Annotated in this window: 53 protein-coding genes and 1 tRNA gene (1 of these 54 running past the window's edge); 40 read left to right on the top strand and 14 right to left on the bottom strand. The window is 71.3% G+C overall.

Annotation, left to right across the window (positions count from 1 at the left end):
• The 4 genes from ABZ464_RS11800 to ABZ464_RS11785 all read right to left on the bottom strand — a co-directional run.
• Positions 1-39, bottom strand: the beginning of a protein-coding gene (locus ABZ464_RS11800) for a hypothetical protein (protein WP_359274538.1). The gene continues 168 nt to the left of window position 1, outside the view; 39 of the gene's 207 nt are visible here — the first part of the coding sequence; its start codon is at positions 37-39; the stop codon falls past the left edge of the window.
• Between the two features lie 11 nt (positions 40-50).
• Positions 51-1,409: a diaminopimelate decarboxylase gene (locus tag ABZ464_RS11795; protein WP_359274535.1), complete on the bottom strand. Its 1,359-nt coding sequence runs from the start codon at positions 1,407-1,409 to the stop codon at positions 51-53.
• A gap of 271 nt (positions 1,410-1,680) precedes the next feature.
• Positions 1,681-3,339: a helix-turn-helix domain-containing protein gene (locus ABZ464_RS11790; protein WP_359274532.1), complete on the bottom strand. Its 1,659-nt coding sequence runs from the start codon at positions 3,337-3,339 to the stop codon at positions 1,681-1,683.
• Between the two features lie 111 nt (positions 3,340-3,450).
• A complete protein-coding gene (locus ABZ464_RS11785; protein WP_359274529.1) occupies positions 3,451-5,859 on the bottom strand; it encodes a hypothetical protein in 2,409 nt (802 codons plus the stop codon).
• Positions 5,860-5,953: 94 nt separating this feature from the next.
• Between ABZ464_RS11785 and ABZ464_RS11780 the strand changes: the two genes are divergently transcribed.
• Both ABZ464_RS11780 and ABZ464_RS11775 read left to right on the top strand, forming a co-directional pair.
• Positions 5,954-6,400 carry an SRPBCC family protein gene (locus ABZ464_RS11780; RefSeq protein ID WP_359274526.1) on the top strand — a complete coding sequence of 149 codons (447 nt, stop codon included), beginning with the start codon at positions 5,954-5,956 and terminating at the stop codon, positions 6,398-6,400.
• Between the two features lie 39 nt (positions 6,401-6,439).
• A tRNA-Val gene (locus tag ABZ464_RS11775) sits at positions 6,440-6,511 on the top strand.
• 249 nt (positions 6,512-6,760) lie between these two features.
• On the opposite strand, the gene ABZ464_RS11770 is transcribed toward ABZ464_RS11775, so the two are convergent.
• Positions 6,761-7,486 (bottom strand): 3'-5' exonuclease, encoded by a 726-nt coding sequence (locus tag ABZ464_RS11770; RefSeq protein ID WP_359274523.1) that lies wholly within the window; start codon positions 7,484-7,486, stop codon positions 6,761-6,763.
• Between the two features lie 213 nt (positions 7,487-7,699).
• Here ABZ464_RS11770 and ABZ464_RS11765 point away from each other — a divergent pair, with 213 nt between their 5' ends.
• The 3 genes from ABZ464_RS11765 (at position 7,700) to thrS (ending at position 11,558) form a co-directional block, all read left to right on the top strand.
• Positions 7,700-8,266, top strand: a complete 567-nt coding sequence (locus tag ABZ464_RS11765; RefSeq protein WP_055633424.1) for a DUF4365 domain-containing protein — start codon at positions 7,700-7,702, stop codon at positions 8,264-8,266.
• Positions 8,263-9,489, top strand: a complete 1,227-nt coding sequence (locus ABZ464_RS11760; protein WP_359274520.1) for a hypothetical protein — start codon at positions 8,263-8,265, stop codon at positions 9,487-9,489. Before ABZ464_RS11765 ends, ABZ464_RS11760 begins: the two co-directional genes overlap by 4 nt.
• A 92-nt stretch (positions 9,490-9,581) precedes the next feature.
• Entirely contained in the window at positions 9,582-11,558 is a 1,977-nt protein-coding gene (thrS, locus tag ABZ464_RS11755; protein WP_359274517.1) for a threonine--tRNA ligase, read from the top strand.
• A gap of 28 nt (positions 11,559-11,586) precedes the next feature.
• Here thrS and ABZ464_RS11750 read toward each other — a convergent pair whose 3' ends face one another.
• Positions 11,587-12,255 carry a potassium channel family protein gene (locus ABZ464_RS11750; RefSeq protein ID WP_359274513.1) on the bottom strand — a complete coding sequence of 223 codons (669 nt, stop codon included), beginning with the start codon at positions 12,253-12,255 and terminating at the stop codon, positions 11,587-11,589.
• A gap of 67 nt (positions 12,256-12,322) precedes the next feature.
• Between ABZ464_RS11750 and ABZ464_RS11745 the strand changes: the two genes are divergently transcribed.
• Complete coding sequence (locus tag ABZ464_RS11745) at positions 12,323-12,880, top strand: HIT domain-containing protein (protein ID WP_358994800.1); 558 nt, start codon at positions 12,323-12,325, stop codon at positions 12,878-12,880.
• Positions 12,881-12,968: 88 nt separating this feature from the next.
• Here ABZ464_RS11745 and ABZ464_RS11740 read toward each other — a convergent pair whose 3' ends face one another.
• Together ABZ464_RS11740 and ABZ464_RS11735 are read right to left on the bottom strand one after the other, a co-directional pair.
• Complete coding sequence (locus ABZ464_RS11740; protein WP_359274510.1) at positions 12,969-14,621, bottom strand: hypothetical protein; 1,653 nt, start codon at positions 14,619-14,621, stop codon at positions 12,969-12,971.
• Between the two features lie 186 nt (positions 14,622-14,807).
• Positions 14,808-17,003 carry an elongation factor G-like protein EF-G2 gene (locus tag ABZ464_RS11735; RefSeq protein ID WP_359274507.1) on the bottom strand — a complete coding sequence of 732 codons (2,196 nt, stop codon included), beginning with the start codon at positions 17,001-17,003 and terminating at the stop codon, positions 14,808-14,810.
• Positions 17,004-17,298: 295 nt separating this feature from the next.
• Here ABZ464_RS11735 and pgsA point away from each other — a divergent pair, with 295 nt between their 5' ends.
• The 15 genes from pgsA (at position 17,299) to ABZ464_RS11660 (ending at position 32,540) form a co-directional block, all read left to right on the top strand.
• Complete coding sequence (gene pgsA / locus ABZ464_RS11730; RefSeq protein WP_359274504.1) at positions 17,299-18,063, top strand: phosphatidylinositol phosphate synthase; 765 nt, start codon at positions 17,299-17,301, stop codon at positions 18,061-18,063.
• Positions 18,060-18,980 carry a phosphatidylinositol mannoside acyltransferase gene (locus tag ABZ464_RS11725; protein ID WP_359274501.1) on the top strand — a complete coding sequence of 307 codons (921 nt, stop codon included), beginning with the start codon at positions 18,060-18,062 and terminating at the stop codon, positions 18,978-18,980. The genes pgsA and ABZ464_RS11725 overlap by 4 nt, the downstream gene beginning before the upstream one ends.
• Entirely contained in the window at positions 18,977-20,149 is a 1,173-nt protein-coding gene (locus ABZ464_RS11720) for a glycosyltransferase family 4 protein (protein WP_359274498.1), read from the top strand. Before ABZ464_RS11725 ends, ABZ464_RS11720 begins: the two co-directional genes overlap by 4 nt.
• Positions 20,150-20,226: 77 nt before the next feature.
• On the top strand, positions 20,227-20,769 hold the full coding sequence (locus ABZ464_RS11715) for a hypothetical protein (protein ID WP_359274495.1): 543 nt from the start codon (positions 20,227-20,229) through the stop codon (positions 20,767-20,769).
• A 140-nt stretch (positions 20,770-20,909) separates the two neighbouring features.
• The gene (gene pdxS / locus ABZ464_RS11710) at positions 20,910-21,815 is read left to right on the top strand and encodes a pyridoxal 5'-phosphate synthase lyase subunit PdxS (protein WP_359274492.1); all 906 of its coding nucleotides are present in this window, start codon (positions 20,910-20,912) and stop codon (positions 21,813-21,815) included.
• A gap of 5 nt (positions 21,816-21,820) precedes the next feature.
• Complete coding sequence (gene pdxT, locus ABZ464_RS11705; protein ID WP_359274490.1) at positions 21,821-22,417, top strand: pyridoxal 5'-phosphate synthase glutaminase subunit PdxT; 597 nt, start codon at positions 21,821-21,823, stop codon at positions 22,415-22,417.
• Positions 22,418-22,475: 58 nt separating this feature from the next.
• Positions 22,476-23,228, top strand: coding sequence for a YebC/PmpR family DNA-binding transcriptional regulator (locus tag ABZ464_RS11700; protein WP_359274487.1), 753 nt, complete (start codon positions 22,476-22,478; stop codon positions 23,226-23,228).
• 121 nt (positions 23,229-23,349) lie between these two features.
• Positions 23,350-23,889 carry a crossover junction endodeoxyribonuclease RuvC gene (gene ruvC / locus ABZ464_RS11695; RefSeq protein WP_359274484.1) on the top strand — a complete coding sequence of 180 codons (540 nt, stop codon included), beginning with the start codon at positions 23,350-23,352 and terminating at the stop codon, positions 23,887-23,889.
• A gap of 13 nt (positions 23,890-23,902) precedes the next feature.
• Positions 23,903-24,508, top strand: coding sequence for a Holliday junction branch migration protein RuvA (gene ruvA, locus ABZ464_RS11690; RefSeq protein WP_359274481.1), 606 nt, complete (start codon positions 23,903-23,905; stop codon positions 24,506-24,508).
• 25 nt (positions 24,509-24,533) lie between these two features.
• A complete protein-coding gene (gene ruvB, locus ABZ464_RS11685) occupies positions 24,534-25,607 on the top strand; it encodes a Holliday junction branch migration DNA helicase RuvB (protein ID WP_359274478.1) in 1,074 nt (357 codons plus the stop codon).
• Positions 25,608-25,784: 177 nt separating this feature from the next.
• Positions 25,785-26,309 carry a preprotein translocase subunit YajC gene (gene yajC, locus ABZ464_RS11680; RefSeq protein WP_359274475.1) on the top strand — a complete coding sequence of 175 codons (525 nt, stop codon included), beginning with the start codon at positions 25,785-25,787 and terminating at the stop codon, positions 26,307-26,309.
• A gap of 130 nt (positions 26,310-26,439) precedes the next feature.
• Complete coding sequence (gene secD, locus ABZ464_RS11675) at positions 26,440-28,227, top strand: protein translocase subunit SecD (protein ID WP_359274472.1); 1,788 nt, start codon at positions 26,440-26,442, stop codon at positions 28,225-28,227.
• A gap of 2 nt (positions 28,228-28,229) precedes the next feature.
• The gene (gene secF, locus ABZ464_RS11670) at positions 28,230-29,327 is read left to right on the top strand and encodes a protein translocase subunit SecF (RefSeq protein ID WP_359275012.1); all 1,098 of its coding nucleotides are present in this window, start codon (positions 28,230-28,232) and stop codon (positions 29,325-29,327) included.
• Positions 29,324-29,875: an adenine phosphoribosyltransferase gene (locus ABZ464_RS11665; RefSeq protein WP_359274469.1), complete on the top strand. Its 552-nt coding sequence runs from the start codon at positions 29,324-29,326 to the stop codon at positions 29,873-29,875. Before secF ends, ABZ464_RS11665 begins: the two co-directional genes overlap by 4 nt.
• Before the next feature lie 172 nt (positions 29,876-30,047).
• Positions 30,048-32,540, top strand: coding sequence for a bifunctional (p)ppGpp synthetase/guanosine-3',5'-bis(diphosphate) 3'-pyrophosphohydrolase (locus ABZ464_RS11660; protein WP_359274466.1), 2,493 nt, complete (start codon positions 30,048-30,050; stop codon positions 32,538-32,540).
• Between the two features lie 68 nt (positions 32,541-32,608).
• Here the strand turns inward: ABZ464_RS11660 and ABZ464_RS11655 are convergent, their stop codons facing one another.
• Both ABZ464_RS11655 and ABZ464_RS11650 read right to left on the bottom strand, forming a co-directional pair.
• On the bottom strand, positions 32,609-33,838 hold the full coding sequence (locus tag ABZ464_RS11655) for a DUF349 domain-containing protein (protein WP_359274463.1): 1,230 nt from the start codon (positions 33,836-33,838) through the stop codon (positions 32,609-32,611).
• Between the two features lie 143 nt (positions 33,839-33,981).
• Entirely contained in the window at positions 33,982-34,803 is an 822-nt protein-coding gene (locus ABZ464_RS11650; RefSeq protein WP_359274460.1) for a peptidylprolyl isomerase, read from the bottom strand.
• Between the two features lie 153 nt (positions 34,804-34,956).
• Here ABZ464_RS11650 and ABZ464_RS11645 point away from each other — a divergent pair, with 153 nt between their 5' ends.
• The 3 genes from ABZ464_RS11645 (at position 34,957) to ABZ464_RS11635 (ending at position 37,681) form a co-directional block, all read left to right on the top strand.
• Entirely contained in the window at positions 34,957-35,667 is a 711-nt protein-coding gene (locus ABZ464_RS11645) for an MBL fold metallo-hydrolase (protein WP_359274458.1), read from the top strand.
• Between the two features lie 12 nt (positions 35,668-35,679).
• The gene (hisS, locus tag ABZ464_RS11640) at positions 35,680-36,942 is read left to right on the top strand and encodes a histidine--tRNA ligase (protein ID WP_359274455.1); all 1,263 of its coding nucleotides are present in this window, start codon (positions 35,680-35,682) and stop codon (positions 36,940-36,942) included.
• A 103-nt stretch (positions 36,943-37,045) separates the two neighbouring features.
• Entirely contained in the window at positions 37,046-37,681 is a 636-nt protein-coding gene (locus tag ABZ464_RS11635; protein WP_359274453.1) for a hypothetical protein, read from the top strand.
• 9 nt (positions 37,682-37,690) lie between these two features.
• Here the strand turns inward: ABZ464_RS11635 and ABZ464_RS11630 are convergent, their stop codons facing one another.
• The 4 genes from ABZ464_RS11630 to ABZ464_RS11615 are packed head-to-tail and all read right to left on the bottom strand — an operon-like array spanning position 37,691 to position 41,221.
• Positions 37,691-38,314, bottom strand: coding sequence for a response regulator transcription factor (locus tag ABZ464_RS11630; RefSeq protein WP_359274451.1), 624 nt, complete (start codon positions 38,312-38,314; stop codon positions 37,691-37,693).
• Complete coding sequence (locus tag ABZ464_RS11625) at positions 38,311-39,516, bottom strand: sensor histidine kinase (protein WP_359274448.1); 1,206 nt, start codon at positions 39,514-39,516, stop codon at positions 38,311-38,313. Before ABZ464_RS11625 ends, ABZ464_RS11630 begins: the two co-directional genes overlap by 4 nt.
• Positions 39,513-40,358 (bottom strand): ABC transporter permease, encoded by an 846-nt coding sequence (locus ABZ464_RS11620; protein WP_359274445.1) that lies wholly within the window; start codon positions 40,356-40,358, stop codon positions 39,513-39,515. Before ABZ464_RS11620 ends, ABZ464_RS11625 begins: the two co-directional genes overlap by 4 nt.
• Positions 40,355-41,221, bottom strand: coding sequence for an ABC transporter ATP-binding protein (locus ABZ464_RS11615; RefSeq protein WP_359274442.1), 867 nt, complete (start codon positions 41,219-41,221; stop codon positions 40,355-40,357). Before ABZ464_RS11615 ends, ABZ464_RS11620 begins: the two co-directional genes overlap by 4 nt.
• Positions 41,222-41,364: 143 nt before the next feature.
• Here ABZ464_RS11615 and ABZ464_RS11610 point away from each other — a divergent pair, with 143 nt between their 5' ends.
• From ABZ464_RS11610 to nusB, 16 genes are all read left to right on the top strand, one after another.
• Positions 41,365-42,024, top strand: coding sequence for a vitamin K epoxide reductase family protein (locus ABZ464_RS11610; protein WP_359274440.1), 660 nt, complete (start codon positions 41,365-41,367; stop codon positions 42,022-42,024).
• A gap of 43 nt (positions 42,025-42,067) precedes the next feature.
• Positions 42,068-43,423, top strand: coding sequence for a replication-associated recombination protein A (locus tag ABZ464_RS11605; protein ID WP_359274437.1), 1,356 nt, complete (start codon positions 42,068-42,070; stop codon positions 43,421-43,423).
• Positions 43,424-43,722: 299 nt separating this feature from the next.
• Complete coding sequence (gene rpsD, locus ABZ464_RS11600) at positions 43,723-44,337, top strand: 30S ribosomal protein S4 (protein WP_055633391.1); 615 nt, start codon at positions 43,723-43,725, stop codon at positions 44,335-44,337.
• 156 nt (positions 44,338-44,493) lie between these two features.
• On the top strand, positions 44,494-44,934 hold the full coding sequence (locus tag ABZ464_RS11595; protein WP_359274435.1) for a DUF948 domain-containing protein: 441 nt from the start codon (positions 44,494-44,496) through the stop codon (positions 44,932-44,934).
• Between the two features lie 9 nt (positions 44,935-44,943).
• On the top strand, positions 44,944-45,288 hold the full coding sequence (locus tag ABZ464_RS11590; protein WP_359274432.1) for a hypothetical protein: 345 nt from the start codon (positions 44,944-44,946) through the stop codon (positions 45,286-45,288).
• Positions 45,288-47,960 carry an alanine--tRNA ligase gene (alaS, locus tag ABZ464_RS11585; RefSeq protein ID WP_359274429.1) on the top strand — a complete coding sequence of 891 codons (2,673 nt, stop codon included), beginning with the start codon at positions 45,288-45,290 and terminating at the stop codon, positions 47,958-47,960. Before ABZ464_RS11590 ends, alaS begins: the two co-directional genes overlap by 1 nt.
• 8 nt (positions 47,961-47,968) lie before the next feature.
• Positions 47,969-48,433, top strand: a complete 465-nt coding sequence (ruvX, locus tag ABZ464_RS11580; protein ID WP_340382997.1) for a Holliday junction resolvase RuvX — start codon at positions 47,969-47,971, stop codon at positions 48,431-48,433.
• Positions 48,434-48,557: 124 nt separating this feature from the next.
• Entirely contained in the window at positions 48,558-50,297 is a 1,740-nt protein-coding gene (mltG, locus tag ABZ464_RS11575; RefSeq protein WP_359274425.1) for an endolytic transglycosylase MltG, read from the top strand.
• Positions 50,278-51,132: a shikimate dehydrogenase gene (locus ABZ464_RS11570; protein ID WP_359274422.1), complete on the top strand. Its 855-nt coding sequence runs from the start codon at positions 50,278-50,280 to the stop codon at positions 51,130-51,132. Before mltG ends, ABZ464_RS11570 begins: the two co-directional genes overlap by 20 nt.
• 178 nt (positions 51,133-51,310) lie before the next feature.
• Positions 51,311-52,495 carry a chorismate synthase gene (aroC, locus tag ABZ464_RS11565; protein WP_359274420.1) on the top strand — a complete coding sequence of 395 codons (1,185 nt, stop codon included), beginning with the start codon at positions 51,311-51,313 and terminating at the stop codon, positions 52,493-52,495.
• Positions 52,492-53,007 (top strand): shikimate kinase, encoded by a 516-nt coding sequence (locus tag ABZ464_RS11560; protein ID WP_359274417.1) that lies wholly within the window; start codon positions 52,492-52,494, stop codon positions 53,005-53,007. Before aroC ends, ABZ464_RS11560 begins: the two co-directional genes overlap by 4 nt.
• Positions 53,004-54,101: a 3-dehydroquinate synthase gene (gene aroB, locus ABZ464_RS11555; RefSeq protein WP_359274415.1), complete on the top strand. Its 1,098-nt coding sequence runs from the start codon at positions 53,004-53,006 to the stop codon at positions 54,099-54,101. The genes ABZ464_RS11560 and aroB overlap by 4 nt, the downstream gene beginning before the upstream one ends.
• Positions 54,102-54,265: 164 nt before the next feature.
• On the top strand, positions 54,266-55,180 hold the full coding sequence (locus tag ABZ464_RS11550) for a Pro-rich N-terminal domain-containing protein (protein ID WP_359274412.1): 915 nt from the start codon (positions 54,266-54,268) through the stop codon (positions 55,178-55,180).
• A gap of 144 nt (positions 55,181-55,324) precedes the next feature.
• The gene (locus ABZ464_RS11545) at positions 55,325-56,437 is read left to right on the top strand and encodes an aminopeptidase P family protein (protein ID WP_359274408.1); all 1,113 of its coding nucleotides are present in this window, start codon (positions 55,325-55,327) and stop codon (positions 56,435-56,437) included.
• 49 nt (positions 56,438-56,486) lie between these two features.
• A complete protein-coding gene (gene efp / locus ABZ464_RS11540; RefSeq protein ID WP_359274405.1) occupies positions 56,487-57,053 on the top strand; it encodes an elongation factor P in 567 nt (188 codons plus the stop codon).
• 2 nt (positions 57,054-57,055) lie between these two features.
• On the top strand, positions 57,056-57,490 hold the full coding sequence (gene nusB / locus ABZ464_RS11535; RefSeq protein ID WP_359274403.1) for a transcription antitermination factor NusB: 435 nt from the start codon (positions 57,056-57,058) through the stop codon (positions 57,488-57,490).
• Positions 57,491-57,671: the final 181 nt, after the last annotated feature.

The following is a 57,671-nucleotide window of genomic DNA, read 5'->3' as shown; positions in this document are numbered from 1 at the left end:
CCCTTCCTGGCCCGGCCGCCGACGGTTGGGCTGTGCCACCTCGTTACTCCTTACCCGATGCCGTGCGCGGGCTCGTGCGCCCGTTCCCGCCGGACCACTCCGTGGCCGCCCAGGTCCGGCACGGGGACGTTCCACGGGTCCTGCGCGGGCCGCAGCAGTTCGAAGGCGATACGGCCGTCACCGCTCGTGCGGACGCCGTGCACGGCGGGCTCGGCCAGGGAGTTGTACTGGAAGTGCGTCGAGAAGTAGTAGGCGCCGGTGTCCGGGACGGTGACGAGGTCGCCGGGTTCGAGCAGCGGCAGCGCACGGTCACGTGCCAGCAGGTCACCGGCGAAGCAGGCGGGGCCCGCGATGTCCTGGCGGACCGGTCCGCCCCGCTTCACCGTGCCACTGCCGTCGTGCGCCTCGATCCGCAGCGGCCAGGCGTCGGGATGGAACACGGTCCGGGTGGCCACCTGCACACCGGCGTGGGTGACCGCGATCGGCCGGCCGCCCATGCTCTTCGTGTACTCCACGTACGCGGCGATGAAACCGTTCTTGGCGAGGACGGAGCGCCCGAACTCGGTGACGATCTCGTACCCGCCGGAGAACAGCGCGGGCGCGTGGGCGCGCAGCCGGCCGACGTAGGTGTCGAAGGTCGGCGTGGTCTCGTCGTCGGCGAAGTTGACGGGCAGTCCGCCCCCGATGTCGATGCCGACGACCTGACGCCGCCCGACGGTGGCGTTGACCTCCTCGGCGAACGCCACGGCCTCGGCGACCCCGCGCGCCATGAGGTCCAGCGGGCAGCCCTGGGAACCGGTGTGCGTGTGCACCCAGGTGAGCCACGGCCGGTCGCGGTAAGCGCGCAGCAACTCCCGTCGGCTGCCCGGGTCGGCCAGCGGGACGCCGAACTTGGAGGTGCTCGTGGCCGTGCTCATCGCGGCGATGGCACCACCACCGAGCTGGGAGTTGACCCGCACACCGATTCTCGACAGCGGGGCGCGGTCGCCGAGTGCCCGGTCGATCCTGGCGAGTTCCTGGTAGTTGTCCGCGTTGACGGTCACCCCCAGGTCCAGGGCACGACGGAGTTCGGCCTGCGTCTTGGCCGGCGAGTCGAAGACGATCCGGTCCGGTGCGAAGCCGGCGGCCACCGCGCGGGCCAGCTCACCCGCGGTGGCGACCTCGCAGCCCATGCCGAGCCGCCGTAGCTCCGCCAGCACCGGCACCAGGCTGTTGGCCTTGGCGGCGAACGCGTGCAGCACGCGCGGCGAGGAGGGAAAGGCGCGGTGCAGGGACTCGACCGTCGCGGCGACGCCGTCCAGGTCGACGAAGGCGGCCAGCAGCGAGTGCTCGGGGTCCAGCAGTCCCTGCCGCACCGCCTCCTGCAGGATCCGCTCGCGCCGCTCGGCGGCGGGGGTCATTCCGGTCATGGTGAGCCGTCCAGGTGGTCAGCGCAGCGCCCGGGACCTTCCCGGGGCGGAGTACCAGGCTGCTGTCCGCACCGGGAGGGCGTCTTCGTCGAGTCGGCAAAGCCGTGGGCCCCTCCCACGGCGGTCAGGGGCAAACAACGGCCCCGCCGGGCCGTGCCGTTGTGCGCTCCGACGAAGAAGCGGCCCTTCCATGGTGACGGCGCACAAGCGGCCCACAAGCGGGGGCGAGGCGCCGACGAGCGGCCGGAAGAGCGGTCGACGCCCCGGTCGCTCAGTGCGCGCCGTCGCCCTGGTCGCTCAGGCGTAACTGCAACTGGGCCAGCAGTCGGGCGTCCGGGCTCTCCAGATCCAGCTCCGACACCTGGGTGATGCGCCGCAGCCGGTAGCGCAGGCTGTTGGAATGCACGCCCAGCGCGCGGGAGGCGGCCGACACGTCGCCGAAATGGTCGAGGTAGGCGCGCAGGGTCTCCACCAGGCAACTGCCGCTGTGCTCCGCGTCGAACGCCCTCAGTCGGGCCACCGAGGTCTGCGGCGGCAGCGCCACCGCGCGTAGGGCGCCGACGACCTGCAGGATGCCGACCGTGTCCGCGACGTCGGCTGTCCGGGCCACGGTGCGCGACCCCGCGGCCTCGGTGAGCGCCCTGAGGGCGACCTCGGCCGACCGGCGCGACTCGGGCGCCCGTGCCAGTCCGGGGGCGACATCGCCGAGACCGACCTTCACCGGCCTGCCCAGGGTGGCCGACAGCTGCTTCGCCAGCGATTCCCCCAGCCGCGTCACCTGGCCCTCGGCCCTCGCGGGGTCGCGGTCCAGCGTGCTCAGCAGCACCAGGATCCGGCCGCCCGCCGGGACGACCACCGTGCGATGGCCGTAGGCGGCACAGTGCAGGGTCAGCAGCCCGTGCAGTCCTGACGGACCGTCGTCCCCGTGTTCCGCGGTCCCGGTAGCGACCGCCAGCACGGCACACGGCTCCCTCGGCGGCAGCGACGCCCGTTCCGCGAGCACCTCGACGGATCCGCGGTCCTCCAGCAGCGCGCGGGCCGCGTCCTCGACGAGGCGGTCGTCCGAACTGTGGGTGCGGTGGTGCAGCAGGTGGGCGGCGGCCGTCCGGACCGCCGCGCGCAGGGCCTCGGAGGCGTTGGGTGCCAACGGCCGTCCGGCCACCGCGGCCACCCAGATCGACCCGAGCGCCTCCCCGCCCGCCCGTACCGCGCCCACCAGACGCTCAGGGTCCTGCCCGCGCGCCGGCCGGTGCAGTACGTCGTCCCCGGCCCACAGCGCCTGGAAGAACCCGGCCTCCCGCATGGCGGCCACCCGCCACGGCGGGACCCGGCGGCCGAGGATGGTCAGCCGGCGCTGCTCGTCCACGTCCTCCTCGGTCGAGGAGTGGGCGAGCACCCGGGACTCCGTGTCCTCGATGGTCACCGCGCCGCCCACCAGGGCCGCCACCGCGTCGGCCAGCGAGTTGAGGTCCCCCAGCCGCGGCCCGCCGAGCCCGGCCGCCGGCAGTACGCCCGCCGAGGCGAGCCCCGCCCGCAGCACACCGACCAGATGCGCCCAGGTGCACCAGGCGGTACGGAAGAGCAGCGCCGTACCGCCCTCCTCGGCGGCCGCCTGAAGGGCACCCGCGGCAGGCTCGGGCCGGCCCGGTCCGAACACCACGCCCGCCGCACCCGACTCGCCGGCCCGGCGTACGACGTCGACCGCCTGGGGCGAGCGCGGATCGACGCCCACGGCGAGCAGCAGCTCCCGGGGCCTGATCACGGGCTCCAGGAGGTCCAGCACGTTCACGCCGGTGACCGTGGTCCCCAGCCCGGCGGGCGCCGAGTGCAACTCCACGACGCCCACGCCCACGACGGAGAGCAGCCGCTCCAGCGACACCCGCGTCTCGCCGCTCGCCTCCCAGCCGGCTGATCCCCCCAGGTCCGTCACGCAGCCCCCAGTCGTGCACACGCCACCCACCGCGGGCGGCCGATCCGGAAAACGTACGACATCACCGTCACGGCCCGCAGTCGATGCCGAGCAAAACAGCTCGCCCCAGGGCTAGTTCATCCTTTCCAGTACGTCCCGCACGCGACGGACGTCCCGCAGGCGCTGCTCGTACGTCGCCCCGAGGGTGAGCAGCAGGAGCCCCGCGAGCGCCGGCGGTACCCAGCGGGGGAGCGCGTCGGCGACCTGGACCAGGTAGGGGGCCAGCTCGTGCACCGTGTCCAGGACCAGTGCCGAGCCGCCCAGCACCAGCGGAGCCCGTAGCCGGTGCCGGGCGCCCAGCAGGGTGACCAGCAGCGCGGCCGCGCCCAGGAGCAGCGGACGGGTCCACTCCGGGTCGCCCCAGGCGGCGACGAGGCTCGGCGCGAGTGTGGCGGCGAGCCCGGGGCCGTACGCCGTCCAGGACGAGGCCTGCGGGTCGCGGCGGCGCCGCAGCGCGCCGACGAGCAGGGCCGGGACGGTCACCGGCAGCGTGTACGCCTCCGGGGTGGTGACGTCCCAGGCGGCGAGCCGGACCCAGGTGGCCAGCAGGAACAGGGCGGCGGCCGCGTATCCGACCGGCCGGCGACCGGCGCGGACCGCCGTGCCCGCCGTGATCACACCGCACAGAGCCAGCACCAGGGCCAGCATCGGCGGATCGGTGACCGCCAGGGCCACGGCGAGCAGCCCGGCGGCGGCCCCCGTCGCCTCCACCGGCACGGTCGCCGGGGAGTCGCCGAGGCGCGCGGCGAGCCCGGCCGCGACACCGGGGACCACCAGGACCAGCAGGGCGGTGTACTGCGGCTGCCAGCCGGCCGCCGCGCCGGTCGCGCAGGCCAGTGCGGCCGCGTACACGAGGGCGGCGGGGACGGTGAAAGGAGCCGCGCGTGGCCGTCGCGAGGCCGCGGCGAACAGGACGGCCAGGGCGGACAGCACGGTCAGGGTGGCCGCCTGCGAGGCCAGGGACACGAAGGCGAGGTTCAGGGAACCGACCAGCGAGAGCAGGGTGGTCGTGACCGACCGTGAACCGAACGCGGCAGCCGCCGTGGCGGCTCCCAGCATCAACAGGCCTGCGACATAGGGGAGTTCCAGCACCGAGGGAAGCGCGACCGCCGTCACCCAGGCCAGGACCAGCGCGCCGGTCAGGGCCCTCGGCCGCCAGGTCGCGTTGCGGACCACCAGGGCGAGCACACCGGCGGCGGCCGTGAGGACGACCAGCGCCTGGACCGGGTGAGGCGGCCACGGGGTGTGCACGGTCACCGCGGCGCGGGCGTCCGACGGCGCACCCGACCAGGGGTGCTCGATCCAGCCGACCGGACCCAGCAGCGCGACGACCACCAACGGCACCGTCCAGAGCAGCGCCAACGCCTGCACCGCGCCGCAGGCCCGGGCGAGGCCGCGCCGCAGGGGCTCGGGCAGGGGATCCCGCAGCGCCGCCAACAGCGCCACGCCGCAGGCCAGATGAGCGGGCACCGCCCAGCCGTCGGGCAGCGTCACACGCAGGACACCGCCGGACGCCGCCACCAGCAGTACACCGCCCGCGAGCGCGTGGCCCGTCGCGGCGCGCGCCCCGGCGAGCCGCCACGCGGCGACCAGAGCCGTCACCGCCGCGAGGACCAGGAGCGCCGCCGCACGGGCGGCCGCGCTCGGACCGGCCGCCGTCCAGGACAGCCAGCCGGCCGCCGACGCGCCCCCACCGCCCATGCCGTACGCCCCGACGGCCGCGGTGACGCGCACGGACCTGGCGGTCGTCGCACGCGCGAGCGCCACAGCGGTGTCGAACCCGGCCGTCACCACAAGGGCGGCCGCCACGCCGTACGCCCCCGAGGAGGACGCGATCGCCCAGAGCGGGAGCGGCAGTTGGGCCGCCACCAGGGCGAAGGGCAGAGGGAACCGGAGCCCTGCCGGACGGGGTCGCGCGGTGGGTTCCGCCGCGGACCGTGGGACCGAGACCGCTACCGCGCCGAGCCCGAGCCCGTACCCGGTCCACAGCAGCGCCAGCACCGCCGACGCGTACGCCGCGTAGCCCGTACCGTCGGTGTCCGTGAGCGCGGCCTCGTGCAGGGCATAGGCGTCCAGCACCGTCAGCGCGATCCCGAGACCCGCCACCGACTCGGCGGTCGACCGCAGCCCGCCCCGCAGCAGCGGCACCGGCGCGGCGAGCGCGACCGCCGTGACCGTGCCGAGCACCAGGGCGCGACCGGCGATGCCCAGGTGCCCCCAGCTGACCAGGGTGAAGGCCATCGCGGCGATGGTGAGCAGGACGCCGCCGAGCAGGAGCAGCACGTTCTGCACACGCGGGGCGGCGGTCTCGGGACCGGGCCCGGTGGCTGCCGGCCGGGGGACCACAGCCGGCCGTGCCTGCTGGAGGTGCGCGACCAGCCAGGCGCGGCGGGCCAGCAACTGGGCCCGGCGGGCGTCCAGTTGCCACAGCTCGGCATCGACGAGCCGCAGCTCGTCGGCCGGAGGCGGAAGGTGCGTCATGCCTCGGAGTGTGTCCCGGGTCACGCCACCCGGCATGGGCGCACGTACTCAGAACGTACTCAGATACCCGCCCGGGTACGGGCAGACTCTGTCCATGGACTGGACGCACTACCGCTTCCGCAGCCTGTGGACCCTGCCCGCACCCCCCGCCGTCGTGTACGACGCGCTGGAGCGAGCGGAGGACTATCCCCGCTGGTGGCGCCAGGTCCGCGAGGTGACCCGGCTCGACGACACCACCGGGGTCATCCGCATCCGCTCGCTCCTGCCGTACGACATCACCTTCACCGCGCGCGAGACGCGCCGCGATCCGGCGGCGGGCGTTCTGGAGATCGCGATGTCCGGCGACATCGAAGGCTGGGCGCGCTGGACGCTCACCGCCGACGGCCCCGGCACCCTCGCCCGCTACGACCAGGTGGTCGAGGTGCACAAGCCGCTGCTCAGGCGGTTCGCCGTACCCGGGCGCCCGCTGTTCCGGGCCAATCACCGGCTGATGATGCGGGCCGGCCGGCGCGGACTGGCCGCCCGGCTGGAAGCGGTTTGAACGAAGCGTGCGGGGACCTGTATTGTTCAGTGCGTTCCCGGGCGATTAGCTCAGTGGGAGAGCGCTTCGTTCACACCGAAGAGGTCACTGGTTCGAACCCAGTATCGCCCACCGGGAAAGAACCGGTCCGTATCACACGGACCGGTTCTTTTGTGTACCGGCACGTGCCTTGCCACCCAGCTGGTGTTCGGCGGAGCGGCGACGGTCGGGCAGTCAGCGTCGCTCCGGTCTGTACGGGGGGATCGGTGCCTTGGGCTGCATGGCCGGCGTCGTCGTCACCGTGGCCACCCACACACCGTCCCCGGGCGGTGACTCCGGCGGAGGCTCCTGGTGAGCCGACCGCCGGCCGCGCGCAGGCGCCTAGGCCGCCGCCGGCAGTTCCGGGCGTACCGGCCACGACGTGTCCACCGTCTCCGGGTTGCCGCTGCGGGCGAACCACGCCTGCAGCCCGCGCGCCTGCGCCGCGAACCACGTCATCTGGAGCGCGTGCAGCTCGGCGGGCGAGAGCCGCTCCAGCCGCGCCGAGAAGCGCCGGCCCACGGCCCGTACGACCTCGAGCGCGGCCAGCGCGTCCGCCGCCGCGTCATGCGCGTCGGCCAGGGACACCTCGTAGTGCGCGCACAGGTCGGTGAGCGTGCGCCGCCCCTTGCGGTAGCGGTCCAGGTGTTTGTCCAGGACCCGGGGGTCCAGCACCCGCAGCGGCGCCGGCTCCAGCCAGTGCCCCAGCGACGAGGCCCGGTGCCGCCGTAGCTCGCGGTCCAGCAGGGTCAGATCGAACGGCGCGTTCATCACGACCAACGGCCGTCCCGCCGCCGCCTGTTCGGCGAGCAGCTCGGCTATCTCGAACATCACCGGCGCCGGCCAGCGGCCGTTGCGCTGGAGATGGTCGTCCGTCAGCCCGTGCACCGCCGTAGCCTCGGCGGGCACCGGCACGCCCGGGTTCACCAGCCAGCGGCTCACCCGCGGCCGTACCCCCGGGGCGTCCTGGACGACGAGGGCGGCCGACACTATCCGGTCGGCCTCCACGTCGACGCCCGTCGTCTCCGTGTCGAAAGCGGCCAGCGGGCCCTCGTACCAGTACGACATACCAACACAACCCCTCGTTCACCCACGGCAGCTGACGCACCGTCTTCTGCCTGTTTGGTGATACCCGGGCTGTTTGCGCCGTACGCCGGAAGGACACAACAGGAGTACGGGTCTTTGCAGTTCAGCGGCCCGCGGCGGGATTCACTCGGTATTCCATTCGATTTCACTCGGCCCGATTCCGGGCATCTCACTTGTCGTGGAAGGCAGTTGGTCATGGCGATAGCGCAGCCCGAGCGGGGCGGGCTGCTGCCCGAGCAGACGGGCCCCCATCGCGGCACACTCGCCACCACCGCCTGCATGGAGACACTGCAGGTCGGCTACTTGCACGCGGTCGCGGCGGCCGCCGGCTGCTCGCTGTCCCAGCCGTTCCCGGACAACGGCATCGACTGGCACGTCAGTCACAGCGCGCCCGGGCACACCGTGGACGACGAGGTCACCATCAAGGTGCAGCTCAAGGCCACCTACCAGATCCCGCCCGGTCCACCGGGCCGGTTCTTCTCCTTCACCCTCGACAACGACCACCTGCGCAAGCTCGCCCGCACCCCGGTGTCGGTGCACAAGATCCTCGTCGTGATGATCGTCCCCCGCTCGCAGGACCAGTGGCTGCGCGCCGGACACGACCGCCTCGACCTGCGGCACTGCTGCTACTGGGTCAATCTCGCCGGCCACCCGATCACCGGGCGGACCCGGACCACCGTGCGGATACCGACCTCACGCATCTTCGACGACCGGGCCCTGTGCGAGATCATGACGCGGGTCGGGACGGGAGGCAGACCATGACCCACCGGCCCCACGACGAGCCACTGAGGGCGGTACGGCCGCACCCCGAGCTCTGCTGGGACCGGGCCCCCGAGCCCGGAGAGGTCGACCCGGCCGTCCTCGGCGCCCTGCTGCGCCGGCACGGCTGGCAGCGGCGGGGCGGCGCCGCCGGACGCTACGGCCGCTGGACCCCACCCGGGCCCGGCGCGGGCGGCACGAGCCTGCTCGTGCCCGAGAGCCGGGCCTTCCCCGACAGCGACGACCTGCTCGGCGAGGCGCTCCAGGCGCTCGCCCGCAGCGGCACGCCCTCCGCGCGCGAGGTGCTCGTCGGGCTCGCCGTGCCCAGCGACGAGATCCGCTGGTGGCGCGACACCCCCGAAGGACCCGCGGGCGCCGCGCCCTGGACCGTCGAGGAGCAACTGCGCGGCGCCGCCCGCCAGATGCTCCTCGCCGGCGCGCTCGCCACCCGCGCGCGGGCCGGCTACTACGGCGCCCGGCACCGCAGGGCCGCCTCCGCGCTCCTGGACCAGGTACTGGTCGGCTCCGGGGCCGGTGGCCGCCGGCTGACCGCCTTCGTGCCGGCCGACCCGGTCCGCCCCCTCGCCGTCCGCCTCCACCAGGCCCTCTACGCGGTCCGCGAGGCCATCGACTACCAGCGGGCCACCGGCGGCATGGACGCCTTCGACGGCGCCGTGGAGGCCGGCGCCAGCCGCGAGCTCACCGACGCGCTGATCACCCTGGTCCGCGGCACCGAGGGCGCCCGCGTCGCCGTGGAGTGGGCCCCCGCCGCCGGGGTGCCCGAGGACTGCGCCGCCACCAACGAGCCCATCGAGTTCTCGCCCGGCGACCTGCCCGCGCTGCGCGAGGCCGGCGCCCGCTATCTGCGCGAGGAACCCGCCGTGGCCGTGCGGATCACCGGCACCGTCGTCCGGCTGCGCAGGTCGGGGCCGCGCGGCGAGGGCAGCGTACGGCTGCGGGTGCTCGCCGGCGCCGAGATCCCGAACGTCCGGCTCACCCTCGACGAGGAGGACTACCGCATCGCCGGGCAGGCCCACCTCGTCGGGCTGCCGGTGCGGGTGCAGGGGCGGCTGGAGAGCAGGGGCGGCTTCCGCAGGCTCACCGGCGCCTGCGGGGTCGTACCGGTCCAGGTCGACGACGCCGAGCGGGACCGCCTGATGAAGTCCCTCCAGGAACATCTCGACTTCTTCGAGGAGGCCTGCGGCGGGGAGTACGACGGGGACTGATTTCGCGGTCGGCGGGTGCGGGTCGGTACGATCCCACTCATGCGCGCGCTCCCGGTATGGCGCCGCACCCCACCTGCAGTCAGGAGAGACCGGTGTCAGACGTCCGTGTGATCATCCAACGCGATTCCGAGCGGGAAGAGCGCACGGTGACGACGGGCACTACGGCCGCCGACCTCTTCGCCGGCGAGCGTTCCGTCATCGCCGCGCGCGTGGGCGGCGAGCTCAAGGACCTGTCGTACGTGCTCTCCGAGGGCGAGGAGGTCGAGGGCGTGGAGATCGCCTCCGAGGACGGCCTCAACATCCTGCGCCACTCCACCGCGCATGTGATGGCCCAGGCCGTGCAGGAGATCTTCCCCGAGGCCAAGCTGGGCATCGGCCCGCCGGTCAAGGACGGCTTCTACTACGACTTCGACGTCGAGAAGCCGTTCACGCCCGAGGATCTCAAGGCCATCGAGAAGAAGATGCAGGAGATCCAGCGGCGCGGGCAGCGCTTCGCCCGCCGTGTCGTCACCGACGAGGCCGCCCGCGAGGAGCTCGCCGACGAGCCGTACAAGCTGGAGCTGATCGGCCTCAAGGGCTCCGCGTCCTCCGACGACGGCGCGGACGTCGAGGTCGGCGCCGGCGAGCTGACGATCTACGACAACCTCGACGCCAAGACCGGCGAGCTGTGCTGGAAGGACCTCTGCCGCGGTCCCCACCTGCCCTCCACCCGCCTCATCCCGGCGTTCAAGCTGATGCGCAACGCGGCCGCCTACTGGCGCGGCAGCGAGAAGAACCCCATGCTCCAGCGCATCTACGGCACCGCCTGGCCGTCCAAGGACGAGCTGAAGGCGTACCTCGACTTCCTCGCCGAGGCCGAGAAGCGCGACCACCGCAAGCTGGGCGCCGAGCTCGACCTGTTCTCCATCCCCGAGCAGATCGGCTCCGGCCTCGCCGTCTTCCACCCGAAGGGCGGCATCATCCGCCGGGTCATGGAGGACTACTCGCGCCGCCGGCACGAGGAGGAGGGCTACGAGTTCGTCTACACCCCGCACGCGACGAAGGGGAAGCTCTTCGAGACGTCCGGGCACCTGGACTGGTACGCCGACGGCATGTACCCGCCCATGCAGCTCGACGAGGGCGTGGACTACTACCTCAAGCCCATGAACTGCCCGATGCACAACCTGATCTTCGACGCGCGAGGCCGCTCCTACCGCGAACTGCCGCTGCGCCTGTTCGAGTTCGGGACCGTGTACCGGTACGAGAAGTCGGGCGTGGTGCACGGCCTCACACGCGCGCGTGGCTTCACCCAGGACGACGCGCACATCTACTGCACCCGTGAGCAGATGTCGGAGGAGCTCGACAAGACGCTCACCTTCGTCCTCGGCCTGCTGCGCGACTACGGCCTGACCGACTTCTACCTGGAGCTCTCCACCAAGGACCCGGAGAAGTTCGTCGGCTCCGACGAGGTCTGGGAGGAGGCCACCGAGACCCTCCGCCAGGTCGCCGAGAAGCAGGGTCTGCCCCTGGTCCCCGACCCGGGCGGCGCCGCCTTCTACGGCCCGAAGATCTCCGTGCAGACCAAGGACGCCATCGGCCGCACCTGGCAGATGTCGACCATCCAGCTCGACTTCAACCTGCCCGAGCGCTTCGACCTGGAGTACACCGGCACCGACGGCGCCAAGCAGCGTCCGGTGATGATCCACCGCGCCCTGTTCGGCTCCATCGAGCGGTTCTTCGCGGTGCTCCTGGAGCACTACGCGGGCGCCTTCCCGGCCTGGCTGGCCCCGGTCCAGGCGATCGGCATCCCGATCGGCGACGGACACGTGGAGTACCTGGAGAAGTTCGCCGCGGCGGCTCGCAAGCAGGGGCTCCGCGTCGAGGTCGACTCCTCCTCCGACCGGATGCAGAAGAAGATCCGCAACGCCCAGAAGCAGAAGGTGCCCTTCATGGTCATCGCGGGCGACGAGGACATGTCGAACGGCTCGGTGTCCTTCCGCTACCGCGACGGCTCCCAGGAGAACGGCATCCCGTTCGAGGAGGCCATCGCGAAGATCGCGAAGGTCGTCGAGGAGCGGACGCAGGTCTGATCCGGCCGTACGCGGGCCCCCGGGGAGTTCAGCTCCCCGGGGGCCCGTCGCCGTCCTGGCGGTCGCTCTCCAGCGAGAACACCTGGACCAGCCACGACGAGAACGAGCCCGTCACCGCGCCCAGCAGCGCAAGACCGCACGCCATCAGGCCCACCGCGATCGTCCGGCCGCCGGTCGTCACCGGGACGACATCGCCGTAGCCGACCGTGGTGAGCGTGGCGCACGCCCACCACAGCGCGTCCCCGAAGCTGTGCATCTCGGTGCCCGGCGCGTCCCGTTCCCGGTCGTAGACGGCGAGTGAGCACGCGAAACCGAGCAGGACCGTCGTCAGCCCGGCATAGGTGATCACGCGCGCGTACAGCGACAGCCGGGGTTCCCCGCGCCGGTGCTGGACGGCCTCGTACACCTTGACCACCCGCAGCGGGCGCAGCAGGGGCAGCAGCGCGACCACGGTGTCCAGCTTGTGCGTGGGGGCGAAGCGCAGCCCCTGACCGCTGAGCCGCCAGCGAACCCCGTAGTCGGCGGCGAACAGCGCCCAGGTCAAGGACAGCACCGCCGTGCACAGGTCCCGCCAGGCGTCCGGCAGACCCTGGGCGAGGACCAGGATCGCGTACATGGCGAGGAACAACAGCGACGCGAAGGCGAGGGGGAGCTCGGTGCGCTGCTCCCAGCGGGCCTGACGGCTGACTTCGTCCATCGGGCCAGCTTGGCCTGCCGGGCTTTTCCCCCAACCCCGGCGACACGCCGCGAACGGGCGAAGCCATATGCTGCCTTGCATGACGAGTGAGCCGGAGCAGCAGATCGGAGTGGGGACGCAGGACGCGTTCCAGCGCCTGTGGACGCCCCACCGGATGGCCTACATCCAGGGCGAGAACAAGCCGACCGGCCCGGGGGCCGACGACGGCTGCCCGTTCTGCTCGATCCCGGCGAAGTCCGACGAGGACGGGCTGATCGTCAAACGGGGCGAGCACGTGTACGCGGTGCTCAACCTCTACCCGTACAACGGCGGCCACCTGATGACCGTGCCCTACCGCCATGTCGCCGACTACACCGAGCTGACCGGTCCCGAGACCGTCGAGCTGGCCGAGCTGACCAAGCAGGCGATGACGGCCCTGCGCACCGCGTCCGGCGCGCACGGCTTCAACATCGGCATGAACCAGGGCACCGTGGCGGGCGCGGGCATCGCCGCCCATCTCCACCAGCATCTCGTGCCCCGCTGGGGCGGGGACACGAACTTCATGCCGGTGGTCGGCCACACGCGCGTGCTGCCGCAGCTGCTGGCGGACACCCGGAAGATGCTGGCGGAGGCCTGGCCGGCGTGAGTGTCGGCCTGTCCGGCGTTTCCGGGGGCGCAGCCCCGAGGGCCGGCCGCAGAGATCGCCCGCACGGCTCGGCCCGACCGCCGGAGGCCTACGCGTCGTAGGTGTCGGCCTTGCGGGGCGACACCTCCTGCACACCGCCGCTCATGACCGACGAGCGCGAGCTGAACTTCTCCAGGTCCACGTCGTGCTCCTTGAGGACCCTGAACGCGGCCCGGTGCACCGCGCGCAGCACCGGCGTGGCCGTGCGCAGCGCGTCGTCGGCCATGAAGCGGTGCCGCCAGGGCTGGTCCGCCCAGGCGTGCCGCAGACCGAACGGCTCGGGCAGCCCGATGGACCCGCCGAGCCATTTCAGCAGCGGCGGATACCAGCTGATCGTGGCCCGCGCGGCGAGCCGGACCACCTCGTCGGTGGTGACCAGCGGCAGCTTGATCGTCCGCGTCTCCCAGAAGCGGACGGTCTTGGCGACCTCCTTGGTGGGGGCCTCCGGCTTGCTGCCGAACAGACCGTTGACCGGGCCCAGCGCATGGCCGGTGACCTCGATGCGCAGGGTCTCCTTGAGCACGGTCACCGTGACCATCATCGTGAGGATCAGGTCGCCGTTGTACAGGTGCGGCCACTGCACACCCAGGTAGTGCCGGTCACCGCCGTCGAACTGGTTGGCGTTGCAGATGTCCTCCACGGCCCGCGGCTTGACCTGGTACGCCTCGACGTCGGTCCCCTCGGGCCGGGTGACCGCCTTGGCGCCCTCGCCGACGTGCGTGACGATCCAGTGCCGCACCTGCGGCTCGGGGAAGCCGCCGGTCTTCAGCCGCTGGCGGTGCAGCACGGTCAGTTCCTCGTGGATGGCCCGTACGACCGTCCAGCTGCGGAACTCGTGGACGCCCTTCACGGGGTCGACCGGCGTCAGCTCCTCCGCCAGGGACCACGCGCCCCAGCGGGTGCCCATGCCGAGTATGCCCTTGGGACCGGCGTAGAAGACCGAGTTGGACTGCTGCTCGGCACTGAGCCGGGCCAGGGACTGGCGCAGCTGCTCGGCCGCGGCCTGGTCGGGGCTGGTCGGAACCGCCTCGGGGACCTTCGCGCCGATGCTGCCGCCGGACAGCAGCCCGTCCCAGCGCTCGCGCAGGTCCTTCGCGGTGCGCTCGCAGACCCGCTTGGCCAGGAACCAGCCGGCCACCGGGGCCACGATGCACCCGCGCGCGTACCACCCCGCGACGCCGGTGAACGGCATCCGGACCAGGAAGATCACGGCGAGGGCGGCGACCGCGACGAGCAGACCGGTGCCGAGGCCGGAGATCCGCTTGTTGTCGGTCCTGCCCATGGTCGCCCGGAGCTGGAAGACGAGCAGCCAGACCAGCAGCCCGGGCAGGAAGAGCACCCCGCACAGCAGCATGATGCCGGTCAGCGTGATGTCGCGCTGCCGGCGGATACGGGTGGCCGCGAGGCAGTGCTCGACGACGACCTGGGGCTCGCTGCCGAAGGACTGGATGAGCGGCTTGCGGCCGACGCCCAGCATGCGGTCGATCACCGCCTGGGAGTACGCCTCACCGAAGTTGGGCCGGAAGATCTTCGCCCACTTGCGGCCCTCGTTGACCGTCGACTGGTGCCATTCGTTGTCGGCCTTCTTGATCTCCTCCATCGGGGTGTCCCGGTACGCCGCCGAGGCGAGCGCGAACGTCGGGCCCTGCCCCGCTCCGCCCGTCCGGGGCACCTGTGGCCCGAAGAAGTCCTCCACGGTCATTCCCGCCCCCACTCGCCGCGATCCCGCTCCTGCGGCCTTCCCGACTTCCGTACTCCGCACACCTGTTGATCAGGTCATCAGCGTATCTCCAGCCACCGACATCCGTCGGCGGACGGCCGAAGCCGCCCGCCGAACCGGAGGATCACCTTCCTCCCTGGTCACTTGAGGCTGACGCAGCCTCAACCGCTAGCCGGCCTCCGCCTGTTGCCGGACCTTCTCGGCCACCTGCGGGGGCATCGGCTCGTGGCGGGCGTACGCGCGGTGGAAACGCGCCGTGCCGTGCGACAGCGAGCGCAGATCGACCGCGTACCGGCCGATCTCGATCTCGGGCACCTCGGCCCGTACGAGCGTGCGCCCGCCGGCCGTCTGCTCGGTGCCCAGCACCCGCCCGCGCCGCCCCGACAGGTCGCTCATCACGGCACCCACGTAGTCGTCGCCGACCAGCACGCTCACCTCGGCCACCGGCTCCAGGAGATGGATCCTCGCGTCGGCCGCCGCCTCGCGCAGCGCCAGCGCGCCGGCCGTCTGGAACGCCGCGTCGGAGGAGTCCACCGAGTGCGCCTTACCGTCGAGCAGGGTGATCCGCACGTCGACCAGCGGATGCCCGCCCACGACCCCCTTGGCCGCCTGCGCCCGCACGCCCTTCTCGACGGACGGGATGAACTGCCGCGGCACCGCGCCGCCGACGACCTTGTCCACGAACTCGATGCCCGACCCGCCCGGCAGCGGCTCCACCTCGATCTCACAGATCGCGTACTGCCCGTGCCCGCCGGACTGCTTCACATGCCGCCCGCGCCCGGCCGACCGGTCGGCGAACGTCTCCCGCAGGGAGACCCGGTGCGGTACGACGTCGACCTGGACGCCGTAGCGGGCGCGCAGCCGCTCCAGGGCCACGTCCGCGTGCGCCTCGCCCAGACACCACAGGACCACCTGGTGGGTGTCCTGGTTCTGCTCCAGGCGCATCGTCGGGTCCTCGGCGACGAGCCGCGAAAGGCCCTGCGAGAGCTTGTCCTCGTCGGGTTTGCTGTGCGCCTGGATGGCCAGCGGCAGCAGCGGGTCGGGCATCTGCCAGGGCTCCATCAGCAGCGGGTCGTCCTTCGCGGAGAGCGTGTCGCCGGTCTCCGCGCGGCTGAGTTTCGCCACGCACGCGAGGTCGCCCGCGATGGCGTGCGTCAGCGCCCGCTGCTGCTTGCCGAAGGGCGCGGACAGCGCGCCGATGCGCTCGTCGACGTCGTGGTCCTCGTGACCGCGGTCGGCCATGCCGTGCCCCGAGACGTGCACCGTCTCGTCGGGGCGCAGGGTGCCGGAGAAGACCCGCACCAGCGAGACCCGGCCCACGTACGGGTCGGACGACGTCTTCACGACCTCCGCGACCAGCGGCCCGCCGGGGTCGCAGAGCTTCAGCTCGCGCGGCCGGCCGTCCACCGTCGTCACCTGGGGCGCCTCGCGCTCCAGAGGCGTCGGGAAGCCCCTGGTGATCAGCTCCAGCAGCTCGACCGTGCCGATGCCCTGCCGGGCGCCGTCGGCGGCCGGGGCGGCCGCCAGGACGGGAAAGAACGTGCCGCGCGCCACGGCCCGCTCCAGGTCGTCGATCAGCGTCTTGACGTCGACCTGCTCCCCGCCGAGATAGCGGTCCATGAGGGTCTCGTCCTCGCTCTCGGCGATGATTCCCTCGATCAGCCGGTTGCGGGCCTCCTCCAGGTCCGGCAGCTGGTCCTCGCCCGGTTCCGACTCCTCGCGCTCGCCCGAGGAGTAGTCGAACAGCTTGCGCGACAGCAGCCCGGTCAGCCCGGTCACGGGCGCGTGCCCGTCGGGCGCCTGCGGGCCGTGCAGCGGCAGATACAGCGGGAGGACGGCGTCCGGGTCGTCGCCGCCGAACGCGTCCGCCAGGAGCGGGGCCATCTCCCCGAAGTCCGCGCGGGCGGCCTCCAGGTGCGTGACGACGATCGCGCGCGGCATGCCGACCGCCGCGCACTCCTCCCACACCATGCGGGTCGAGCCGTCCACGCCGTCCGAGGCCGAGACGACGAAGAGGGCCGCGTCCGCCGCGCGCAGACCGGCCCTGAGCTCCCCGACGAAGTCGGCGTATCCGGGGGTGTCCAATAGATTGATCTTGATGCCGTCCCAGTCGACCGGCACCAGGGACAGCTGTACGGAGCGTTGCTGCCGGTGCTCGATCTCGTCGTAGTCCGAGAGGGTGCCGCCGTCCTCCACGCGGCCCGCCCGGTTCACCGCTCCCGCCGTCAGCGCGAGAGCCTCCACCAATGTCGTCTTGCCCGATCCGGAGTGGCCGACCAGCACCACATTCCGTACGGACGCGGGATGGTCGGCCGCCGTAGCCCTGCCGGCGGCTCCGGGGTGGGTGTGCGCCTTGTCGCCCATTTCTTGCCTCCCGTGCACGGTGAGGTCCTTGGGGGCGCGGGCACGACGGCCCCGCGTGCGATGGCGGCTCCGGCGACGCCCGCGGTCCTTCGAGCTTTCCACTCCCGTCACCGCGCGTCCATACGACGGACGGGAAGCCGGGCGGGGAGGGCCGCGACCGGGCCGTGACCCGGATGCCGTCGTGCTGTGACACGGGTGTGCGGGTGCCCGTCCGTCGCACACACGCGCGCGTGGCTACGATGGGCCAGCCGGTGGCCAGCAGGGGCCGCGCGGCCAACCGAACCTCGGGAAGGCCATGCTGAACAAGTACGCGCGTGCGTTCTTCACGCGTGTCCTCACGCCGTTCGCCGCATTTCTGATCAGGCGGGGGGTGAGCCCCGACACGGTCACGCTGATCGGCACCGCCGGTGTGGTCGCGGGAGCGCTGGTCTTCTACCCCAGGGGCGAGTTCTTCTGGGGCACGATCGTGATCACGCTGTTCGTGTTCTCCGACCTCGTCGACGGCAACATGGCCCGCCAGCTCGGCCGCTCCAGCCGCTGGGGCGCCTTCCTGGACTCCACGCTCGACCGGGTCGCCGACGGCGCGATCTTCGGCGGCTTCGCCCTCTGGTACGCGGGCAACGGCGACGACAACATCCTGTGCGCCGTCTCGATCTTCTGCCTGGCCAGCGGCCAGGTGGTGTCGTACACCAAGGCCCGAGGCGAATCGATCGGCCTGCCGGTCGCCGTCAACGGGCTCGTCGAACGGGCCGAACGCCTGGTGGTCTCGCTGGTCGCGGCCGGGCTCGCGGGGCTGCACACGTTCGGCGTGCCGGGCATCCAGTACCTGCTGCCGGTCGCCCTGTGGATCGTGGCCGTCGGCAGCCTCGTCACGCTGATCCAGCGGGTCGTCACGGTCCGGCGGGAGTCGGCCGAGGCGGAGGCCGCGACGGCCGCGCAAGCCGCGCAGGACGATGCCGCGCAGGACGATGCCGCGCAGGACGATGCCGCGCAGGACGATGCCGCGCAGGACGATGCCGCGCAGGACGATGCCGCGCAGGGGAGTGAGGCGGCGAAGTGAGCCCCCAGGAGCGCCTGACCGACGCGCTGTACGGCCTCGGCTGGAGCACCGTGAAGAAGCTCCCCGAGCCCGCCGCGGTGCGCCTCGGGCAGACCGTCGCCGACCTGGCCTGGAAGAAGCGCGGCAAGGGCGTACGGCGGCTGGAGAGCAACTACGCGCGCGTGGTGCCGGACGCGGGCCCCGAGCGGCTCGCCGAGCTCTCGCGCGCGGGCATGCGGTCGTACCTGCGCTACTGGATGGAGTCGTTCCGGCTGCCCGCGTGGAGCGAGGAGCGGATCAGGACCGGCTTCGAGCCCAAGGACGTCCACCACCTCACCGACGGCATCGCCTCCGACCGGGGCGTCATCCTCGCCCTGCCCCACATGGCGAACTGGGACCTCGCCGGGGCCTGGGTCACCACCAAGCTGGAGACCCCGTTCACGACGGTCGCCGAACGCCTCAAGCCGGAATCCCTGTACGACCGTTTCGTCGCCTACCGCGAGGGCCTCGGCATGGAGGTCCTGCCGCACAGCGGCGGCACCGCCTTCGGCACCCTGGCCCGGCGGCTGCGCGACGGCGGCCTGGTCTGTCTGGTCGCCGAGCGCGACCTGTCCGCCTCCGGCGTCGAGGTGAGCTTCTTCGGCGACACCGCGACGATGCCCGCGGGCCCGGCCCTGCTCGCCCAGCAGACCGGCGCCCTGCTGCTCCCCGTCACGCTCTGGTACGACGACTCGCCCGTCATGCAGGGCCGCGTCCATCCCCCGATCGAGGTACCCCCGTCAGGTACGCGGCCGGAGAAGACGTCTGTCATGACACAGGCGCTGGCAGACGCCTTCGCCTCGGGCATCGCCGACCATCCGGAGGACTGGCACATGCTTCAGCGGTTGTGGCGCGCGGATCTCGACCCCGCGCGTCCCGGTCCCGGGGGGACCGCGTGAGGATCGGCATCGTCTGCCCGTACTCCTGGGACGTGCCGGGCGGCGTCCAGTTCCATATCCGCGACCTCGCCGAGTACTTCATCCGGCTGGGCCACGAGGTGTCCGTCCTCGCCCCCGCGGACGACGACACCCCGCTGCCGCCGTACGTCGTCTCGGCCGGCCGCGCGGTCCCGGTGCCGTACAACGGCTCGGTGGCCCGGCTGAACTTCGGCTTCCTGAGCGCCGCGCGCGTGCGCCGCTGGCTGCACGACGGCGCGTTCGACGTCATCCACATCCACGAGCCGACGTCACCGTCGCTGGGCCTGCTGACCTGCTGGGCGGCGCAGGGCCCCATCGTGGCCACGTTCCACACCTCGAACCCCCGCTCACGCGCGATGATCGCCGCGTACGCGATCCTCCAGGCCGCCCTGGAGAAGATCAGCGCGCGGATCGCGGTCAGCGAGTACGCCCGCCGCACGCTCGTGGAGCATCTCGGCGGGGACGCGGTCGTCATCCCCAACGGCGTCGACGTCGACTTCTTCGCCAAGGCCGAGCCCAACCCCGAGTGGCAGGGCGACACGATCGGCTTCGTCGGCCGGATCGACGAGCCCCGCAAGGGCCTGCCGGTGCTGATGAAGGCCCTGCCGAGGATCTTCGCCGAGCGGCCGCACGCCCGGCTGCTGATCGCGGGCCGCGGCGACGCCGAGGAGGCGGTGGCCGGCCTCCCCAAGGAGCTGCGCGCGCGCGTGGAGTTCCTCGGCATGGTGAGCGACGAGGACAAGGCCCGCTTCCTGCGCAGCGTCGACCTGTACGTCGCCCCCAACACCGGTGGCGAGAGCTTCGGCATCATCCTCGTCGAGGCCATGTCGGCGGGCGCCCCCGTCCTCGCCTCCGACCTGGACGCCTTCGCCCAGGTGCTCGACCAGGGCGCGGCGGGCGAGCTCTTCGCCAACGAGGACGCGGACGCGCTGGCAGAGGCGGCCGTACGACTCCTGGGCGACCCGGAGCGCCGAGCCGAACTGCGGGAACGGGGCAGCACCCACGTCCGCCGCTTCGACTGGTCGACGGTCGGCGCGGACATCCTGTCGGTGTACGAAACGGTCACAGCGGGCGCGGCGGCGGTGGCCGCGACGGACGACGACCGAGGCGGCCCGGGCCTGCGGGCACGACTGGGGTTGGCCCGCGACTGACGGGACGGAGGGCGCCGGCAGGGCTCATGGTGACCGTGCGGTCGGTGGCGTAGAGGGTCCCGATAGCCTTGCTGACCGTGACCGCAACCCTCATCTGGGCCCTCGTCGTCCTTGTCGCGATCGGCCTGTATCTGAGCTGGACGGCGGGCCGCCTGGACCGCCTGCACTCCCGTATCGACGCCGCGCGCGCGGCGCTGGACGCCCAGCTGCTCCGCCGGGCGTCCGTGGCCCAGGAACTGGCCACCTCGGGGGTCCTCGACCCGGCCGCCTCGATCGTGCTGTACGAGGCCACGCACGCCGCCCGGCAGGCCGAGGAGGAGCAGCGGGAGGTCGCCGAGAGCGAGCTGAGCCAGGCCCTGAGGGCCGTTTTCGCGGACGCCCAGCAGGTGGAGGCGGTCCGCGAGGCACCCGGGGGAGAGGCGGCGACGCACGAGCTGACGGAGGCCGTCCGCCGCGTCCCCATGGCCCGCCGCTTCCACAACGACGCCGTCGGCGCCGCCCGCCGGCTGCGCGAGCACCGCAAGGTCCGCTGGTTCCGGCTGGCCGGCCACGCCCCGTTCCCGATGGCCTTCGAGATGGACGACGAGGCCCCCGCCGCCCTCGCGGACCGCGTCTCCTGAACCACCTCGGCCACCTGAGCCGAAAACGATCCACCGTCAAAACGATCCACCGCCTTTCCATTGGCCCTTGCTGTGGACTGGTCCCCTCCCGTTTCCTCGGTGATTGCACAATCCCCTCTTCCCTTCCAGTGAGGTCACCCGTGTCCACCACCGAGAACCAGGCTCCCGAGACCGGCACCGCGCGCGTGAAGCGCGGCATGGCCGAGCAGCTCAAGGGCGGCGTGATCATGGACGTCGTCACGCCGGAGCAGGCGAAGATCGCCGAGGACGCGGGGGCCGTCGCCGTCATGGCCCTGGAGCGGGTCCCGGCCGACATCCGCAAGGACGGCGGCGTGGCCCGGATGTCCGACCCCGACATGATCGAGGGCATCATCGAGGCCGTCTCGATCCCGGTCATGGCCAAGTCCCGGATCGGCCACTTCGTCGAGGCCCAGGTCCTGCAGTCCCTCGGCGTCGACTACATCGACGAGTCCGAGGTCCTCACCCCGGCCGACGAGGTCAACCACTCCGACAAGTGGGCCTTCACCACCCCGTTCGTGTGCGGTGCCACCAACCTGGGCGAGGCCCTGCGCCGGATCGCCGAGGGCGCCGCGATGATCCGCTCCAAGGGCGAGGCCGGCACCGGCAACGTCGTCGAGGCGGTCCGCCACCTGCGCCAGATCAAGGGCGAGATCGCCAAGCTGCGCGGCTGCGACAACAACGAGATCTACGCCGCCGCCAAGGAGCTGCGCGCCCCGTTCGAGCTGGTCAAGGAGGTCGCCGAGCTCGGCAAGCTGCCGGTCGTGCTGTTCTCCGCCGGTGGCGTGGCCACCCCCGCCGACGCCGCGCTGATGCGCCAGCTCGGCGCCGAGGGCGTCTTCGTCGGCTCCGGCATCTTCAAGTCCGGCGACCCGGCCAAGCGCGCCGCCGCCATCGTGAAGGCCACCACCTTCTACGACGACCCGAAGATCATCGCGGACGCGTCCCGCAACCTGGGCGAGGCCATGGTCGGCATCAACTGCGACACCCTCCCCGAGGCCGAGCGCTACGCCAACCGCGGCTGGTAGTCCCGATGAGCACTCCTGTCATAGGCGTCCTGGCCCTCCAGGGCGACGTACGGGAGCACCTGATCGCCCTGGCCGCGGCAGACGCCGTGGCCAGGCCGGTGCGGCGCCCCGAGGAACTCGCCGAGGTGGACGGTCTCGTCATCCCCGGCGGTGAGTCCACCACCATCTCCAAGCTGGCCGTCCTGTTCGACCTGATGGAGCCCCTCCGCGCGCGCGTGCGGGCCGGAATGCCGGTCTACGGCACCTGCGCCGGCCTGATCATGCTCGCCGACAAGATCCTCGACCCGCGCTCGGGCCAGGAGACGATCGGCGGCATCGACATGATCGTGCGCCGCAACGCCTTCGGACGGCAGAACGAGTCCTTCGAGGCGGCGGTGGACGTCCGGGGCGTCCAGGGCGATCCTGTGGAGGGCGTCTTCATCCGCGCCCCGTGGGTGGAGTCCGTCGGTGCCGCCGCCGAGGTGCTCGCCGAGCACGACGGCCACATCGTCGCGGTCCGCCAGGGCAACGCGCTCGCCACGTCGTTCCACCCGGAACTGACCGGCGACCACCGCGTGCACTCCCTGTTCGTCGACATGGTGCGCGCGAACGGTGCAGCCTGAGTCCTTGTAGGATTCCTGGCGTTCGTTATGTGGATGGTTACGCGAAGGAGACAGGCAGATGTCCGGCCACTCTAAATGGGCTACGACGAAGCACAAGAAGGCCGTGGTCGACGCCAAGCGCGGCAAGCTCTTCGCGAAGCTGATCAAGAACATCGAGGTCGCGGCGCGGATGGGCGGCGTCGACATCGAGGGCAACCCCACGCTCTACGACGCCATCCAGAAGGCCAAGAAGCAGTCGGTCCCGAACAAGAACATCGACTCCGCGGTCAAGCGCGGCGGCGGTCTCGAGGCCGGCGGCGCCGACTACGAGACGATCATGTACGAGGGCTACGGCCCGAACGGTGTCGCGGTGCTCATCGAGTGCCTCACCGACAACCGCAACCGCGCCGCCTCCGACGTCCGCGTCGCCATGACCCGCAACGGCGGCTCCATGGCCGACCCGGGCTCGGTGTCGTACCTCTTCAACCGCAAGGGCGTCGTCATCGTCCCCAAGGGCGAGCTGAGCGAGGACGACGTCCTGGGCGCCGTCCTGGACGCGGGCGCCGAGGAGGTCAACGACCTCGGTGAGTCCTTCGAGGTGCTCAGCGAGGCCACCGACATGGTCGCGGTCCGCACCGCCCTCCAGGAGGCCGGCATCGACTACGACTCCGCCGAGGCCAACTTCGTCCCGACCATGCAGGTCGAGCTGGACGAGGAGGGCGCCAAGAAGATCTTCAAGCTCATCGACGCCCTCGAGGACAGCGACGACGTGCAGAACGTCTTCGCCAACTTCGACGTCAGCGACGAGGTCATGGAGAAGGTCGACGCCTGAGAAGGTCGACGCCTGAGCCGACGCTCACGCTCGAACGGGCCGACGGGACACACCCGTCGGCCCGTCGCGTTGTCAGTGGTACCGGATAGCCTGCACAAACAGGCGGTCGAAGGGAGGGCGTGTGCGGGTACTGGGGGTGGACCCGGGATTGACCCGGTGCGGTGTCGGTGTCGTCGAGGGGGTCGCGGGCCGGCCGCTCACCATGCTCGGCGTGGGAGTCGTCCGCACGCCCGCCGACGCCGAGCTGGGCCTGCGCCTGGTGGCCGTCGAGCAGGGCATCGAACAGTGGCTCGACGAATACCGCCCCGAATGCGTCGCCGTGGAGCGGGTCTTCAGCCAGCACAACGTCCGTACGGTCATGGGCACCGCGCAGGCCAGCGCCGTCGCCATGCTGTGCGCCGCCCGCCGCGGCATCCCCGTCGCCCTGCACACGCCCAGCGAGGTCAAGGCCGCCGTCACGGGCAGCGGCCGCGCCGACAAGGCCCAGGTGGGCGCGATGGTCACCCGGCTGCTCCGCCTCGACGCGCCCCCCAAGCCGGCCGACGCCGCCGACGCCCTCGCCCTCGCCATCTGCCACATCTGGCGCGCCCCCGCGCAGAACCGACTCCAGCAGGCCGTCGCCCTGCACGCAGCCAAAACACCGACAACCAACCGACACTGAAAGGCCGTACGGGATGATCGCCTTCGTGAGCGGACCGGTAGCCGCCCTCGCCCCCGACTCCGCGGTGGTCGAGGTGGGCGGCATCGGCATCGCCGTCCAGTGCACGCCGAACACCCTCTCCGGACTGCGGATGGGCCAGCACGCAAAGCTGGCGACGTCCCTGGTCGTCCGCGAGGACTCCCTCACCCTGTACGGCTTCGTGGACGACGACGAGCGCCAGGTCTTCGTGCTGCTCCAGACCGCCAGCGGGGTCGGCCCCCGGCTCGCCCAGGCGATGCTCGCCGTGCACACCCCGGACGCGCTGCGCCGCGCGGTGGCCACGGGCGACGAGAAAGCGCTCATCGCCGTCCCCGGCATCGGCAAGAGGGGCGCCCAGAAGCTCCTGCTCGAGCTGAAGGACCGCCTCGGCGAGCCGGTCGGCGCGCCCGCGATCGGCGCCCCGGTCACCCAGGGCTGGCGCGACCAGCTGCACGCCGCCCTGATCGGCCTCGGCTACTCCACCCGCGAGGCCGACGAGGCCGTGTCCGCCGTGGCCCCGCAGGCCGAGGCCGCCGAGGGCACTCCTCAGGTGGGCCGGCTGCTGAAGGCCGCCCTGCAGACCCTGAACCGCGCCCGCTGACCCCCGACCCTCTGAGGCACATCACATGAACTGGGACGACACGACCGACACCGACGCCGCCTCCGAGCGGCTGGTGGGCTCTGTCGCCGACCGCGAGGACCAGGCAGTCGAGGCCGCCCTGCGCCCCAAGGACCTGGGCGAGTTCATCGGCCAGGAGAAGGTGCGCGAACAGCTCGACCTCGTGCTGCGCGCCGCCCGCGCGCGGGGCGCCACCGCCGACCATGTGCTGCTCTCCGGCGCCCCCGGCCTCGGCAAGACCACCCTCTCGATGATCATCGCGGCCGAGATGGGCGCCCCCATCCGCATCACCTCCGGCCCCGCCATCCAGCACGCCGGCGACCTCGCCGCGATCCTCTCCTCCCTCCAGGAGGGCGAGGTCCTCTTCCTCGACGAGATCCACCGCATGTCCCGGCCCGCCGAGGAGATGCTCTACATGGCGATGGAGGACTTCCGCGTCGACGTCATCGTCGGCAAGGGCCCCGGCGCCACCGCCATCCCCCTCGAACTGCCGCCCTTCACCCTGGTCGGCGCCACCACCCGCGCGGGCCTGCTGCCGCCCCCGCTGCGCGACCGCTTCGGCTTCACGGCGCACATGGAGTTCTACGAGCCCGCCGAGCTCCGGCGCGTCGTGCACCGCTCGGCCCATCTGCTCGACGTCGAGATCGACCCCGCCGGAGCCGCCGAGATCGCCGGCCGCTCCCGCGGCACACCCCGGATCGCCAACCGGCTGCTGCGCCGCGTCCGCGACTACGCACAGGTCAAGGCAGACGGGGTGATCACCCGGGACATCGCCTCGGCGGCCCTCGCCGTCTACGAGGTCGACGCCCGCGGCCTCGACCGCCTGGACCGCGCGGTCCTCCAGGCGCTGCTGAAGCTGTTCGGCGGCGGACCGGTCGGGCTCTCCACGCTCGCCGTCGCGGTGGGCGAGGAGCGTGAGACCGTGGAAGAGGTCGCCGAACCGTTCCTCGTCCGCGAGGGACTGCTCGCCCGCACCCCCCGGGGACGGGTGGCCACCCCGGCCGCCTGGGCACACCTCGGCCTCACCCCGCCCCGCACCGCCACAGCAGGAAACGGACAACAGGACCTGTTCGGGACCTGAGCGGTTCATCGGCGGGGGCAATGGCGGGGCCAGGAACCCAGGTGCCATGCTGAGCGTTGTTCCATGCACGCGGACTCGCTTAGACTCCGCCGATGCCGCCTTTGTCGGCAGCACACAACCAACCCCCATCCATCAGGCCGCTCAGCCATCGCGGTCGCTTGAAGGAAGTTCCGACCCGTGAGTCCTTTGACCCTCCTGCCGTTCATCGTGCTCATCGGGGCCATGTTCCTGATGACCCGGTCGGCCAAGAAAAAGCAGCAGCAGGCCGCCGACATGCGGACCCAGATGCAGCCCGGCAGCGGCATCCGCACCATCGGCGGCATGTACGCGACGGTCAAGGAGGTCAGTGACGACACGGTCCTCCTCGACGCGGGCCCGGGGGTGGAGCTGCTCTTCGCGAAGAACGCGATCGGTGCCGTCCTGACGGACGACGAGTACAACCGCATCGTCCACGGCATCGAGCACGACCTGAAGTCCGACTCCGACGTCGTCCCCGACGACGCCTCCTCCCTCACCGACCCCGCCGACGCCGACGAGTCCGCCGACGAAGCTGCCGCCGCCTCCGACGACAAGTCCGTCGACCTCGGCAAGAAGGGCGCGTCCGACGAGGACGCGGTGCAGGCCGACGAGCCCGAGGCCCAGCAGGCCGAGGCCGACGAGGAGCCGAAGAAGACCGACGGCGAATCCGACGCGAAGAAGTAGTCACGTCCCCGGGGCCCACGGATCACACCCGTGTGCCCCGGGGCGTGCGCATCTCGCAGGGGATCCCGACTACATGTCATGGCCGCCGCCCTGACCAGGCACGAGGCGGCCCGAGAGGGAGTACAAGAAGGTGGCAGCACCTAAGAAGGGCCGGAGCGCGAGCGCCCAGAGCAAGCCAGGGCGCTCGCTGGCCCTGATCCTGATCGCCATCGTGGGGCTCACCGGGGGCATGTTCGCCACCGGGCACACGACCCCGCGACTCGGCATCGACCTTGCCGGCGGCACCAGCATCACGCTGGAGGCGAAGGCCGAGCAAGGGTCCGCGATCAACAAGGCCAACATGGACACCGCGGTCGAGATCATGAACCGCCGTGTCAACGGCCTGGGCGTCTCCGAGGCGGAGGTGCAGACCCAGGGCGACAAGAACATCATCGTCAACATCCCCAAGGGCACCAACTCCAAGGAAGCCCGGGCGCAGGTCGGCACCACCGCCAAGCTGTACTTCCGTCCCGTGCTGGCCCAGGAGGCCACCGGCGCCGCCGCGGGCACCGCCTCGCCGAGCGCGTCCGCCACGGGCTCCTCCAGCGCCTCGCCGAGCTCGACCGCGAGCCCCTCCGCGAGTGCCTCCGGCACCGGTGAGAAGGCGAGCGACTCGTCCTCGCCGTCCGCCACCGCCACCTCGCAGGGCCGCGCCGTCACCGACGCGCTGAAGGCCGACTCCACGCCGTCCTCGTCCGCGAGCGGCAGCGCCAAGGCCTCCGCGAGCCCGTCGGCCTCCGCCTCGACGAGCACCGACGCCGAGTCCGCGGCCCTCCAGGCCAAGTACGCGGCGCTGGACTGCACCAAGAAGTCCGAGCGCACCAAGGCGGGCGAGGGCGTCAACCCCGAGGACCCCACCGTCGCCTGCGGTGAGATCTCCGGCGTCTGGTACAAGTACGTGCTCGGCCCGTCCGCCGTCGCCGGCACCGAGATCGACAAGGCCAAGGCCGTCTTCGACACGCAGGGCGCCTCCGGCTGGCAGGTCACCATGGACTTCAACTCCAAGGGGACCAAGAAGTTCGCCGACATCACCGCCCAGCTGGCGCAGAACACCCAGCCGCTGAACGAGTTCGCCATCGTCCTCGACGGCGACGTCGTCTCCAGCCCCTACGTGCAGAACGCGATCTCCGGCGGCAGCGCCCAGATCTCCGGCAGCTTCACGCAGGAAGAGGCCCAGAACCTCGCGAACATGCTGTCGTACGGTGCGCTCCCGCTCTCCTTCAAGGAGCAGAGCGTGACCACCGTGACCGCCGCGCTCGGCGGTGACCAGCTGCACGCCGGTCTGCTGGCCGGCGCCATCGGCCTCGCCCTGGTCGTGATCTACCTCGTGGCCTACTACCGCGGTCTCTCGCTCGTCGCGATCGCCTCGCTGCTGGTCTCCGGCGCCCTCACCTACGTGCTCATGGCGCTGCTCGGCCCGGCCATCGGCTTCGCGCTGAACCTGCCCGCCGTCTGTGGCGCCATCGTCGCGATCGGTATCACAGCGGACTCGTTCATCGTGTACTTCGAACGCATCCGGGACGAGATCCGCGAGGGCCGCACCCTGCGACCCGCCGTCGAGCGGGCCTGGCCGCGCGCCCGGCGCACCATCCTGGTCTCGGACTTCGTGTCGTTCCTCGCCGCCGCGGTGCTGTTCATCGTCACCGTCGGCAAGGTCCAGGGCTTCGCGTTCACCCTCGGTCTGACGACCGTCCTCGACGTGGTCGTGGTCTTCTTCTTCACCAAGCCGCTGATGACCCTGCTCGCCCGCCGCAAGTTCTTCGCGAACGGTCACAAGTGGTCCGGGCTCGACCCCAAGAGCCTGGGCGCGCAGCCGCCGATTCGCCGTACCCGCCGTCCCGCCGGTCCTGCCGGCCCCGTCGAGACGAAGGAGGCGTGAGCGTGTCGAAACTCGGCAACCTCGGCGCCCGACTGCACCGTGGCGAGGTCAGTTACGACTTCATCGGCCACCGCAAGCTCTGGTACGGCATCTCGATCCTGATCACCATCACGGCCATCCTGGGCCTCGCGGTCCGCGGCCTGAACATGGGCATCGACTTCCAGGGCGGTGCGGTCTTCACCACCCCGAAGAACACCCATGTCTCCGTCTCGCAGGCCGAGGACGCCGCCGCGGCGGCCTCCGGCCACGAGGCGGTCGTGCAGAAGCTCGGCGACGGCTCGCTGCGCATCCAGATCGCCGGCATGGACACCCAGCAGTCCGACCAGATCAAGGAAGACCTGGCCAAGGACTTCGACCTCAACGCCGAGTCGATCGCCGCGGACCTCGTCGGCCCCAGCTGGGGTGACCAGATCGCCAACAAGGCCTGGCAGGGTCTGGCGATCTTCATGGTCCTCGTCGTGGTCTATCTGGCGATCGCCTTCGAATGGCGCATGGCCATCGCGGCGCTCGTCGCCCTGATCCACGACATCACCATCACCGTCGGCATCTACGCCCTCGTCGGCTTCGAGGTCACGCCCGGTACGGTGATCGGTCTGCTGACGATCCTCGGTTACTCGCTGTACGACACGGTCGTCGTCTTCGACTCCCTCAAGGAACAGACGAAGGACCTCACCAAGCAGACCCGCTTCACCTACAGCGAGGTCGCGAACCGCTCGATCAACGGCACCCTGGTCCGCTCCATCAACACCACGGTGGTCGCGCTGCTGCCGGTCGCGGGCCTGCTGTTCATCGGCGGCGGTGTCCTCGGCGCGGGCACGCTCAACGACATCTCGCTGTCGCTGTTCGTCGGTCTCGCGGCCGGCGCCTACTCCTCGATCTTCATCGCCACGCCGCTCGTCGCCGACCTCAAGGAGCGCGAGCCGCAGATGAAGGCCCTGAGGAAGCGCGTCCTGGCCAAGCGTGCCCAGGCCGCCGCCGACGAGGAACCGGCCGACTCCCGCGGTGACTTCGGGGACGAGGACGCCACCCCGGCGGTCGTCGGACCGCGCGACCAGTCCGGGCCCCGCAGCCGTCGCCGCCCCTCGGGGAAGCGCCGATGACGGAGCTCGCCGACACCACGTCACTGCTGCTCAGCCGTATCCGCGATGTGGCCGACTACCCGGAGCAGGGGGTGATGTTCAAGGACATCACCCCGCTCCTGGCGGACCCGACGGCGTTCACCGCGCTCACCGACGCCTTCGCGGAGATCGCCGAGCGCACCGGCGCCACCAAGATCGTCGGCCTGGAGGCCCGGGGCTTCATCCTGGGCGCCCCGGTCGCGGTCCGCGCCGGCCTCGGCTTCATCCCCGTACGCAAGGCGGGCAAGCTCCCCGGAGCCACCCTCAGCCAGGCCTACGACCTGGAGTACGGCTCGGCGGAGATCGAGGTGCACGCCGAGGACCTCACCGCCGGGGACCGGGTCCTGATCGTCGACGACGTGCTCGCCACCGGCGGCACCGCCGAGGCGGCGATCCAGCTCATCCACCGCGCGGGCGCCGAGGTCGCGGGCGTCGCCGTCCTGATGGAGCTGAGCTTCCTCGACGGCCGCCCCCGGCTGGAGGCCGCGCTCGGCGAGACGGCCCGGCTGGACGCCCTGCTGACCGTCTGAGAACCGTCGTACGCCGCAAGGGGCGGGCCCGGAGGAATCCGGCGCCCGCCCCTTGCGTTGCACGGGTAGACGGTCCTCACATCGGCCTGAAGGCGATGTCGGAGCCCAGGATCGCTACGATGGGTCCTCCGGAGCCTGACCGGGGGACCCGGATCGCGCACGAGGAGCCCTCTTGCCAGACGAGGCCCAGCACCTGACCGCCGCCAAGCCCGAGTCCGCCTCGGCACCCGCGGCCAAGCCGGCGCACGACGCCCGCGGGCCGGTCGAGCACGACCGTTCCGCGCCCGTCGAGAGGCCGGCCGAGCAGCCGCGCCCGAAGCCGGCCCCGCCCGAGCGCCCCGCGGCCGCGCAGCCCCCCGCCCGCTCCGCCTCCTCCAACCGCGTCCGCGCCCGTCTCGCCCGCCTCGGCGTGCAGCGCGCCAACCCCTACAACCCGGTCCTGGAGCCGCTGCTGCGGATAGTGCGCAGCAACGACCCCAAGGTCGAGACCGCGACGCTGCGCCAGATCGAGAAGGCCTATCAGGTCGCCGAGCGCTGGCACCGGGGCCAGAAGCGCAAGAGCGGCGACCCGTACATCACCCACCCCCTCGCGGTGACCACGATCCTCGCCGAGCTCGGTATGGATCCGGCCACCCTCATGGCGGGCCTGCTGCACGACACCGTCGAGGACACCGAGTACGGCCTCGACGACCTGCGCCGCGACTTCGGCGACGTCGTCGCCCTGCTCGTCGACGGCGTCACCAAGCTGGACAAGGTCAAGTTCGGCGAGGCCGCGCAGGCCGAGACCGTGCGCAAGATGGTCGTCGCCATGGCCAAGGACCCGCGCGTCCTGGTCATCAAGCTCGCCGACCGGCTGCACAACATGCGCACCATGCGCTACCTCAAGCGCGAGAAGCAGGAGAAGAAGGCGCGCGAGACCCTCGAGATCTACGCGCCCCTCGCCCATCGCCTCGGCATGAACACCATCAAGTGGGAGCTGGAGGACCTCGCGTTCGCGATCCTCTACCCCAAGATGTACGACGAGATCGTACGGCTGGTGGCCGAAAGGGCTCCGAAGCGTGACGAGTATCTGGCCATAGTGACCGACGAGGTCCAGTCCGACCTGCGCGCCGCCCGCATCAAGGCGACCGTCACCGGCCGCCCGAAGCACTACTACAGCGTCTACCAGAAGATGATCGTCCGCGGCCGGGACTTCGCGGAGATCTACGACCTGGTGGGCATCCGCGTCCTGGTGGACACCGTCCGCGACTGCTACGCGGCCCTGGGCACCGTCCACGCCCGCTGGAACCCGGTTCCGGGGCGGTTCAAGGACTACATCGCGATGCCCAAGTTCAACATGTACCAGTCGCTGCACACGACGGTCATCGGACCCAACGGCAAGCCCGTCGAACTCCAGATCCGCACGTTCGACATGCACCGCCGCGCCGAGTACGGCATCGCCGCGCACTGGAAGTACAAGCAGGAGGCCGTCGCCGGCGCCTCCAAGGTGCGCACCGACGTGCCCAAGGCCGGCAAGGGCAAGGACGACCACCTCAACGACATGGCGTGGCTGCGCCAGCTGCTCGACTGGCAGAAGGAGACCGAGGACCCCAGCGAGTTCCTGGAGTCCCTGCGCTTCGACCTGTCCCGCAACGAGGTCTTCGTCTTCACCCCGAAGGGTGATGTCATCGCGCTGCCCGCGGGTGCCACCCCGGTTGACTTCGCCTACGCGGTCCACACCGAGGTCGGCCACCGCACCATAGGAGCGCGGGTCAACGGCAGGCTCGTACCGCTCGAATCGACGCTGGACAACGGCGACCTCGTGGAGGTCTTCACCTCCAAGGCCACCGGCGCGGGCCCGTCCCGTGACTGGCTGGGCTTCGTCAAGTCGCCCCGGGCCCGCAACAAGATCCGCGCCTGGTTCTCCAAGGAGCGCCGCGACGAGGCCATCGAGCAGGGCAAGGACTCCATCGCGCGGGCCATGCGCAAGCAGAACCTGCCGATCCAGCGCATCCTGACCGGCGACTCCCTGGTCACCCTGGCGCACGAGATGCGCTACCCGGACATCTCCTCGCTGTACGCGGCGATCGGCGAGGGCCATGTGGCCGCGCAGAACGTCGTACAGAAACTGGTGCAGGCGCTCGGCGGCGAGGAGGCGGCCACCGAGGAGATCGACGAGGCGGTCCCGCCGTCCCGCACCCGCGGCCGCAAGCGGCGCAGCAACCAGGACCCCGGGGTCGTGGTCAAGGGCGTCGACGACGTCTGGGTCAAGCTGGCCCGTTGCTGTACGCCCGTGCCCGGTGACCCGATCATCGGTTTCGTCACCCGCGGTAGTGGCGTATCGGTTCACCGCAGCGACTGCGTCAACGTGGAGTCACTGTCCCGGGAACCGGAGCGCATCCTGGACGTCGAGTGGGCGCCCACCCAGTCCTCGGTCTTCCTGGTCGCCATCCAGGTCGAGGCCCTGGACCGCTCCCGGCTGCTGTCGGACGTCACCCGCGTCCTGTCCGACCAGCACGTCAACATCCTCTCGGCGGCCGTCCAGACCTCCCGCGACCGGGTCGCGACCTCCCGCTTCACCTTCGAGATGGGCGACCCCAAGCACCTGGGCCACGTCCTGAAGGCCGTACGGGGCGTGGAGGGCGTGTACGACGTCTACCGGGTGACCTCGGCCCGTCGGCCGTAGCAGGGCATGAGGAAGGCCCCCGTACGCAATGTACGGGGGCCTTCCTCATGCGGTGGCGGGTAGGGGTATCAGCCGCCGAACTCCTGCAGACCCTTCAGGGCCTGGTCCAGCAGGGCCTGGCGGCCCTCCAGCTCGCGCTCCAGCTTGTCTGCGCGGGAGGCGTTGCCCTGGGCGCGGGCCTGGTCGATCTGCGCCCGCAGCTTGTCCACCGCGGCCTGCAGCTGGCCGGTCAGACCCTCGGCACGCGCGCGTGCCTCCGGGTTGGTGCGGCGCCACTCGGCCTCCTCGGCCTCCTGGATCGCCCGCTCCACGGCGTGCATCCGGCCCTCGACCTTCGGCCGGGCGTCCCGCGGCACATGGCCGATGGTCTCCCAGCGCTCGTTGATCGAGCGGAACGCGCCACGCGCCGTCTTCAGGTCACCGATCGGCAGGAGCTTCTCGGCCTCCTCGGCCAGCTCCTCCTTCAGCTTCAGGTTCTCCGTCTGCTCGGCGTCCCGCTCGGCGAAGACCGAGCTGCGCGCCGCGAAGAACACGTCCTGGGCGCCGCGAAAGCGGTTCCACAGGTCGTCCTCGTGCTCGCGCTGGGCACGGCCCGCGGCCTTCCAGTCGGCCATCAGCTCGCGGTAGCGGGCGGCCGTCGGACCCCAGTCCGTCGAACCCGACAGCGCCTCGGCCTCCGCGACCAGGCGCTCCTTGATCCGGCGGGCGTCCTCGCGCTGCGCGTCCAGCTGCGCGAAGTGGGCCTTGCGGCGCTTGGAGAACGCCGAGCGCGCGTGCGAGAACCGGTGCCAGAGCTCGTCGTCGGACTTGCGGTCCAGCCGCGGCAGACCCTTCCAGGTGTCCACCAGGGCCCGCAGCCGCTCACCGGCCGCCCGCCACTGGTCGGACTGCGCCAGCTGCTCCGCCTCGGCGACCAGCTCCTCCTTGGCGTGGCGGGCCTCGTCGGACTGCTTGGCCCGCTGCTGCTTGCGCTCCTCGCGGCGCGACTCGACCGCCTGCACCAGCTTGTCCAGCCGGGCCCGCAGCGCGTCCAGGTCACCGACCACGTGATGCGCGTCGACCTGCTGGCGGATGTGGTCGATGGCGACCTGGGCGTCCTTGGTCGACAGATCGGTCGTCTGCACTCGCTTCTCGAGGAGGCCGATCTCGACAACCAGGCCCTCGTACTTGCGCTCGAAGTAGGCCAAGGCCTCCTCGGGGGAGCCCGCCTGCCAGGAACCGACGACCTGCTCGCCGTCGGCCGTACGCACGTACACGGTCCCCGTCTCGTCGACGCGGCCCCACGGGTCGCTGCTCACAGCGCCTCCTCCACATGATGCCTCCGAGGGGCTACGGCGCCCCTGGGCATCGTCCACAGTTTCGTCACGGCCAACATAGGCGACCGGCGGTGCGCCTGTCCGCATCCAGCGCGACCGAATTCCGCAGTTGGCCGCCCTGGTCGTCAGGACTTCGTGACCGTCGCCTTGTCGATCACCACGGTCGCGTTCGGGGCGCCGTCACCGGCGCCGGTGTTCTCACCCGCGGCGGCGATCTTCTTCAGGACCTTCATGCCCTCGGCCGACACCGTACCGAACGGGGTGTAGCTCGGCGGGAGCGAACTGTCCTGGTAGACGAGGAAGAACTGGCTGCCGCCGGTGTGCGCCTGCCCGGTGTTGGCCATCGCGACCGTGCCCGCCGGGTAGATGTTGTCCTTGAGGGTCTTGTCCTTCAGATTCTCGTCCGGGATGGTGTAGCCCGGTCCGCCGCTGCCGCTGCCCGTCGGGTCGCCGCACTGCAGGACGTAGATCCCGTTGGTGGTCAGCCGGTGGCACTTCGTGTGGTCGAAGTAGCCCTTGTTCGCGAGGAAGTCGAACGAGTTGACCGTGTGGGGGGCCGCGGCCGTCTTCAGCGCTATGTCGATGTCACCGCACGTCGTGGCCAGCTTCATCGTGTAGTCGGCCGACTTGTCGATGGCGACCGTCGGCTCCTTCTTCCACGACAGCTTCTTCACCGAGCCGGCGGCCGCCTTCTCGCACGGGTCCTTCGCGGCGCTCGGCGACGCCTCCGGGCTCGCCTCCGCGCTCGTGTTCGACTTGTCGTCCTTGTCGTCCTTCAGGACGCCCGTCGTGTACAGCGTGAGGCTGCCGATCACGATCACGCCGAGCACCGACGCGATCACCGAGTTGCGCACGCGCGCCTTGCGCCGCGCGGCCGTGCGGCGCTGCTGCTGCCGCAAGAACTTCTCCCGGGCGAGCTGACGCTTGCGCTGTTCCTGGGTGACCACCGGGTTCTCTCCTCGTGCGTCTCGTGACATCGACCGCTTGCGTGTGCCCCGTACCGTATATGGGTTCGCTGAGGAAACGGCAGCGCCGGTAGGCTCTGACAGCGGCTGTTGCCGCTCAGAAGCCTGCCGTAATCGACACAACCAAGGACGATCGTGCTCATTGCCGGGTTCCCCGCCGGGGCCTGGGGGACGAACTGTTATCTCGTCGCCCCCGCCGCCGGTGAGGAGTGCGTGATCATCGACCCGGGCCACCAGGCGGCCCCCGGAGTCGAGGAAGCGCTGAAGAAGCATCGGCTCAAGCCCGTCGCCGTCGTCCTCACCCACGGCCACATCGACCATGTGGCATCGGTCGTCCCGGTCTGCGGCGCGCACGACGTGCCGGCCTGGATCCACCCCGAGGACCGGTTCATGATGAGCGACCCCGAGAAGGCGCTCGGCCGGTCCATCGGGATGCCGCTGATAGGCGAGCTGACCGTGGGAGAGCCGGACGACGTCCGTGAGCTGACCGACGGCGTCAAGCTGGACCTGGCGGGTCTGGAGTTCTCCGTCGCGCACGCGCCGGGCCATACCAAGGGGTCGGTGACCTTCCGGATGCCCGAGACGACCGAGATCCCCTCGGTCTTCTTCTCCGGGGATCTGCTGTTCGCCGGCTCCATCGGACGCACCGACCTGCCCGGCGGTGACATGGCCGAGATGCTCGACTCGCTGGCCCGCGTGTGCCTGCCGCTCGACGACTCGACCGTGGTGCTGTCCGGCCACGGCTCCCAGACGACCATCGGCCAGGAGCGCGCCACCAACCCGTATCTGCGGCAGGTGGCCGCCGGCGGCCAGGGAGCATCCGAGGCTCCCCGACGAGGAATGTGACGAGAGACTTCCGTGAGCACCTTTCAGGCCCCCAAGGGCACGTACGACCTGATCCCGCCGCGTTCCGCGAAGTTCCTCGCGGTGCGCGAGGCCATCGCCGCGCCGCTCAGGAACTCCGGCTACGGCTATGTCGAGACGCCGGGCTTCGAGAACGTGGAGCTGTTCGCCCGCGGTGTCGGTGAGTCGACCGACATCGTGACCAAGGAGATGTACGCCTTCGAGACGAAGGGCGGCGACCGGCTGGCCCTGCGTCCCGAGGGCACCGCCTCCGTGCTGCGCGCCGCGCTGGAGGCGAACCTGCACCGGCAGGGCAACCTCCCCGTCAAGCTCTGGTACTCCGGCTCCTACTACCGCTACGAGCAGCCGCAGGCGGGCCGCTACCGCCACTTCTCCCAGGTCGGAGCCGAGGCGATCGGCGCGGAGGACCCGGCGCTGGACGCCGAGCTGATCATCCTGGCCGACCAGGCGTACCGCTCGCTGGGCCTCAGGAACTTCCGCATCCTGCTCAACAGCCTGGGCGACAGGGAATGCCGTCCGGTGTACCGGGCCGCCCTCCAGGACTTCCTGCGCGGCCTGGACCTCGACGAGGACACCCTGCGCCGCGCCGAGATCAACCCGCTCCGCGTCCTGGACGACAAGCGCGAGTCGGTCCAGAAGCAGCTGGGCGACGCGCCCCTCCTGCGGGACTACCTCTGCGACGCCTGCAAGGCGTACCACGAGGAGGTCCGTGAGCTGATCACGGCCGCCGGCGTCGCCTTCGAGGACGACCCGAAGCTGGTCCGCGGCCTGGACTACTACACCCGGACGACCTTCGAGTTCGTCCACGACGGTCTGGGCTCCCAGTCCGCGGTGGGCGGCGGCGGCCGCTACGACGGGCTGTCGGAGATGATCGGCGGCCCGGCGCTGCCGTCCGTCGGCTGGGCGCTCGGCGTCGACCGCACGGTCCTCGCGCTGGAGGCCGAGGGCGTCGAGCTCGCTCTGCCGTCCCCCACCTCCGTCTACGCCGTCCCGCTCGGCGAGGAGGCCCGCCGGGTGCTGTTCGCCAAGGTCACGGAGTTGCGCAAGCTCGGTGTCGCGGCCGACTTCTCCTACGGCGCCAAGGGCCTCAAGGGCGCGATGAAGAACGCCAACCGCAGCGGCGCCCGCTACACGATCGTCGCCGGCGAGCGCGACCTCGCCGAGGGCGTCGTCCAGCTCAAGGACATGGAGTCCGGCGAGCAGTCGGCGATCGGTGTGAACGAGATCGTCGCGGAGCTGGAGTCCCGGCTCGGCTGACGCACGCGTACGTGCTGATCCCCGTGTTTCCACGGAGGTGATCCGGGCCCCCGCGCGCAAGAGTTCTGTGCGGGAGCCGAAGGGGGACCTTGCCGTGAAATCCGTGATCAGTGAGCGTTGGACCGAGGCGATCGGCCCGGGACCGGACACGGAGGCCCGCCACATCCTGTGGCCGGCCTCCTTTCCCGGTACGTCCAGGGCGCGGGTTCCCGCGCACGCGCTGGCCGGTCTGCTCTTCGTCACCGCGCTGTGCCAGGTCTTCCTGCTCTTCTACTGGGCCGACAACGCCCAGTTGCGCGGGGAGTACCGCCATGCGGCCCTGTGGCAGACGCTGGTGCTCATGACCGTACCGGTCCTGCTGATGCGCGAGGTGCTGCGGGGCGCTCTGCGGGGCTGGAAGGGCGGGTGGTTCACGCTGCTGACCGCCCTGGCCTGGATCCTCTCGGTCCCGGCGACCCTGCTCATGCTTCTGGGCAACGCCCAGCAGACCCGCGGCACCTACTGCTCGGGCGGCATCCATCCGCCCGAGCGTCCGCTCGCCGACTGGGCGGTGCCCCTCTGCGTCGCTCTGGCGCTGGCAGCCGGGTCGGCGGCCGCCTGGCTCGTGTGGCTGGTCTCGCGCCGCCGCGCACGGCCCGAGGACCTGTACCGGGTCTGGCTCGCCGCGCTCCTGGTCACCCTCGTGACGACCCTGGCACCGTGGCTGGAGTCGGTGCAGACCTGCCGCACCGGAGCCTGACGAGGCCCCTCAGTCCAACAGTCCGAACCGCATCGCACTGGTGACGGCCGCGGTGCGGTCGTCCACCCCCAACTTGCCGAAGACCCGCAGCAGATGCGTCTTCACGGTCGACTCCCCGATGAACAGGCGCCGGCCTATCTCCGCGTTGGTGCAGCCCTCCGCCACCAGACGCAGGACCGCCGTCTCACGCGTCGACAGCCGGGGGCGCTCCGGCCTGGTGCGGAGCTGGTCGACCAGGCGGGCCGCCACCGAGGGGGCCAGCACCGTCTCGCCGCGTGCCGCCTGCCGTACCGCCTCGGCCAGTTGGCCCCGGGGAAGGTCCTTCAGGAGATAGCCCGCCGCGCCCGCCTCCACGGCCCGCAGGATGTCCCGGTCCGTCTCGTACGTCGTCAGGACGATCACCCGGCACGGCAGCCCGGCCTCCGTCATCCGCACGATCGACTCCACACCCCCGCCGCCCGGCATCCTGAGGTCCATCAGCACGATGTCGGGGCGCAGTTCGGCGGCCAGCGCCTCCGCCCGGGGGCCGCTCTCCGCGTCGGCGACGACCTCCAGATCCGGCTCGGCGCTCAGCATCGCCCGCAGCCCCTCACGGACGACGGGATGGTCGTCGGCCAGGATGATCCTGATCACGCGGTCCCCCTCCGCACCTCGGCCGGGACGGGCAGCCGGACCGTGACCGTCGTGCCCGCGCCCGGCGCACTGCGCACCAGTGTCGTCCCGCCCACCTCCGCGGCCCTCGCCCGCAGTCCCGCCAGACCATAGCCGTCCGAGGCGCGCGCCGGATCGAAGCCCCGGCCGTCGTCCCGTACCGACACCGTCAACCCGCTCTCGTCGTACCCCAGTGAGATCACCACTCGCGCCGAACTCCCCGCGTGTTTACGGGCGTTGGTCAGCGCCTCCTGGCAGGAGCGCAGCGCCACCACCTCCGGCCCGGCGGGCAGCGCGCGCACCTCGCCCGTGACGTCCAGATCAGCCGAGTGCCGCGCGGCCAGCCGGCCGAGCGCGTCCGGCAGGGAGGTCCCGGCCAGATCGGCGGGGGTGCCGCCCGCGACCAGGGCCCGGGCCTCGGCCAGGTTCTGCCGGGCGGTCTCGTCCATCAGCCGCAGATGCACACGGGCCCGCGGCACGTCCGTCTCCAGCTCCGCCTCCACCGCCTGCGTCAGCATCAGCAGGCTGGTGAAGCCCTGCGCGAGCGTGTCGTGGATCTCGCGGGCCATCCGCTCCCGCTCCGCCAGCGCGCCATGGGCCACCGACAGCCGGGCCACCTCGCTGCGGCTGGCGTCCAGTTCGGCGATCAGCTCGGCGCGCTCCACGCTCTGCTCGATGATCCGGATGATCCAGCTGCCGACGGCCACCGAGAACACCAGGCTCACCAGGGCGAACAGGCTGTTGAAGAACACGTCCTGGCCGGCCGGCCACCACAGCAGCGCCCAGCCCACCACCGGCGCGATGTTGAGCACGGCCACCACGGCCAGGGCCGGCCGCAGCCGCAAAGTCATGAAGCACTGCGGGACCAGCGCGAACGTCATCAGCCGGATCTCTCCCACCAGCACCGCCGACGGCAGGAACAGCGCCATCCCGCCCACGAGATAGACCAGGGACCGCCGTTCGTCGGCCGCCGGTTCGCCGTTCATCAGGGGGCGCCCCACGACGACGTACCACGGCACGAGTGGGACGAGCAGCCCGGCCGCCACCACGCGGACCGGCCACCCCGGGTGTTCCGTGCCGAGCACGGTCACCAGGGTGGCCACCCAGACCAGCGCGAAATACACGTCCCAGATACGGAAGGAACCGTCCCAGATGTGCGGGCCGGCCTCGGTGGGGCCGCTCATCCGTCGCGCCGGTTCTTCCACCGGAAGGTCAGCAGACACAGCACCAATCCTCCGACGCACCACGCCCCGAGAACCAGGGCCACGCGTCCGAACTCCCAACTGCCCGCCTGCTCCAGGACCCGCGCCGAGTCCGGCAGGAACACCCCGCGCAGCCCCTGGCACATCCACTTCAGCGGGAACAGCGCACCGACCGACAGCATCCAGTCGGGGATCGTGGCGACCGAGATGTACACGCCGGAGATGAACTGCAGGACCAGGAAGGGCAGGACGACCACGGACGTGGCGCTCTTGCCCGACTTCGGGACCGAGCTGATCGCGATGCCGAGCAGCGCGCACGCGGTGAGCCCGAGCACGAAGATCCACGCGAAGTCGAACCAGTGGGCCGCGGACGAGGGCAGATCGACGTCGTACAGCGTCGTGCCGACCAGCAGCAGGACGACCGTCTCCAAAGCCCCGGTGACCAGAACCAGCCAGATCTTGCCCAGGAAGTACGAGGCCGGCGGCATCGGTGTGCCGCGCAGCCGGCGCAGCACCTTCTCGTCCCGCTCGATCGCGATCGAGATGCCCAGGGACTGGAAGCTGGTCGACATGATGCCGGCGGCCATCATCGCCGGGACATAGAGCTGCGAGGCCGTGACGCCCGCCCCGCCGACGTCGTCCTTGAAGATCGACGCGAACAGGAACAGGAAGACCACCGGGAAGGCGAAGGTGAAGACCACCTGCTCGCGCTGGCGGAAGAACTGCTTCAGTTCGAGGGCGCCCCGGTGCAGGCCCAGCGTCCAGGCGCGGGGAAGACGGGGGGACACGGTCCGGGCCCGGGGTGTCGCGGTGGTCGTGGTCATCGGGGATCCCCCTGTCCGGTCAGGCTCAGATACACGTCCTCCAGCGTGGGGCGGGTCACCGTCAGCCCCGGGATCTCGCCGTCGAAGCGCTGCGTCAGTTCGGCGACGGTGCGGGTCGGGGTGTCCGTGCGGGTGCTCCGCGCGGTCCCGTCGGTCTCGGCCCAGGCGACCGTCGCACCGGTGCCGTACCGCTCCCGCAGGGCGGCCGGCTCGCCCTCGGCGACGATCCGGCCGCCGGCCACGACCGCGAGCCGGTCGGCGAGCGCCTCCGCCTCCTCCAGGTAGTGCGTGGTCAGCAGGATGGTCGTGCCCTCGTCGGCGAGGGTGCGGATCAGGTCCCAGAACTGGCGGCGGGCCGCCGGGTCGAATCCCGTCGTCGGCTCGTCGAGCAGCAGCAGGTCCGGGCCGCCGATCACACCGAGCGCCACGTCGAGCCGGCGGCGCTGGCCCCCGGAGAGGGTCTTGGTGCGGCTGTCCGCCTTCGCCTCCAGACCCACCAGGGAGATCACCTGCTCCGGGTCGCGCGGCCTCGGGTAGTAGCGCGCGAAATGTCGTACGGTCTCGCGGACCGTCAACTCGGCGGGCGCGGATTCGTCCTGCCAGACGATTCCGACACGTGAGCGCCACGCGCGCGTGCCGGTCGCCGGGTCCGCGCCCAGCACCCTCACCTCGCCCCCGTCCCGGTCACGGTGCCCCTGCAGGATCTCCACCGTGGTGCTCTTGCCGGCGCCGTTCGGTCCGAGCAGGCCGAAGACCTCGCCCGCGCGGATCCCCAGATCGATGCCGTCCACCGCGGTCACGTCCCCGTACTGCTTGCGCAGCCCCCGTACGTCCACCGCGAGCTCGTTCGCGTGTGCTGTCATGCCTTCGAGCCTCGGCCGGAACCGCGCGTTCTGGGACGACCGGGCGGGCTTCCTTATGTCCATCGAACGGTGGACACCCGGCCCGGTGCGGCAGAATGGCCCCTGCCCGAAGATGGTCCAACTCTCAAACACGGATCGGCGTGATGAGCAAGACGACAGTCAAAGACGTCTCCACGGAGTCCGAGCCCGAGCGCGACACCCGGGCCGCGCCCCGGACGGTGGGCGGCAGCCGTGCGTTCGCGATCCTGCTCCTGATCACCGGCGCGGCCGGGCTGCTCGCCGCGTGGGTCATCACGATCGACAAGTTCAAGCTGCTCGAGGCCAAGGTCGCGGGCACGACCTTCACCCCCGGCTGCAGCCTGAACCCGGTGGTCTCCTGCGGCAGCGTGATGGAGTCCAAGCAGGCCGCCGCCTTCGGCTTCCCCAACCCGATGCTGGGCCTGGTCTGCTACGGCATCGTCATCTGCGTCGGCATGAGCCTGCTGGCCGGCGCCCGCTTCCCGCGCTGGTACTGGCTCACCTTCAACTTCGGCACGCTCTTCGGCGTCGCCTTCTGCACCTGGCTGCAGTTCCAGTCCCTGTACCGGATCAACGCCCTGTGCCTGTGGTGCTCGCTGGCCTGGGTCGCGACGATCACCATGTTCTGGTACGTGACCTCGTTCAACATCCGCAACGACTTCCTGCCCGCGCCGCGCTGGCTGAAGAGCTTCTTCGGCGAGTTCACCTGGGTCGTGCCCGTGATGCACATCGGCATCATCGGCATGCTGGTGCTGACCCGCTGGTGGGAGTTCTGGACCAGCTGACAGCGCTTGGCCTCTTGTCAGTGCCGTGATTTAGGGTTTCGGCGTGGAGCCCGACCTGTTCACCGCCGCAGCCGAAGAACGCCAGGAGAAGGACCCCGCAGGGAGTCCCCTGGCGGTCCGGATGCGCCCGCGCACCCTCGACGAGGTCGTGGGCCAGCAGCACCTGCTGAAGCCGGGCTCCCCCCTGCGCCGCCTGGTCGGCGAGGGCGCCAAGGGCCCGGCCGGCCCCTCCTCGGTGATCCTCTGGGGCCCGCCCGGCACCGGCAAGACCACCCTGGCGTACGTCGTGTCCAAGGCGACGAACAAGCGGTTCGTGGAGCTCTCCGCGATCACCGCCGGCGTCAAGGAGGTCCGCGCGGTCATCGACGGCGCCCGCCGCGCCACCGGGGGGTACGGCAAGGAGACCGTCCTCTTCCTCGACGAGATCCACCGCTTCAGCAAGGCCCAGCAGGACTCCCTCCTCCCGGCCGTCGAGAACCGCTGGGTGACCCTGATCGCGGCGACCACGGAGAACCCGTACTTCTCGGTGATCTCTCCGCTGCTGTCCCGCTCCCTTCTGCTCACCCTCGAGCCCCTCACCGACGACGACCTGCGGGGGCTCCTCAGAAGGGCCCTCACCGACGAGCGCGGACTCAAGGGCTCCGTCACCCTCCCCGAGGACACCGAGGCCCACCTCCTGCGCATCGCCGGCGGCGACGCCCGCCGCGCCCTGACCGCCCTGGAGGCCGCCGCCGGGGCCGCCCTCGACCAGGACGAGAGCGAGATCAGCCTGGCGATCCTGGAGCAGACCGTCGACCGGGCGGCGGTGAAGTACGACCGTGACGGTGACCAGCACTACGACGTCGCCAGCGCCCTCATCAAGTCCATCCGCGGCTCCGACGTCGACGCCGCCCTGCACTACCTGGCCCGGATGATCGAGGCCGGCGAGGACCCCCGCTTCATCGCCCGCCGGCTGATGATCTCCGCCAGCGAGGACATCGGCCTCGCCGATCCGAACGCCCTGCCGACAGCCGTCGCCGCCGCCCAGGCCGTCGCCCTGATCGGCTTCCCCGAGGCCGCCCTCATCCTCAGCCACGCCACGATCGCCCTCGCCCTCGCCCCGAAGTCCAACTCCGCGACCACCGCGATCGGCGCCGCCCTGGACGACGTACGCAAGGGACTGGCCGGATCCGTGCCGCCGCATCTGCGCGACGGGCACTACAAGGGCGCCGCCAAGCTCGGCCACGCCCAGGGGTACGTGTATCCGCACGACCTGGCGGAGGGCATCGCCGCCCAGCAGTACGCACCGGACGCGATCAAGGACCGCGAGTACTACACCCCCACCCGGCACGGCGCGGAGGCACGGTACGCCGACGCCGTGGAGTGGACCAGGAAGCACCTCGGTCGAAAGCGGTCCTGAGCACCCTGTAAACTCGTTCGGAGTGCTGCGTCCCGCGCTGTCAGAACGGGACAGTCAGCCGGAGGCCGGTCCCCGGACCGGCTCCAGGAGCGTCGCGCACCGTCGAACGGTGTCGCGGGCAGCCCACCACCACCCGCCGCATGGCGGGAGAGGTCGGTGGGCCACTCGCGTGCTGCACGTATGTGCCCAGACCAGGGGAGCGGCTGCCCAAGGGTCCCTCGCGGACCCCATGGGTTTCCCCGGCTGCGGATGCGACCTCCCTTAACTCTGACAAGCCGAAAAACAGGAATGAGAGAGCAGTGGCGAACCAGTCCCGCCCCAAGGTCAAGAAGTCGCGTGCCCTCGGCATCGCGCTGACCCCGAAGGCCGTCAAGTACTTCGAGGCCCGCCCCTACCCGCCGGGTGAGCACGGCCGTGGCCGCAAGCAGAACTCGGACTACAAGGTCCGTCTGCTGGAGAAGCAGCGTCTGCGCGCGCAGTACGACCTCTCCGAGCGCCAGCTGGTCCGCGCCTACGAGCGTGCCTCCAAGGTGCAGGGCAAGACCGGTGAGGCCCTGATCATCGAGCTCGAGCGCCGTCTCGACGCCCTGGTGCTGCGTTCGGGCATCGCCCGCACCATCTACCAGGCCCGTCAGATGGTCGTGCACGGCCACATCGAGGTCAACGGCCAGAAGACCGACAAGCCGTCGTTCCGCGTCCGTCCCGACGACGTCGTGATGGTCCGCGAGCGCAGCCGCGAGAAGACCCTCTTCTCCATCGCCCGCGAGGGCGGCTTCGCCCCCGACGGCGAGACCCCGCGCTACCTCCAGGTGAACCTCAAGGCCCTGGCGTTCCGCCTGGACCGTGAGCCGAACCGCAAGGAGATCCCGGTCATCTGCGACGAGCAGCTCGTCGTCGAGTACTACGCCCGTTGATCTTCCAGCGGTCGTAGGGACTCCAGCGCCCAGGCCCGCCGTCTCCCCGGAGGCGGCGGGCTTTCGCATGCCCCCGTAATGCGGTACGGAGCCCTGCCCCCGGCGCGATAGGCTCGGCCCCGGAGATAGATCCCAACGCTGCAAAAGAGGTGCCAGGTGTCCGGTGGAGAGGTGGCCGGGATCCTGGTGGCCGTCTTCTGGGCGATCCTGGTCTCCTTCCTCGCCGTCGCGCTGGCGAGGCTGGCCCAGACGCTCAGGGCGACCACCAAGCTGGTCGCGGACGTGACCGACCAGGCCGTCCCGCTGCTCGCCGACGCCTCCGCGGCGGTGCGCTCCGCGCAGACCCAGATCGACCGGGTCGACGCCATCGCCTCCGACGTCCAGGAAGTCACGTCGAACGCCTCCGCGCTCTCGACGACCGTCGCGTCCACCTTCGGCGGCCCCCTGGTCAAGGTCGCCGCCTTCGGCTACGGCGTGCGCCGGGCCCTCGGCGGCCGCCGGGAGGACGTGCCCGTCCGGGAACCCCGGCGTACCGTGATCGTGGGCCGCACGGTCTCCCGGCGGGAGAAGCGCAGCGCCCGTGGAAAGAGGGACTGAGAGCCAGCCATGTTCCGCCGTACGTTCTGGTTCACGACCGGTGTCGCCGCCGGTGTCTGGGCCACCACCAAGGTCAATCGCAAGCTGAAGCAGCTGACCCCGGAGAGCCTCGCCGCGACCGCGGCCAACAAGGCCCTCGAGACGGGCGCGCGCCTGAAGGACCGTGCGGTGGGCTTCGCGCTCGACGTCCGCGACAACATGGCCCAGCGGGAGGCGGAGCTCCAGGACGCGCTCGGCATCGACGAGGACCCCGAACTCCCCGCGCCCCGGCGGTTCCCCGCCATCGAGAACAGCACCCACCCGAGGTACGTCCAGACCACGACGTACTCGTACGACCGGAATGAGGACCACTGATGGAGTCGGCCGAGATTCGCCGCCGCTGGCTGAGCTTCTACGAGGAGCGCGGGCACACCGTCGTCCCTTCGGCGTCGCTCATCGCGGACGACCCGACTCTGCTCCTCGTCCCCGCCGGCATGGTCCCCTTCAAGCCGTACTTCCTCGGTGAGGTCAAGCCGCCGTGGTCGCGCGCCACCAGCGTGCAGAAGTGCGTGCGCACCCCCGACATCGAAGAGGTCGGCAAGACCACCCGCCACGGCACGTTCTTCCAGATGTGCGGCAACTTCTCCTTCGGCGACTACTTCAAGGAAGGCGCCATCAAGTACGCCTGGGAGCTGCTCACCGGCGCCCAGGACAAGGGTGGTTACGGCCTGGATCCGGAGCGGCTCTGGATCACCGTCTACCTGGACGACGACGAGGCCGAGCGCATCTGGCACGAGGTCGTCGGCGTGCCCAAGGAGCGCATCCAGCGCCTCGGCATGAAGGACAACTACTGGTCCATGGGCGTCCCCGGACCCTGCGGCCCCTGTTCCGAGATCAACTACGACCGCGGCCCCGAGTTCGGCGTCGAGGGCGGCCCCGCCGTCAACGACGAGCGGTACGTGGAGATCTGGAACCTCGTCTTCATGCAGTACGAGCGCGGCGAGGGCATCGGCAAGGACAACTTCGAGATCCTCGGCGAGCTGCCGAGCAAGAACATCGACACGGGCCTGGGCCTCGAGCGTCTCGCCATGATTCTGCAGGGCGTGCAGAACATGTACGAGATCGACACCTCCATGGCCGTGATCAAGAAGGCCACCGAGCTGACCGGCGTGGCCTACGGCGACGCCCACGACTCGGACGTCTCCCTGCGCGTGGTCACCGACCACATGCGCACCTCCGTGATGCTCATCGGCGACGGTGTCACCCCCGGCAACGAGGGCCGCGGCTACGTCCTGCGCCGCATCATGCGCCGCGCCATCCGCAACATGCGCCTCCTCGGCGCCACCGGCCCGGTCGTCAAGGACCTCATCGACACCGTCATCGGCATGATGGGCCAGCAGTACCCGGAGCTGGTCACCGACCGCGAGCGCATCGAGAACGTCGCCCTCGCCGAGGAGGCCCGCTTCCTCAAGACCCTCAACGCCGGTACGAACGTCCTCGACGGCGCCGTCGGCGAGACCAAGGCCGCCGGCTCCACCGTGCTGGCCGGCGACAAGGCGTTCCTGCTCCACGACACCTGGGGCTTCCCGATCGACCTCACCCTGGAGATGGCCGCCGAGCAGGGGCTGTCCGTGGACGAGGACGGCTTCCGCCGCCTGATGAAGGAGCAGCGGGAGCGCGCCAAGGCCGACGCCCAGGCCAAGAAGACCGGCCACGCCGGCGCCGGCGCCTACCGGGAGATCGCCGACAAGGCCGGCGAGACCGAGTTCATCGGGTACGCCGACACCGAGGGCGAGTCCACCGTCGTCGGCATCCTCGTCGACGGTGTCTCCTCCCCGGCCGCCTCCGAGGGCGACGAGGTCGAGATCGTCCTGGACCGGACCCCGTTCTACGCCGAGGGCGGCGGCCAGATCGGCGACACCGGCCGGTTCAAGGTGGCCTCCGGTGCCGTCGTCGAGATCCGCGACACCCAGAAGCCGGTCCCGGGCGTCTACGTCCACAAGGGCGTCGTCCAGGTCGGCGAGGTGACCGTCGGCGATCTGGTGCACGCCACGATCGACTCCCGCCGGCGCACCGCCATCGCCCGCGCCCACTCGGCCACCCACCTCACCCACCAGGCCCTGCGTGACGCGCTCGGCCCGACGGCCGCCCAGGCCGGTTCCGAGAACCAGCCCGGCCGGTTCCGCTTCGACTTCGGCTCCCCGTCCGCCGTTCCCACGGCCGTGATGACCGACGTCGAGCAGAAGATCAACGAGGTGCTCGCCCGCGATCTCGACGTGCGCGCCGACATCATGGGCATCGACGAGGCCAAGAAGCAGGGCGCCATCGCCGAGTTCGGCGAGAAGTACGGCGAGCGGGTCCGCGTGGTGACCATCGGCGACTTCTCCAAGGAGCTGTGCGGCGGCACCCACGTCCACAACACCGCCCAGCTGGGCCTGGTGAAGCTGCTCGGCGAGTCGTCGATCGGCTCGGGCGTGCGCCGTATCGAGGCTCTCGTCGGCGTCGACGCCTACAACTTCCTCGCCCGTGAGCACACGGTCGTCGCCCAGCTCCAGGAGCTGATCAAGGGCCGTCCGGAGGAGCTCCCGGAGAAGGTCTCCGCCATGCTCGGCAAGCTGAAGGACGCCGAGAAGGAGATCGAGAAGTTCCGCGCGGAGAAGGTCCTGCAGGCCGCCGCCGGTCTCGCCGAGTCCGCCAAGGACGTCCACGGGATCGCCCTGGTCACCGGGCAGGTCCCCGACGGCACGACCCCCGACGACCTGCGCAGGCTGGTCCTGGACGTGCGCGGCCGCATCCAGGGCGGCCGGGCCGCCGTGGTCGCCCTGTTCACCGTGAACAACGGCAAGCCGCTCACGGTCATCGCCACCAACGAGGCCGCCCGCGAGCGCGGTCTGAAGGCCGGCGACCTGGTCCGTGCGGCCGCCAAGACCCTCGGCGGCGGCGGTGGCGGCAAGCCGGACGTCGCCCAGGGCGGCGGCCAGAACCCGGGCGCGGTCGGCGAGGCCGTCGCCGCGGTCGAGCGGCTCGTGGCCGACACGGCCAAGTGAGCGATGCGATGAGAAGGGGCCGTCGACTCGCGATCGATGTCGGGGACGCCCGGATCGGGGTCGCCTCGTGCGACCCCGACGGGATCCTCGCCACCCCGGTGGAGACGGTCCCCGGCCGGGACCTCCCGGCGGCCCACCGACGGCTGAGGCAACTCGTCGAGGAGTACGAACCGATCGAGGTCGTCGTCGGTCTCCCTCGCTCCCTCAAGGGGGGCGAGGGCCCGGCCGCGGTAAAGGTTCGCGGCTTCGCACAGGAGCTCGCCAAGGGCATCGCCCCCGTCTCCGTACGCCTGGTGGACGAGCGGATGACGACCGTGACGGCCAGTCAGGGACTGCGCGCCTCAGGGGTGAAGGCGAAGAAGGGCCGGTCGGTGATCGACCAGGCAGCCGCTGTGATCATCCTTCAACAGGCCCTGGAATCCGAACGGGTGTCAGGTAAAGCACCGGGCGAGGGCGTCGAAGTGGTCATCTGATCGCGATACGGTAACGTTCCGCGCGATGCGGTAGGTGTTCGAACAGCCGCCGCACAGAGAGAGGCGGAACGGTGACGGACCTGGGAAGGCCGCGTGATCGCCGCCTCGCGGCTCTAGGGGATCGATGACTGAGTATGGCCGGGGCCCAGGCTCCGAACCGTGGCATCCGGAGGACCCGTTGTACGGGGACGGCGGATGGGACGGGCAGCAGCAGGCCCACCAGGGCCATCAGCCTGCCTACGGCGGCCAGCCGCAGCACCACCACTACCCGCAGCAGCCGCAGCAGCCGGGATACGGCGACTGGGGCAACGGACAGGCGCAGCAGTACGACCAGCAGCAGTACGACCCGCAGCAGTACGGTCAGCAGCAGTACCCGCACCAGCCCTACGACCCTCAGCAGTACCAGCAGCAGGGTTATCACGAGGGCTACCAGGAAGGCGGTTGGGACGGCACCGGCACCCATGCCCATGTGCCGTACGCCGCCGACCCCGGTGACCCGTACGGCCAGCAGCCCGCCGCGTACGGCGCCGAACAGCCCGACCTCTACGGCACCCCCGACGCCTACCCGCCGCCGGAGCCCCCGGCCCGCCGGGTCGCCGAACCGCAGCCGGAACCCGAGGCGGAGGCCGAACAGAAACCCGACTGGGACCCCGGACCCGACCAGGGCGAGCACGCGTTCTTCGCGGGCGGGGGCGGCGGCGACGAGGACGACGACGATCCCGACGGCCGCGGGGGCCGCAGGGGTCGCGGCGGCAAGGACGCCAAGGGCGGCAAGGGCAAGAAGAAGAGCCGCAACGGCTGCGCCTGCCTGGTCGTCGTACTGGTGTTCGCCGGTGGGGTCGGCGGCGTCGGCTACTTCGGCTACAACTTCTACCAGAATCGTTACGGCGCGGCCCCGGACTACTCGGGCAACGGTACGACCCAGACGGTCAGCGTCCAGGTGCCGGAAGGCTCGGGCGGCGCGGCGATCGGCCGTCTGCTGAAGGAGGCCGGTGTCGTCAAGAGCGTCGACGCCTTCGTCTCCGCCGCCACGAACAATCCCAACGGGGACAAGATCCAGGCGGGCGCGTACATTCTGAAGAAGGAGATGTCCGCGAAGGCGGCCGTCGAGATGATGCTCGACGGCGACAGCCAGGCCAATGTGCTGGTCAAACCCGGGCAGCGTAACGTCGAGGTCTACAAGGCCATCGACGAGAAACTCGCCCTTTCCGCCGGCACCACCAAGAAGATCGCCGAGAAGGACTACAAAACTCTCGGGCTGCCCAAGTGGGCGAACGACAACAGCGCCATAAAGGATCCCCTGGAGGGCTTCCTCTTCCCGGGCACCTATCCCGCGGCCAAGGGCATGAAGCCCGAGGCGGTGCTGAAGGGGATGGTGACCAACGCCGCGAAGAAGTACGCGGAGTACGACCTGGAGGCCAAGGCAAAGACGTTCAAGCTGGCGAGCCCGCTCCAGATGGTCACGGTCGCGAGCCTCGTCCAGGCCGAGGGCAAGACCGAGGAGGACTACCGCAAGATGGCGGAGGTCGTCTACAACCGCCTCGACCGCGCGAACCCCCAGACGTACGGATTCCTGCAGTTCGACTCGACCTTCAATTACCTGAGGGGCGAAAGCAAGATCAATATCAGCGAGTCGGAGATCAACAGCAACAAGGATCCGTACAACACCTACACCAACAAGGGTCTGCCGCCCGGACCGATCGGCAATCCCGGCGATGTCGCGATCAAGGCGATGCTGAATCCGACCGACGACGGCTGGTACTACTTCGTGGCGACCGACGGGGTGAGCAAGACCGAATTCGCCAGGACGCACGCAGATTTCCTGAAGCTCAAGGACAAGTTCGATGAGAGCACGGGCAACTGACGCCCACCGGGCTGCCGTTCTCGGCAGCCCCATCGCCCACTCCCTCTCGCCGGTGCTGCACCGTGCCGCCTACGAGGCGCTCGAGCTCACCGACTGGACGTACGACCGCTTCGAGATCGACGAGGCCGCCCTGCCGGGCTTCGTCGCGGGGCTCGGCGGGGAGTGGGCCGGGCTGTCCCTGACCATGCCGCTCAAGCGGGCGGTCATTCCGCTGCTCGACGAGATCAGCGAGACGGCCGCCTCCGTGGACGCGGTCAACACCCTGCTGTTCACCGAGGACGGCCGCCGCGTCGGCGACAACACCGACATCCCCGGCATGGTCGCCGCCCTGCGCGAGCACGGCGTCGAGCAGGTCGACTCGGCCGCGATCCTCGGCGCCGGCGCCACCGCGTCCTCCGCGCTCGCCGCCCTGGCCCGGGTCTGCTCCGGCGAGATCGTGGCGTACGTCCGCAGCGCGGCCCGCGCCGACGAGATGCGGCAGTGGGGCGAGCGCCTGGCCGTCGACGTCCGTGTCGCCGACTGGTCCGCGGCGGCCGACGCCCTGCGCTTCCCGCTCGTCGTCGCCACGACCCCGGCCGGGGCGACGGACGCCCTGGCGGCGTCGGTGCCCGAGCGGCCCGCGACCCTCTTCGACGTCCTCTACGAGCCCTGGCCGACCGAGCTGGCCGCCCGCTGGTCCATGTTCGGCGGCGCCGTCGTCAGCGGCCTCGACCTCCTCGTCCACCAGGCCGTGCTCCAGGTGGAACAGATGACCGGCATCACCCCGGCCCCCGTGGAAGCCATGCGCAAGGCGGGCGAACACGCCCTCGCCTCCCGGCAGACCGTCCAGCCCTGAACACCGCCGGGACCGGCTCCCGGGCCGTTTCGTCCGTCCAATGGACCGGAAGCCCGATCCGTGCCGCGGACGTGGGAGGATCGAGGTGGCTGGCCGGAACCGCGCACCCGGCCCGGCCGAGGACGTACGCGAGGACGCGCGTAGGGCAGTACCAGGGCGCGAGCACTGAGGAGCATCGTTGAGCAGGCTGCGTTGGCTGACCGCGGGGGAGTCCCACGGTCCCGCACTTGTCGCGACGCTGGAGGGCCTTCCCGCCGGCGTGCCGATCACCACGGAGATGGTGGCCGACCATCTCGCGCGGCGGCGGCTCGGCTACGGTCGCGGCGCGCGGATGAAGTTCGAGCGCGACGAGGTCACCTTCCTCGGCGGCGTCCGGCACGGCCTGACCCTCGGCTCCCCGATCGCGATCATGGTGGGCAACACCGAGTGGCCCAAGTGGGACCAGGTCATGGCGGCCGACCCGGTCGACCCGGAGATCCTCGCCGGCCTCGCCCGCAACGCCCCGCTGACCCGGCCCCGCCCCGGCCACGCCGACCTGGCCGGCATGCAGAAGTACGGCTTCGACGAGGCCCGCCCGATCCTGGAGCGCGCCTCCGCCCGCGAGACCGCCGCCCGCGTGGCCCTCGGCGCGGTCGCCCGCTCCTACCTCAAGGAGACGGCCGGCATCGAGATCGTCTCCCATGTGATCGAACTGGCCGCCGCGAAGGCGCCCTACGGTGTCTACCCCACCCCCGCCGACGTCGAGAAGCTGGACGCCGACCCGGTGCGCTGCCTGGACGCGGACGCCTCGAAGGCGATGGTCGCGGAGATCGACCAGGCCCACAAGGACGGCGACACCCTCGGCGGCGTGGTCGAGGTCCTGGCGTACGACGTCCCCGTCGGCCTCGGCTCCCACGTGCACTGGGACCGCCGCCTCGACGCCCGCCTCGCCGCCGCCCTCATGGGCATCCAGGCCATCAAGGGCGTCGAGGTCGGCGACGGCTTCGACCTCGCGCGCGTGCCCGGCTCCAAGGCCCACGACGAGATCCTCACCACCCCCGAGGGCATCCGCCGCTCCTCCGGCCGCTCCGGCGGCACCGAGGGCGGTCTGACCACCGGCGAGCTGCTGCGCGTGCGTGCCGCGATGAAGCCGATCGCGACCGTGCCGCGCGCCCTGCGCACGGTCGACGTGACCACCGGCGAGCAGGCCCAGGCCCACCACCAGCGCTCCGACGTGTGCGCGGTCCCCGCGGCCGGCATCGTCGCCGAGGCCATGGTGGCCCTCGTCCTGGCGGACGCCGTCGCGGAGAAGTTCGGCGGCGACAGCGTCCCCGAGACTCGCCGCAACGTCCGGTCCTACCTCGACCACCTCCACATCCGATGAGCGGGCCCCTGGTCGTCCTGGTCGGCCCGATGGGCGTCGGCAAGTCCACCGTCGGGCAGCTGCTCGCCGAGCGGCTCGGCACCGGCTACCGGGACACCGACGACGACATCGTCGCCGAGCAGGGCCGCAGCATCGCGGAGATCTTCGTCGACGAGGGCGAGGAGACGTTCCGCGCGGTCGAGAAGCGGGCCGTGCGCCGCGCGCTCGCCGAGCACGAGGGCGTCCTGGCGCTCGGCGGCGGCTCGATCCTCGACGAGGACAGCCGCGCCCTGCTCGCCGACCAGCGCGTGGTCTATCTGTCGATGGACGTCGAGGAGGCCGTCAAGCGCACCGGCCTCAACGCGGCCCGCCCGCTGCTCGCCGTCAACCCGCGCAAGCAGTGGCGCGAGCTGATGGAGGCCCGCCGCGGCCTGTACGAGGAGGTCGCCACCGCCGTGGTGACGACGGACGGCCGTACGCCCGAAGAGGTCACCCAAGCCGCCCTGGACGCACTGGAGTTGAAGGAAGCATGAGCAGCAGTGAGGCGGTGACCCGGATCCGGGTCGGCGGCAGCGCGGGCTCCGAGCCGTACGAGGTCCTGGTGGGCCGTCAGCTCCTCGGTGAACTCGCCGGTCTGATCGGCCCCAAGGCCAAGCGCGTCGCGGTGATCCACCCCGAGGCCCTCGCCGAGACCGGGGACGCGCTCCGCGCCGACCTGGCCGGACAGGGCTACGACGCCGTCGCCATCCAGGTGCCCAACGCGGAGGAGGCCAAGACCGCCGAGGTCGCCGCGTACTGCTGGAAGGCGCTCGGCCAGTCCGGCTTCACCCGCACCGACGTCGTCGTGGGCGTCGGCGGCGGCGCCACCACGGACCTCGCCGGGTTCGTGGCCGCCACCTGGCTGCGCGGGGTGCGCTGGATCGCCGTACCGACGACCGTGCTCGCCATGGTGGACGCGGCCGTGGGCGGCAAGACCGGCATCAACACCGCCGAGGGCAAGAACCTCGTCGGTTCCTTCCACCCGCCGACCGGGGTCCTGTGCGACCTGGCCGCGCTGGACTCCCTCCCGGTCAACGACTACGTCTCGGGGCTCGCGGAGATCATCAAGGCCGGCTTCATCGCCGACCCGGCGATCCTCGACCTCATCGAGTCCGACCCCGAGGCCGCCCGCACCCCGGCAGGCCCGCACACCGCCGAGCTGATCGAACGCTCCATCAAGGTCAAGGCGGACGTGGTCTCCTCCGACCTGAAGGAGTCGGGTCTGCGGGAGATCCTCAACTACGGCCACACCCTCGCGCACGCCATCGAGAAGAACGAGCGCTACAAGTGGCGGCACGGCGCGGCCGTGTCCGTCGGCATGCACTTCGCCGCCGAACTGGGCCGCCTCGCGGGCCGCCTCGACGACGCGACGGCGGACCGCCACCGCTCGATCCTGGAGTCCGTCGGGCTTCCCCTCCACTACCGCCACGACCAGTGGCCCAAGCTGCTGGAGACCATGAAGGTCGACAAGAAGTCGCGGGGCGACCTGCTGCGCTTCATCGTCCTCGACGGGCTCGCCAAGCCGACCGTCCTGGAGGGCCCCGACCCGGCGGTCCTCCTCGCCGCCTACGGCGAAGTCGGCCAGTAAGTCCCCGGGGATCCCTTCCGCCCGATTCCCCTTCCACACAGGGCACTTCGGACCGCCCCCGGCCGTTCACCAAACGACGGCCGGGGGCGGTACCGTTCAGAATCGAAAACGGGCACACGCCCCCAGCCAGCGCCCATTGCCTGTACGAGACGGAGTGGCACCGGATGCAGCACGCAGTGGGTTCTCCGCTGCCGCCGCCCCATCAGCCGGGGCACGGTCCGGCCGCCGGCTGGTCGCCGGCCGCACAACACCCGGGCCCGCACCAGCCGGGCAGCCCCCCGCACCAGCCGGGCGGCGCCCCCCACCACCAGCCGGGCTACCTGGGCGCCCCTCCTCCCTCCGGGCCCGTCCCGCCCGCTCCCCGGCCCCCCGTGCCGCCGCCCCCGGCCCCCCAGCACGCCCCCGTCCCGCACGGCACCGCCCCGCACGGCACCGACGTCACCGGCCATGTCCCGCTGCCGCCCGGTGGCCCCGTGGCGATGCCCACCGTCCCGCCCGCCGCCCCCGGACCGGACCTCGCGACCACCACCGTCGCCGTGCTGCTCATCGGTCCCGCGGGCGCCGGAAAGACCAGCGTCGCCAAGTTCTGGGCCGACCACCGCCGGGTCCCCACCGCCCACGTCAGCCTCGACGACGTCCGCGAATGGGTCCGCTCGGGCTTCGCCGACCCGCAGCGAGGCTGGAACGACCACTCCGAGGCCCAGTACCGCCTGGCCCGCCGCACCTGCGGCTTCGCCGCCCGCAACTTCCTCGCCAACGGCATCTCCTGCATCCTCGACGACGCGATCTTCCCGGACCGCCCGGTCGTGGGCCTCGGCGGCTGGAAGCGCCACGTCGGCCCCGGACTCCTCCCGGTCGTCCTCCTCCCCGGCCTGGAGGTCGTCCTGGAACGCAACGCCCAGCGCTCCGGCAACCGCCGCCTCACCGACGAGGAGGTCGCCCGCATCCACGGCCGCATGGCCGGCTGGTACGGCTCCGGCCTCCCGATCATCGACAACTCCCAGCTCGACGTCCCGTCGACGGCGAAGGTCCTGGACGACGTCCTGTCGAGAGCGATCGCGAGCCCGCCGAAGTGGTAGGGGACTTTTGAGGGGCGTGGGGGCGAACACCCCGGGGGCGCGGGGAACTGCGCGACAAGCCCCCAGCGGGCCCGCACCCGCCCACGCACCCCACTCGGCCCCTCCCAACCGGCACAATCCCCCCACCCCTCATACGCTCGACTCATGTCAGAGGTGTACGGGTCACGCCGCAAGCGACTGAGGGACCGCTGCAACGCCGGCGGCAGCACAGCCGCGCTCATCTCCCGCCCGGCCAATGTGAGGTACCTCGCCGGCGCCGCCCCCAAGGCGGCCGTGCTGCTCCTGGGCAGACGCGAGGACGAGGACCTCCTCGTCTGCCCGGGCCCGCCCGACGACCGCCCGGGTGAAGCGCGCCCCGACGAACAGCTGAGGGCGCACACCCTGCCCCACGCCGGAGGCGACCCCGCCGTCGCCGCCGCGGACATCCTCACGGCCGGGGGCGGCGACTCCCTCGCGGTCGAGGAACACCACCTCACGGTGGCCCGCCATCGCGCCCTGCGCTCCGTCGCCCCCCGCCTGCGCCTCGCGGACCTCGGCAGCGCCGTCGAACAGCTCCGCGTCGTCAAGGACGAGGAGGAGATCTCCTGTCTCCGCGTCGGCGCCGAGATCGCCGACCAGGCCCTCGGCGAGCTGCTCGAGTCCATCCTCGTCGGCCGCACCGAGCGGCACCTCGCCCTCGAACTCGAGCGGCGCCTCGTCGACCACGGCGCCGACGGCCCCGCCTTCCCCACCTCGGTGGCCACCGGCCCGAACTCCGGCCGGCCCGGCCACCGCCCCACGGACCGCAGGGTCGAGGAGGGCGACTTCCTCTCGGTCTGCCTCGGCGCCGCCTACCGCGGCTACCGCTGCGAGATCGGCCGCACCTTCGTCATCGGCACGTCCCCCGCCGACTGGCAGATCGAGCTGTACGACCTCGTCTTCGCAGCCCAGCGCGCCGGGCGGGAGTCCCTGGCACCCGGCGCCGCCTATCGTGACGTGGACCGTGCGGCCCGCCAGGTACTGGACTCCGCGGGGTACACCGAGGGCCTCCCGGCACTCACCGGGCACGGGGTCGGACTCGAAATCGACGAGGACCCGCAGTTGACTCCCGCGGCCATGGGTAAACTGGACGCTTGCGTGCCGGTCACCGTCGAACCGGGGGTCCACCTCCCGGGCCGGGGCGGTGTCCGGATCGATGACACGCTCGTCGTGCGCCCCGAGGCGGACGGCGGACCCGAGCTACTCACCATCACGACCAAGGAGCTGCTCGCGCTGTAGAGGTGCGTGCCCCGGGGTCGTCCACGTCAGTCCAGGAGATTCCGCAACCGTGGCTTCCACGAACGACCTCAAGAACGGCCTGGTGCTCAAGCTCGAAGGCGGCCAGCTCTGGTCCGTCGTCGAGTTCCAGCACGTCAAGCCCGGCAAGGGCCCGGCCTTCGTGCGCACCAAGCTGAAGAACGTGCTGTCCGGCAAGGTGGTCGACAAGACCTTCAACGCCGGCGTCAAGGTCGAGACGGCCACTGTCGACAAGAGCGACATGCAGTTCTCGTACATGGACGGCGACTACTTCGTCTTCATGGACATGGAGACCTACGACCAGCTGCACATCGACCGCAAGACCGTCGGTGACGCCGCGAACTTCCTGATCGAGGGCTTCGAGGCCACCGTCGCCCGGCACGAGGGCGAGGTGCTCTTCGTCGAGCTGCCGGCCGCCGTCGAGCTGACCGTCGCCGAGACCGAGCCGGGCCTGCAGGGCGACCGCTCCACCGGCGGCACCAAGCCCGCCACCCTGGAGACCGGTCACCAGATCCAGGTCCCGCTCTTCATCACCACCGGTGAGAAGATCAAGGTCGACACCCGCAGCAGCGACTACCTCGGCCGGGTGAACAGCTAACCGTGGCTGCCCGCAACACGGCCCGCAAGCGCGCCTTCCAGATCCTCTTCGAGGGCGACCAGCGCGGCGCCGACGTCCTCACGGTCCTCGCGGACTGGGTCCGGCACTCCCGGGCCGACACCCGGCAGCCGCCGGTGAGCGAGTACACGATGCAGCTGGTCGAGGGCTACGCGGACCACGTGAAGCGGATCGACGAGCTGATCGCGCAGTACTCCGTCGGCTGGACGCTCGACCGGATGCCGGTCGTCGACCGCAACATCCTGCGGCTCGGCGCCTACGAGCTGATCTGGGTCGACGAGACCCCGGACGCCGTCGTCATCGACGAGATGGTGCAGCTGGCGAAGGAGTTCTCCACGGACGACTCCCCGTCGTTCGTCAACGGTCTGCTCGCCCGCCTGAAGGAGCTCAAGCCGTCGCTCCGCCGCGACCAGGCCTGAGCGGTACGCGCAGCACGACAGAACGCCGGAGGGCCCGCAGCATCACCGCTGCGGGCCCTCCGGCATCTGCGTGCCCCGGGCGCCCCCGAGGCCCCCAGAACGCCGCCGGGGTGGCCCCGCGAAGCTGTAGCGGAAGTAGCCGTCCGCCGACGCCTTGACCGTGGTCTTGAGGGTGCCGGTG

This window comes from Streptomyces sp. NPDC005820, assembly GCF_040630255.1.
In the GTDB taxonomy this organism is placed as follows: domain Bacteria; phylum Actinomycetota; class Actinomycetes; order Streptomycetales; family Streptomycetaceae; genus Streptomyces.
This window is presented reverse-complemented; position numbering and strand designations above follow the sequence as displayed.

Bases quoted from the DNA above. Each gene is read 5' to 3' on its own strand.
- ABZ464_RS11795 (WP_359274535.1), bottom strand. From the start codon at position 1,409: ATGACCGGAATGACCCCCGCCGCCGAGCGGCGCGAGCGGATCCTGCAG.
- ABZ464_RS11785 (WP_359274529.1), bottom strand. From the start codon at position 5,859: ATGACGCACCTTCCGCCTCCGGCCGACGAGCTGCGGCTCGTCGATGCC.
- ABZ464_RS11780 (WP_359274526.1), top strand. From the start codon at position 5,954: ATGGACTGGACGCACTACCGCTTCCGCAGCCTGTGGACCCTGCCCGCA.
- ABZ464_RS11770 (WP_359274523.1), bottom strand. From the start codon at position 7,486: ATGTCGTACTGGTACGAGGGCCCGCTGGCCGCTTTCGACACGGAGACG.
- ABZ464_RS11765 (WP_055633424.1), top strand. From the start codon at position 7,700: ATGGCGATAGCGCAGCCCGAGCGGGGCGGGCTGCTGCCCGAGCAGACG.
- ABZ464_RS11760 (WP_359274520.1), top strand. From the start codon at position 8,263: ATGACCCACCGGCCCCACGACGAGCCACTGAGGGCGGTACGGCCGCAC.
- ABZ464_RS11750 (WP_359274513.1), bottom strand. From the start codon at position 12,255: ATGGACGAAGTCAGCCGTCAGGCCCGCTGGGAGCAGCGCACCGAGCTC.
- ABZ464_RS11745 (WP_358994800.1), top strand. From the start codon at position 12,323: ATGCTGCCTTGCATGACGAGTGAGCCGGAGCAGCAGATCGGAGTGGGG.
- ABZ464_RS11740 (WP_359274510.1), bottom strand. From the start codon at position 14,621: ATGACCGTGGAGGACTTCTTCGGGCCACAGGTGCCCCGGACGGGCGGA.
- ABZ464_RS11735 (WP_359274507.1), bottom strand. From the start codon at position 17,003: ATGGGCGACAAGGCGCACACCCACCCCGGAGCCGCCGGCAGGGCTACG.
- pgsA (WP_359274504.1), top strand. From the start codon at position 17,299: ATGCTGAACAAGTACGCGCGTGCGTTCTTCACGCGTGTCCTCACGCCG.
- pdxT (WP_359274490.1), top strand. From the start codon at position 21,821: ATGAGCACTCCTGTCATAGGCGTCCTGGCCCTCCAGGGCGACGTACGG.
- ABZ464_RS11700 (WP_359274487.1), top strand. From the start codon at position 22,476: ATGTCCGGCCACTCTAAATGGGCTACGACGAAGCACAAGAAGGCCGTG.
- ruvA (WP_359274481.1), top strand. From the start codon at position 23,903: ATGATCGCCTTCGTGAGCGGACCGGTAGCCGCCCTCGCCCCCGACTCC.
- ruvB (WP_359274478.1), top strand. From the start codon at position 24,534: ATGAACTGGGACGACACGACCGACACCGACGCCGCCTCCGAGCGGCTG.
- ABZ464_RS11665 (WP_359274469.1), top strand. From the start codon at position 29,324: ATGACGGAGCTCGCCGACACCACGTCACTGCTGCTCAGCCGTATCCGC.
- ABZ464_RS11625 (WP_359274448.1), bottom strand. From the start codon at position 39,516: ATGAGCGGCCCCACCGAGGCCGGCCCGCACATCTGGGACGGTTCCTTC.
- ABZ464_RS11620 (WP_359274445.1), bottom strand. From the start codon at position 40,358: ATGACCACGACCACCGCGACACCCCGGGCCCGGACCGTGTCCCCCCGT.
- ABZ464_RS11615 (WP_359274442.1), bottom strand. From the start codon at position 41,221: ATGACAGCACACGCGAACGAGCTCGCGGTGGACGTACGGGGGCTGCGC.
- ABZ464_RS11610 (WP_359274440.1), top strand. From the start codon at position 41,365: ATGAGCAAGACGACAGTCAAAGACGTCTCCACGGAGTCCGAGCCCGAG.
- ABZ464_RS11590 (WP_359274432.1), top strand. From the start codon at position 44,944: ATGTTCCGCCGTACGTTCTGGTTCACGACCGGTGTCGCCGCCGGTGTC.
- alaS (WP_359274429.1), top strand. From the start codon at position 45,288: ATGGAGTCGGCCGAGATTCGCCGCCGCTGGCTGAGCTTCTACGAGGAG.
- ruvX (WP_340382997.1), top strand. From the start codon at position 47,969: ATGAGAAGGGGCCGTCGACTCGCGATCGATGTCGGGGACGCCCGGATC.
- mltG (WP_359274425.1), top strand. From the start codon at position 48,558: ATGACTGAGTATGGCCGGGGCCCAGGCTCCGAACCGTGGCATCCGGAG.
- ABZ464_RS11570 (WP_359274422.1), top strand. From the start codon at position 50,278: ATGAGAGCACGGGCAACTGACGCCCACCGGGCTGCCGTTCTCGGCAGC.
- ABZ464_RS11560 (WP_359274417.1), top strand. From the start codon at position 52,492: ATGAGCGGGCCCCTGGTCGTCCTGGTCGGCCCGATGGGCGTCGGCAAG.
- aroB (WP_359274415.1), top strand. From the start codon at position 53,004: ATGAGCAGCAGTGAGGCGGTGACCCGGATCCGGGTCGGCGGCAGCGCG.
- ABZ464_RS11550 (WP_359274412.1), top strand. From the start codon at position 54,266: ATGCAGCACGCAGTGGGTTCTCCGCTGCCGCCGCCCCATCAGCCGGGG.
- ABZ464_RS11545 (WP_359274408.1), top strand. From the start codon at position 55,325: ATGTCAGAGGTGTACGGGTCACGCCGCAAGCGACTGAGGGACCGCTGC.